A 57,671-nucleotide genomic window follows, 5' to 3' on the forward strand; every position below is an offset into this window, starting at 1 on the left:
TTCTCCCCAGTATTTCATATCCGGAGAAAAGGATATCCAGATATTTGCCTTCGCACCCGCCATACCAGATACAGGCCTGTGTACCATTGCCCACCTGCCATTAAATCTTACAGGAAAAACAGCAGCATCTTTGTTTTCAGGTGGCAGGGTAGCTCCTACTCGATCAAAATTACGGAAATCCTCTGTAAAGGCAAGCGCTGGCAAGGGACCTGAATCCGAAAAAGCCGTATACGCTACAGCCCATTTTCCCATCTCGTCTATGTAAGTTATACGCGGATCTTCAATGCCGTATATTTCTTCAGGGTAATTTACAGGGTCCGGCATAAAGGTTGGCTCCGGGTCAATTTCCCATCCGTCAATCCCGTTCTCACTCCTGGCTACTGTAAAGTGAGAAAAGCCTCGGTGGTCTTCGACACGCACAATTAATAAAGTTGTCCCGTTAACTATAGCTGCTGCAGGGTTAAATACCGAGTGAGCTCGATATGGCCAATCATCAATGGTAAGTATAGGGTTTTTCGTATTCCTCTGGAACAACTCTCCATGGTCTTTCCACATCATATTATCTACCTCATTCTGCCTTATTTGTTGATAGCAGGCTCTTTTTATTTTGCAGAACCCTGTCACTTACTTTGGGCTGGACGCTGTACTGAAGGACTTATTTGGGCTCTGTATAAATCTTCAGAATAAAGAAGCTCCAATTATTGAGTTGAATGACATTATATATTTATTTCTATATTATCCAGCCTGCTGAAGCTAATTAAAAACCTATCGAAAAATGTGTGACCTCCTGTTATTTCAAAATTTTCCAGGAAGTGTAACCGAACCCAAGAAATGTTATCAGAGGCAAAAAGAGTTAAACTAGTTTCTTAATGACTGGTTTAAAAATCTATGAAGCACAGTGTAATTTAGGAGGAGAAGTTTGAGATTAATTGGCGTCGTTTCTGAAGGTTTCAAAGCGAATATAGTTCGGTGCAATACAGTTTGTGTGTTTGCTATAAAAATGGAAATCAGCATTAACAGGATGTATAAATCTATTACCAACCTCAGTCGATTTAACTTAGAGCCTATCAGAAAAATGTTATTCCTTCTGTATCTAATAATAGTCAACGTATACAAAACAGACAATATAAACAATTGGAGTAAACACTTGATGCTAATTCTGTCTTACGAATGTATGTATCAATTTTCCTTATAGGCTCCTGGTTCTCAATTTTTTTTCAATCAACTCCTCTGAAAACTTCTCTCCATACCCGCGTACTCACGAAGTGAGCAGATATCGGGCCTTGAGGAAGTTTTTGATGATTTGAATCAAGGTATTTCCAGGTAGGTATCTGAACTTTTGGGTGCTGTGTAGTCAACGAAAAACGGACAATTTACTAGCTCGGGCGTAGCTGAAAAGAATTTTTGTCCCCATAGACTACACAGTACCGAAAGGTACTCTATTTATAGACTTACTCCGACTTTTACAAAACGCCAGTTTTGACTTTTCAGAATGTGATTTGGTAGTTTAACTACCCAAGAATTCATCAGGCAAACTGCGAATATTTAAATAAAAATTCCATAATAATTATCATATAAGTTTCTACCCAGAGCTCGTGTTTAGTGATTCAAGGTTAAATTGTAAGCGTCGCACAATGGGGAGGGTGCCAGGCGCTGAGAACCAGTTTAATGATTGCGAGAGCATTGAAGAGATCAATGACATTCTAAGAATTCAACTAAAAAGATAGCTCCTTATTTTGCAGGCTTAACGAGATGGTTATCATGGCAGAAAAACTGGACCTTTTTTCACAGTATCGGATGGGCGATATCACGCTGCCAAATCGAATGATGATGGCGCCGATGACTCGCAACCGCGCAGGGGATGCCGACGTCCCGGTATCACTGATGGTCACTTATTATGTGCAGCGAGCCTCAGCCGGCATGCTTATCACCGAGGGCTCGCAGGTTAGTCCGCAGGGGGTGGGCTACATGCATACACCGGGCATATACTCTGCGGCACAGGTCGCCGGCTGGAAGAAGGTGACGGAAGCCGTCCACCAGGCTGGCGGCAGGATTTTCATACAGCTCTGGCACGTAGGGCGGGTCTCCCACTCCGACTTACTGGGCGGCGCTCTGCCAGTCGCGCCATCCGCGCTACCCGTTGAAGGCTTTGTCCACACACCCGGTGGAAAAAAGCCAATTCCGGTGCCCAGGGCCCTGAAGACCGGCGAGGTACCGGATATAGTCAGGCAGTTCAGGCAGGCGGCGGAGAACGCCAGAACCGCCGGCTTCGACGGTGTAGAAATCCATGGCGCTAACGGCTACCTGCTGGACCAATTCCTGCGGAGCGGGTCCAACAAACGAACCGATAAGTACGGCGGCAGCCTCGAGAACCGGGCCCGTCTGCCGCTTGAGGTCACGAAAGCCGTCATAGAGGTATGGGGCGGCGAGCGTGTCGGGTACCGCATTTCCCCGCACAATACCGCGCATTCTATGTCAGATGCCAATCCCAGGGAGACTTTTTCCTATTTCACCAGAGAGCTGAACAAAACGGGCCTGGGTTACCTTCATTTAATCGAGCCCATCGGAGGCCGGATGGGGTTCGTGTCACCCGAGACACGTCTTGGACCTACCCTGCACAGAATTTTCGAAAGGACGTTCATACTGAACGGCGGCTATGGCCTCCACAGCGGAAACGAAGCAATTGCCAGCGGCGATGCCGACCTGATCGCCTTCGGAGTGCCGTTCCTGGCCAATCCCGACCTGCCAGTGCGCTTCAGGCAGAACGCGCCGCTGAATGAGCCGGACGTTGCCACCTTCTACAGGGGCGGCGCGAAAGGCTACACGGACTATCCGGCCCTGGTCAAATGATATGGCTCAAAGCATGGTACTTGTAGTCGAGGGGACTTTACAGCAAAAGGGACTTAATAGTTGAGGGGACTTATTATAGTAACAATAGATGACTTTGGCGATTGGAAAATTATGTAATCCAGGATTGAAAATGAGATTTTTTTCTTTTTATTCTCTTGTTTCCTTTTAAACAAGTGATTCTGTCAAGTCTACGGGGGATAAAAGTCTACGGGGGATAAGACTTTTTTTCAACTGTTACTATAGAACTCATAAAATTGGGCATTCTCTGTACACTTGACAGTACCGAGTTTTGTATAATTCATGTAATTGATTGACTAATAAACTCATTAACTGAACTATACCCCTGTGCTATATCTAAGGATTGCAGCAATTCCGCCAAAAGCTATCATAAGTTGAGAGCCTTCGTCGAAATCTGTTGATACAAAAACAATCCTTGCATTGCCTCTATCAGCGAGTTCTGAGAACTCACCAACGATATCAATAACATCCGTGACTTCAAGTGCAGAACCACATTCAGGACAATTTCCTGCCACAGGAACAGCTTCACTGGTTTTCCATTTTCTTGTCCTTTTATTCTCATATCCGCAAACACCGCATTTGACAGTTACTCTTTCAGATCGCAGGTTTTCGGAAAGTAAAAGCACATCGACTGCCTTTATTTCAAGATTCGCCCTTACATTGTCTTCTCCATAGGATACTTTACCTGACTCAGTAGCAAGTTCTTTAAAAAATATTTCCATATCTTTCTTTTGCTTAATTAACTCAATACTCTGAAGAATGTCTTCGGCTGCATTTATTAATTCAGAAAACCCCGATTCATCCGTATACCCTGTATCAAACAATCCAAGTACCTTTTTCTGAAGCTCATGATGCAGGAATTCTCCTTCACTGAACTCTTCTTTAGCTGGAGAATGCCCTCCTATGAGAATGCCTTTAAGTTCAGCTGGCTCGACTCCAAGGAATGCCTCACTTGCAGCATCCCCTATTCTTTTGTAGAAATCATGAATAGCAATGCGTCTGAGTTGTTCAAAACGATGTGCACTCTGACCCCCTTTTCTTTGCTTACCAGGGACAGTAGAATGGAGATGTCTAATAACTTCAATTTGCTTACCCACAAGCATTCCGATAGTGGCTTCTCTTAAATCAAGAAGTATGAGCCCATAAGTACTGCACTCTCTAAGCATTTCCTCAAGAGGCTCAAGATAAAAAACGAAATCACGGTGATATATGTAATCTACAACAGATTCAGGAGGAATAAGAGCTTCGTTTTCCATACTTGTCCTGTTAGCTCCAGTATCGACAGTTCCTATAAAATAAGCTATCCCATTTTCCGGTATTTTGTTAAGAGATCTTAACTTTGCCAGCAAAGAATCAAGTGCTCCCTGTACGTTATTGCTGGTAAGTTTAGACTCAATGTTCGAAGCCTGCCCATGTTCTTCTCTCAAATGATTTGTAACATCTGAAATCTTTTTATCAGAGGGGATATAAAGGGAAATTAATTCTGTGCTCCTTCCACTTTTACTTCTTAGAGTTTCAAGCTTCTTTTTAAACACATATTTTTCATATGTACATTGTTCAGCCAATCCAGCTTCCTCCTTCCTTTATACAAAATAATTGAAGGACCTAAAAAATGATATGAAACTACAATATTCACTTATGCTTTACTATGCTTTACTTTTAAAAAAATGTTTTTTAGAATTTCCATTCAAAACTTCCCTCTACGCCCGCATGCTCACGTGTGAGCAGATATAGGGCGGCCACTGGAAAAGAAGAAGAGAAGGAGAGTTGGCAGCTGCCATAAATATTGATTTCGATCTAATTCTGTCACATTTATATATTTGTATGTGTTAAATACAAGTCTTCCTCTAAATTTTCCTTATTTTAAAATTGGCATCAGAGAACTTATTGTGTTTAAATTCTGATGATATTACTGTTTTCCTGAGCAGTATCATTTCTCCTGCCTTCAGCACTTAGACCTGTTACTGCAGTACAGCTGTCTCGCCTGCTGGTGTCAGAAAAAGAGTCATCAATAGGGATATATAAGTATAATAACAGATTATTAAATCACATAAACGGAGGGAATTATTATGGCGAAACCTATTGAGTTCGGGCTTGTCCTTGAAGGAGAGGATGCAAAAGAATTCATAAAAAATGAAAAGAATCCCGTAGTAACCGATGAAATGGTAGAGATGTTCAGGAAAGCTAAAGAGATATATAATAAAAATAGGTTTTGAGTTTGTCTTCTATCATTCCAAATTCCGAACTTACTATATTTCCTCTGGATTAGGGCAATGACTTTTCTTCTTTTAATTGTGCAAGTCCTGAATTAAATGATTTTCTGAAAGAAGATGCTTTTAATGATCAGGAAGATTTGATCAGTAAAACGAATCTATTCTTCTGGAAAAGTGAACTGGTAGGATATATTACTTTAGCAACAGATACAATCGGAACTAAGGAAATATATGTATCAGATGGACTCAAGCGCTATAAGTACAGCAAATATCCAGGAATTAAAATTGCAAGATTGGCAGTAGACTCGAGATTTGAAAAAAGAGGAATAGGCACATACTTATTGTTTGCCGGGATAGGTAAAGCGTTATCAATTTGCAACAGTGTAGGATGCAGATACATTCTTGTAGATTCGAAAAAAGAATCATCGGCTTCTATGAAAAATATGGTTTCAAGCTTGCAGAGAAAAATAAGAAAAAAGATTTCTCTCCGATGTATCTTAACATGCAGCCAATTGTTGCTAAATTAAAGCTTGAGAAAAATTCTAAGTGAACTTTAAACTCTGTCTATTGATTGTCGGCAGTCAATCTTCCATATATTCAGTACAAATTTTTTCAGCTAAGCTCTCTTATTACTGGGGAGCGCAGGATTTCCACGAATATCCAAACTTTTCAAGCTGAGGATGAAGTGAATCCTTGTGGCATTTATGCATACACAATAAAAATTGATAGACCGTTATTTCCGTCTAATATGATATTTTTTTGCACCCCAGATCTTTATCGACTTTCCTGATAGGCTTTTAGTTTTCAAATTTCTTTTTTAAATTAATCTGAGAACTTCTCTCCACGCCCGCATGCTCACTTCGAGCAGATATCGGGCGGTCACTGGCAAAAAAGAGGAAAAGAATCGGCAGCTGCCATAAAAAGCGTGTTATTATTAGAAATGAGAAGTCGTGAAAGATAGATCTATCTGCCGAAGATAAAGGCAACAATTTGATTTTACACAGGTTTTAGTAAAAGCTCTATATTTTTCCGATTTTTAGGCAAAAGTGTTCTCAAATTAGTAGCCAAAATAGCTAAGATGAGAGGTTTTATCAAAACCTATGTATCACACAAGATAGCATTCTGGCACATAATCTTATATCAAATGAAGTCTAAATTAGATTACAGAGTTAAAGAGTGATTATAAACGAAATGTACTTACTTAATATACACACATAGACCAAAAAGTGAAATTAAATACAAATGTGCGATCCTAAAAGATAATTACATACCAACACATGAAGAACTATCAAAGTACTGTAATGTGGAAGGAGAAAGTGCATTCCTTACTTGCCCAAGATTCCTAAAAAGATTAAGATATAAAAAGATGTAAAAATCGTATTTTCCTTCGAACTAGGGAACTTAAATATTTCAGCATAATTAGCAATGTATCAATATTTCAGTAATATGAATAGCTTTCAATCTTTTATTTTCACTGCAAAAGTTAGGATGCATAAATTTTACAATAAAACCTGTGTATCCATAGGCACAATAAATCTGTATTTTTAGAAAAGAAAAAGAATAAAGAGTTAATTGGAATTTACAGAAATCTGATAAATTAAAAGAGACTTTGATTTATTCCATCTTCTATAGCTTTGTTTATTGCAGGAAGGCCATATTCTTTTCCATAGTCTTGATATTCTAAAATAAATGCTTGAGCAATAAGTAAAGTATTTGGCAATTGTTTTTGATATTTTTCATGGATAAATCTAATTAAATCATTAAAAACATGCTTCGGTAATTTCCTCTGATTCATGGCATGTGATGCCATGACATAGTTATGGATTCTAAAAGATAATAATCTTATGTGGTTTTATTAAGAATTATATATTGATACCCTTTGTGCAATTGACAATAATGCTAATCCTCTCAATTTGGCATTTGTGCAAAATACCCATTCTTTTTTTTCTGTGAAATCATAAATTTAAATAAGTTATTGAGTAAAAAGTCCATACTAAAATACATAGGCTTTAAAGTAAAACCTATGTATTTTCGGAAAAATCTAATTTTTTAGGATACTTCGAGATACGAACGTTTACATATAGAAAGTTCGTATTTTAGGAGAAAACCACTAATTTTTCTATCATTATTTTGAATATTTTTTAATAAACATGAACTTTTTAATATTTTGTTCGTATTCTTTTTCTCATAGAATATGCCACAATTTTGAGTTTACGAGATCATATATGGATAAAACAGTGAAATAAAAAATCAGGGATGAGAACCAACCCCATCCCTTTATTCGCTGTAAACAAGCGAATGTTTTCGATGACGAAAAAAAGAGTTTCAGGCGTAAGGATCTCTCAGCGCCTTGTTAACGCCGAAATTCCTGCGCTCCTCTACCGTCTTCCTGTTCTTGTCGATCTTCTCCTTCGCGAGCTTCGTGACGAGCTCGAGGCCGGGCTTTACCTCCTCGATAGGCTTTGTCTCGAACATGCCCGCAGCGACAGCTTTAGACCAAACTTCATTACCCTTCTTGGTGCGGATGAAAACCGTGGACCAGCCATCAGGGCTTCCGACCGAGCCTGTTGAAATGTCGGCGAGGTTGGAGACATAGTCGAGGCAGACGTGGCAGCCGGGCTGCTCATACTTGTGGGTCGCCTTTAGGGGCAGGCTGGCGACGTTCCCGCGGTTAGTGTAGACCCAGAACTTGCCCTTCCCGATATCCATCCTCCTCACGGAGCTGAGGCTCTGCGCCGCATGATCCTCGACAATGGTTTGCAGAGACTCGTATGGGAAGTTCTCCATGCAGAAGAGGCCTACTGTGAAGGCGATCTTTTCCGGGACATCCCGCATGTTGATGGGATAGAGCTGAGCCTTCCTGACTGCTTGCATCTGGCAGCAGACGCCGGTAACTCCGACCCTGTCGAGGCCGAAGGACCGGGTCGCTTCCTTGAGCCAGGAAATCTGGGGGCTGATGCTGTACTTCGTCCCTCGTGCCTTGAGAATGTCCTCGCGACTCATTGCGACGAACGGTTTGGGCTCCCAGGGTCGGTCACCCTCGCCTGCCACAATGGTCCCGTCAATTATCCCCTGTTCCAGGGCATAGACCATGAGAGTGGTGGCAATGCCGCCGTCCTGTGCCTTCTGGAGGATCTCCTTGTCCGTGCTTCTTGCCGAGATGCAGGTTATGTATTTGCCGAGATACGGATCTTCAACCATCTATCTCACCTCACTTAAGCGCTCCAGCGATTATCTCGCTGATGCTCTCGAATTCATCAATCACGTCAAAGTTGAAGAACGACCTCGGGCAGGCGCCGTAGCAGGAGCCGCATTTGATGCAGAGGTCACGCTGACCCTGCGGCTTTCCGAACTCGATTGTGATCGCCCGCACTGGGCAGGATGCAGCGCAGGTGCCGCAGCCCATGCAGAGGCCCTGGTTGATCACGTCGGTCATCAGGTCGCAGAAGCATCCTGACGTGCCGCGCTTCGCAAGGTCCATAAGGGGCTTTAAGTACTTGCCCGCAAGGGCTTTCTGGTCCTCGTTCCCCTCAAGAAGCAGGTAAGCCATGACAGCAACGTTCCTTATGAGCTCCGGGCTCGGGGGGCATCCGGGGATGTAAAGATCCACGTCAATGAGATCCCCGATGGGGAGAAAGGACTCGTGCTGGGGCTGGTTGTGCTGCCCGCCGCGGCTGAACCGGGTGATGTTCCCGTAACTCGCACAGGAGCCAAGGGCCACCACAATCTTGGATTTTCTCCGCGTCTCCTTGATATCCTCCACCGATTCATGGTCCTGGATGCAGACCGATCCCTCGACGAGCGCAACGTCCATCTCCGGGATATGCCTAACGTCGGCGAGCGTGAGGCTGTAGACGAGGTCGGCATAGTCGTCCAGGATCTTGATGAATCCCAAGTTGTTGTCGGCCGCGGACACGAGGCAGCCGGTACAGCCGCTCAAGTGTACATGCCCGAGCTTGATCTTGTTTACCACTGGTTTTATCTCCTTTGTAGCTTCCACCTTTTTCTCCGTCGCAACCTGAGTGGGCTTTGCTTCCCCGCCCATGGTTTTCTTGATGGAGTTAAGCAGTTCCATAGTTCATCCCGATTTCCTTCAATATCTCGAATACAGCATCTGGAATGGCTCTCTGTACCTCGTCTGTAATCCCGATAACCATCTCGGGGGCAGAAACGTATTTCTTCTGGCATGCAAGGATTCGAATTCGAATATCGTCCTTGATGAGCTGGAGTGGTTCGGTCAGATCCCAGGAGTGAGCGTCACGGTAGCTCCCCACGGGGAGCTCGTCAACGGCAAGCCACCTTAGCTCGCCGGGTTCCCCCCCAAAGTCCGCGATATCCACGATGATAAGAATCTTTGTGGACTCGGGATTGAGGAGAGTAAAGACGAAATGGGGCCCCCCGAGCCCTGCGTCAACGACCGTGACGTTCTCGGGAAGCTCGATATCTTTGAGACTCTCCACGACTGCGGGTCCGAACCCATCGTCCGCATAGAGGGGGTTGCCGCAGCCTGCCACCACGATCTCGGAGTACAGCGTTTCCATTCCTTTCACCACTGCATGAGCTTCTGGGCAACTACCTTGTTCTCCTCGTTCATCACGATCATGTGAGTTGCGCACGAGACGCACGGGTCATAGGCCCGGACAACCATCTCGGCTATCTGCCAGGGTGCTCCCGTCAGAGCGCGGCTGCAAGTAGGGAAATTCCAGGTGGTGGGCACAAGCATCTCGTACCACAGCACCTGCCCGTCCTTCACACGTGCGAGGTGGACATCGGTCCCGCGTGGGGCCTCGTTCGCAGCCCAGCCCATGGACCCGTCTCCCTGAGGGATATGGTCAGCGAGCACTTTCCCCGAGGTATTCAGGTTATCAAGGCACTTGAGGATGGTGTAGCAGCAGTCGGGATACTCCAGCTGCCTGGCGATGTGCTGGGCGAAGGTACCCTTCTCGTTGAAGTTCTTGAAAGTGGCGAGCCTGGCCCTCGGGCCGACCTCAACCGGCTGACCGTCGTAGGTCGGAACAGCGTTGCAGGCCTCCATCTGGGGATTGGCCCTGGTGCCGGCCTTCGTGGTGCCGCCAATTGGGTAGCTCGGGTCCTCAAGATCGATGGTTACCTCACCCATATACCAGTCCCATGGCCGGGTCTCCTTCCACCGGGCGAAGTCCCACATGGGCTTCTCGTCCAGACTGGATGAGCCGTACATCGGGGATGTGGCCATAACCCCCTGGTTGTGGTACCCGAGCGTCCTGGGAACCGGGATCTTCTTGCCCGCGACTTCGACGAACTCCCTGTTTTGCATGTCCCTGATGACATTGAGCATGAATTCCATCTGCTCGTGGACAAGGACAAGGGCTTCCTTCGCCAGGTCAGCCATCTTCTGCTTTGCCAGGGGACTCACGTTGCGGTACATCCCGCCTATCCTCGGGTTGGAGGGATGGATCGCCTCGCCGCCTGCTATGGCTCCTATGGTCTGTCCGATCTCGCGAATGCGGATGATTCTTGCAGCAACGCTCCTGACAGGCTCCTCCTTGGTGAACGGATTAAATTTCGTCTCTGTCCCGGGGATGTAAAAGTCCGGGAGGATCAGGATATTGTGCAGGGCCATGCTGTGGAGACGGTTTGCGGCATGGAGAATGATCCGCAGGAGCTTTGCGTCCGTGGGGATTTCGCAGCCGATTGAGGCCTCCATGGCCTCGATACTTGCCAGAGTGTGGGCGATGGGACAGATACCGCAGACCCGAGAAGCAATCTTCGGGACCTGTTCCATTGTCTTACCTATAGCGAGCTTCTCAATACCCCTGACAGGGGTGATGGAGAGCCAGTCTCCTCTCTCGACAATACCCTGATCATCTACCTTCAGGGTGAGCTTGGAGTGGCCTTCATGTCTCGTGGTTGGAGAGATTTCTACAACTTTAGTCAATCTTATGCCTCGTTTTCGATTCGGTGTTATTCAGGCTGTACTGTGTTAAGGCACTCTGTGTGCGATTATTCTAAGATAGTTCCCCGTACATAAAGTACGTTAACCCCTTACTTTCTCCAGCGCGCAGTACCAGTATATCAATATTTAACTTATAATGAAAAAGAGTTGAAAGCGCAATATTACATAAATCCTTTTCTCTATAAAAGAAGGTAATAAAATAAAAAGTATACATTTTCATTTTATAATTAAAGTTTTATATTATTTTTGTTTTTTATATGATAAAGAAAATCTTGAAAATTATCAAAATATACAACTCATAAATATATGCAATGATTACTTATTGCAGTTCAGAACTTGATTAATCAGAAGGCAATTGAAGCACCGGGAAATAAAAAAGAGGTGAAAATTTTGGTAGTGACTTACTTTCAGAAGAAATCTAACTAATGATACTGTTTTTGATGTTCGCAATTCACAAACAGATGCAATAATAGTAGTATCCACACATTCAGATATTAAAAGTTGGTTTAGTCTTCACGCCATGCCTGTTTCTTCACAGACTATTACATGAGCCTGCTCCCAGGGATGGGTTGCTCCCATATTTTTCGATGATTGGCAGGTATAACCACCTTAGAAGCTGGAAGTTATTTATTACAGAGACTCTACTGCAGCCACTTTAGGAGTACTTTCCAGAACAAGCCGGACCACGGAAAGAACTCCGAAAATACTTCTGAAATCTTCAAAGATAGGAGCAAAAGCCAAGGAAGAAACGTCCTGAGTTCCCAAGACAGAAGCTGCAAAGGTAGCAACCTGCAAAGGTAGCATCTGCGAAGACTCCGATAGAAAGAATCTCATGACCCTTCCTTAAAATACAGTAATTTTCCCGTAAAACAATTTCATTTTATTCTGATATACAATAAATTGACCATTTCATTCGCTGCGATTCAGGTAAGAATACAGTAGTTTTCTGTAAATTACTTTATAGAAACTCAGTTAATTCCTTTCTTTAAAAAATGACAACAGAAAGAAAGCTGTCAAAAACTTTCGGTTCTGGTCGCTCATTTTTTCAACCGCCACTACTTTCAACTAATTATCAATAATTTCATTTGACGAAAATATCGCAGTAAATATCAAATATGCAGCCACAAACAGTCCTACTCCTATAATAGTAAATACCCAACTTGGAATAAGTGAGATCGCTTTATCTAAATAATAACCTGCAACACCCATCGTTGTTAAAGCTAAAATAAAACGACCTGTATTAAATATAAGAGGCGGTCTACCATACGGATCTAAGTTAGTAAGAATCACATATATGATAATAATTATAGAAAATAACACAAAAACTCCAAACATTCCAAAATACTCAGAAATACCATATAATGAAACGTTTAACATTGTTTTATATAAAGCACTAAAAAATCCCAGGATAAATAATCCACAAAGAGACCCATTAATTACATAATCGTAAGTAGATTTTTCTTTATATTCGCTATCACTGGCTTCAAAATTCCAATAAGGAATTAAAACAAGTAATCCGGAAAAAATAAACTTAAAATACTCCCAGAATCCATCTTGAGGCGCCGTTAACCAATATTGGACTAAAGAATATACTATTCCAATTTCCCCTATTAAAAAAAGAGCCGAAAAAAGTGTTTTGTTGTAATAATAAAATTCCTCACTGATTACATTTACTATTACAGGTATAAAAGCAAGCACAATACCGAAAACTAGCAAAATATCTTCGATTTTAATATCTCCTTTATTTTATAGGGTTTTTTTAGGAAATTAAAGTAAATAACTGTTTGGAATTTTTATAAAATTAGAAGAGTTGCCATATACAAGCTTATTCTGTGAATGGCAGATATAACCACCTTCATGGAATAAGGGTAGTTACACTAACATTTCCTTTTTTCGGATTCCAGAGTTTTAAGACCATTTTTACTACTGGTATCCTATTTTCATATTTCATTCTGTAAATTTTAGACTTTAAGTTTTGAACTTAGGGGTATGTTTCTTTGAACTCGGTTATTCCATATGTTATAGGAATTCGGGCCCTCCTAAATCAGTGTGTAAACTAAGGGTTTAGAACGCTTATTTTAGTGAGAGACATACAACCAGAGCTCCCCCAACAAAAGTATATCCTAAAGATTTATCTTTTAGAAAAAAAGGTTATATAGATTCCTAAAAAGAGTAACTGGGTTAATTAACAGCTTTATTTAATTACAGTTTTAATTTATTTATCATTGAGGCATCTGACCCCATTTTCCGTCATACAAATTTGGTGTCAAAATGAAGCATAAAAAGCTTTTGATCAGAAAACTGGGGTGAATACACCTATTAAATGGCAAATAATTAGTTATCATATGTACCTTCATTGGGGAACCTCCAGCACTATATTTAATCTGGTAAATAAGGCTCGATAACCCCTAAAAATAGATCGTTTTTAGAGGACCCTATATAGGAATATATGGATTCCTGCCGATAACCGTATCATTCAAGATAGATATTAAAAACCGACTTCCGGTCTGTCCTTTTTCGTTTGAACTTTTTAAAAAGTTTATTCCAGGCAAAATTATATTTTTCTTTAAAAAATATCATTATGGAAAATATCAATGTGGAAAAACTTATGGATATCGACAAGGAGGAATAAGCGATGTTTACACGTATTGACCATGTGGAGATTCTACCGAGTGATTTTGACAGATCGATGGCGTTCTACCAGGATGTACTGGAGTTTCGTCTGGTGTCGCGGATGCCAGTGCAGGCCGGACCGCTGAAAGAGATAGCTTACCTGCAGTTGAGTGACACCGTCATTGAATTACTGCACATGGAAAATCCCGCCCCGATATCTTCCCCGATGACTGTGGGCTACCGTGCGATTGCCCTGGAAGTTGAATCGATGGAAGCCGCGACCACCTACTTGCGGGATCGTGGTGTCGTCGTGACCTGGGGGCCGGTAGATCTGGGTGTATCCATTCGCGCCGAAATTACCGATCCTGATGGCCTGACCATAGAATTGCGGGAATGGAAGCATAAACCCTAGTAAGCCTGAGATGTGAGCTGGCAGGAAGCTTAAAACAAAAACGATTCCCAAGCTTCCAGGACAACAGCTACAAAGACTCTGATAGAAAGAAACTCATGAGCTTTTCTCAAAATCCGGTAGTCTTCCTTTAAAACAACTGCATCCTACAGGGAATCTTAATGTTCGCTTCACAATTCCAGCCATATTATAGCAAGAATACAGTACTTTTACGGAAACAATTGTATTGAGAGTTGGAAATCCATGAACGAATTCAGGCCTTTAAGGAAACTCAGAAAACGCAGTTTTGCCAATTGTATAAAAACTTACTGAAATATTCAGGTAGGGATATAATCTAAAAAAATATCCCTAACTGGATTTTATTTTGGAAAAAGGTACATCGGTCTTTTATTACTTTTTTCCCTTACCGGCTTCCCTTAGGCGCAGAGAGGTAAGACCAAGGCATCGAACCCATCCGTATAAATAACATAATCCATATCAGGGGAAAGAAACATCCAAATGCTAACAGGCCAATAAATGATTCTGCTATCCCTTTTGCCCTATTGGTATTCTTACAATAATAATATCTCAACCCTGGAATTAATGCCAGAAGCCCAGCCACTGTCGGATTTTTATCTTTATTTTCTATTTCCCTTGCGTAACATTTCGGGCAGAAGAAATGTTTAATATCTTCCTTCGGGAATTTTTTAAAGCATCCGAGACATTGAGCTTGAAATTTCGGCGGTTCTTTGACAATCTGCACTTTCTGTATAGTTTCCTGAATCCCAACATTATTATCCATCTTGAATATTCCCCACTTGACCGATAACCGTCCCATTAAGTGCAAAAAACCTGAAGAGAGGTATAGACAATATATCATGCAGTCTACTTATGCTGATTATACAACAAATAAATGGTAAATTATTTTTTATATTTAATTATGATGTATTAGAAGATGCTGAAAAGATTCCTCTCTTATTTCAGGTTTAATTCTTTGAGAGAAAAACTATAATGATACCGGGCATATCCCAGTCATCGAAAGCCGAGGTTCAGGTGGCTGCGGTTATAGATACCATCCTCGGCTTTCGAAGGTGCACAATTCTATCAACCATAGCTAGGTAATTACTCACAAGCTAAGATGATGTATGAAGACCTATTTACTATTTTCTTCATATATCCGCTATAAAGGTGATATAATGGATAGATTTCCTATATATCAGATATTCTTTTTATTTATTGGGTTTATTTGTGATATAACAATATATTCATGTCATTTTAAAAAATATTTGATATTTAAAGTTTGTTTACCTTTGGGAGCTATAATTATGCTAAGAAGAAAATCTAAAAATAAACACAAAAAAATGACATATACAACCCAACACATCAACATTTAAAATAGTTAAATTCCTGTAAAATGTAAAGAAAAATTTGGAGGATTGAGAAATAAAAGCATTTTACAGAACAGCAATTGTACTATGTCTTTCCCTGGCAATTCTTTTTCTAATTGTAGGGTCTGCTGCAGCTGCAGATGTAGTAGAGATAAGAAATCCAGTATATGATGGATCAGACACTGATGATATTATTGATAATCCCGAATATGGAGACGGTACCACCTTTACAATTGATGCAACTGAATTTGCAGCATTCTATTACGATACAGATGATAACATAACAACCGAAACTCTCTAAATAGGAAACATACATAGCTCAAGTAATGTAATTTAAAAACAAATTTTAAGATATTTCCATTCACGGGAATTTTTTCTTTTTAATCTGGCTCCAAAAAATAGCCCTAGACTTATTTAGTCATGCAATAAAGGAAAAATCGAATAGAGAGCCTGAGGATCAGCCTATACTTAAACCTGAGAGCTCCAACCTTTGAGAAAGGGAAAGTTAACGAAAGAAAATAACCAATAGCAGTAAAAAACCTCTTCAAATATTGAAAGTGAGTCGTAAGAAGCCATAAACTATGGCTATTCCAATGATAATAAAAAGCATCATATCATATGCTTTTTTTGATTCCCTAGCTTCATCATATCCTGTTTGAATCCATTCCCTATTAAAAGGTGAAATTGCCAGCAACAAATAAAAAATCATGGCCAAAATCACACTCCATATGAAGCCTAGTGATGTCGCCCCGCTAAGGAACAGAAAAAAACATGAGGCTACAAAATGCAACCATTTTGGATCCATTGTTATTCGGCTGCTTGGCAAGCTTTTTCTCCTCATAAATTAATTTTCATTTTTAGCAAATTAGATAGGATCTATTAATTTTTTCTTATTTTGTTCAAAAAGGAAAATTTTTTGAACATTATTTAATCAGTTTTTCAGAAATTTGCCCATATATCCGCCGTGTGTTCAGTATGTAATTATATTGCCAAAAATAACACAATATTGGAGAATACAGTTTTATTTTTATGTTTTCAATTTAATATCCGTTATCAATATAATATCCGTTATGACAAATAAGAAAACAGATATTCTGATTTGTTACTCGATCAGTAAAAAATGCAATCGGTTAAACGTGCCTATGTGTTTAAGAAAAATAACCATCCCATAGACTATAGACAGGATTCATAAAAACGCTATAATTAGAATTGATTTTTAGACCAGGGTATTTTTACTGCCGATAACCGTTCTTCATCAAACGTAGAAAAACCTGCAAGAAACATATGTCAAGCCAAAATGAAAAATGATATTAAATATGTGTCAACTATACAATAATATTCCATACAGTTATTTAAAAATTTACTTAATTGCTAATTTTTGCTTATACGTTAGTAAAAGAAACTGTAAGCACTGCTATGCTCCCTCTTAAATTGCCTGTTTCGTTGGAGATTTTTCTGCTGTAATATATATTTAAGAGTACATACAGGAAGGAGAATAATACTTTTGTTATTATCGGGGAGTACTGCCCTGGATGTGAGAAAATGAAGCCTGAAGAAATGCTAAAATATGCAACGAAATTTGAATTTCCACCAGCGAAAAATTTGAGACTCAGTATTGAGAAAAGCGTCTTCCTCGGTGGAGACCACTGGTTAATCAAAAATATGGGAACTGAAGTCTTTGACCCCATCAAAGGTAAATTTGGATTTGTCCGGATTAATGAGTCAACTCCAAAATACTACTATTTGAGTTTAAAAGACGCTTTTGAGCTTCTTAAATGGATCATACGAAAAGAGGAAGGGAATGAGATAAACTACACGGGGAGATGTCGACAGTGTGGCAAATTCTTTGGAGAAGATCAATTGAAAGAAGCATATGGGTGGAATTGGTGTCAAGAGTGTTATGATGATCTTCAAGACTGAAGATAAAATATCTCCGACAAGACTACCTGAGTACTTCTCAGAATATTCAATTCTTAATATATAACCGCTATCATTAGATGTGGAGAACTTTTTGGAAAAGATCACTAATAATAAAATCTTAATAAAAATTTAAATGTTGTTTACTAAAAAAACATTTTATAAGGGGATATTATTCGTCCACAACCAATTTTTCATATAATTAATTATAAATAAATTTATGAATTATTATAGCTTGTAAACTGAAGAGAACAGATCAAAGTGAACAGATCAACCTCTACATGAGTCAAAAACCAATGGATCAACACAAATGGAAACACAAATGGGAAAAGTGACCGGTAGGATATGTGAGCAAAGAAATGCCTGGAGGAAGTTCTAATCCAGACGAATATTGGGGGATATTTTCTGGATTACTGTATCGGGGGCTACAGTAAAAAGAACAAGGCTCTTCCAGGCTTTCTCTAATCATTTAAAAGTGCTTTTTTACATAGATTATAGAAAATGAAGATGGTTCGATTTTATTATAAGTCAGAGGACTTTCAGTACCCAATCAATCACCTCTCTTAACACTTAACAATTAACCTTAGTCATAACTTCATAATTTGTTTTTTATTTATAATGCTAACTTTTGCCTTGGTGGGTTGTATACTTACGTAAAATTTAACTCTTTTTGTTTGCTAAAATTACTTAAACCTGCTCTTAGAGGACGACCAAAAAACCGATTTTCCACTTTGTATAATTATAAGAGTTCAATTAAAATTGACTACCATAATTTGAGGCTCCCGTTATTATTAGTCAGTGGGTATTATTTAGCACAGTATATACACGAAAGATATTTATATTGAAATGTTTGGGGAATTACCAGAACTTCCACCACGGTTTATTCTCAATGCTTTCTGGCAAGAGCTTAAGATTCTATTTACTATTATCCACTTGCTTTTCTATTTCCATTGTCGTTATCTGATCCTAACGTGTGGCTTCTACTGCACCTCCTTCATGAAATTAATAATGATTAGTTGTGTATATCGCCAATTTTGCCACAAATGTTTTCTCCGTTTGTTTTTACTCGTATATTGGGAAAACCATCGATATAAAAATCGGTCACCGCTTGCTTAAAACTATTTGAAAAATATTTAATTTCTCTATGCAACGTAAATAAAGTAGCTAAACTGATAAAAAAACTTAGTAAGTATACACTTAACAAAATGTATAATAATTACTACCGTCAAGGCACTGAAAATATTCAGAGATAGCACTATATTAACCAGATCAGTATTTTTTGTCCATTATTCAAATAATTATGATATGGTAAGAAGAAACCAAATTTACTAAATTTTCTCATTGAGAAAGCAAAAACGAAGACATTAATAAGATTAAAGAAAATATGAATCCTGCTGGTATCCCTTCAATAAAAAAGAAATATTTCTTCATCGTGTCGCATTTGTATTTATCCAATATATAAAAAGTCATCTATAGGTTTTGAGTTATCAGTTATAAAATTTCTATATACATTTTTCCTTGTGTATGTGAATTATCTTTATTAAACTTTTTAGATATAAATGCGTTACCTGAATAGGATATTATAGGAAGTACTATCATTGTTACAATAGCTTGCATTAACCAATCAGGAATATAATTCTCCATCACTTGTCGCCATTTTACAACTCGATGTAAATAAAGTTTATGAAATTTTGTGAAGAGATATATAGCAATTTACCAAAAGCGCCATCAAGGTTTGTTGTCTCAAGATGTTTTATATCTTCCTTTTCGAAAAGGCAGACCTGCATTTATTAGAGCATATTTCCTTTCGGGATTCTCAGTTAAAAAAGACTGGTTACAATTCTTGCAGATTTTTTATATTTTTCCCATCTCTTTTCTGCCTTCTTTCTTCCCGGTGTTGAATCTTTTCTGGTTCCTGCGTTTTTCTGTCTCTTCATTCGGGATGTGTGTTCTCTCATCTTCATAGCTGGCTTTTCTTCTATTATCTGGCTTACTTTTCCCTCTCTTCTGTGTTTGCCTCTAAAAGCCTGGGTTTAGTTCTCTAGAGATAAATTTCTGACCTTGAAAAATTCGTGTTTTGCGCGAGATATAAAATTAATCACTTTCCTTTTATCTTTGAAACCATCAGAATCTTTAAGCCCAGAACTGGCGTCTACGCCAAATGGTTTTACAAACCGTATAGCCTCTCCAACATTTTCAGGGGTCAGCCCTCCTGCTAAGATAACTGGTTTTGATACCTCTTTAACAATGTTTCTGCTAACATTCCAATCATGGACTAAACCTGTCCCACCTACTTTATCATTTGCTAAATCAAGAGTATCCAGGATGAAAGCATCTACGACAGATTCAAAGGGTTTCATAGCTTGCATAACTTCAAACCCGTTAACATGAAAGTTTTTGATTATTTTTATGTGAGGGAGTATTTTACGCAATGATACGATACTATCAACTGTACAATCAGAGTGCAGCTGGATAGAAGTAACACCTATTTTATGCGCTAAATTAGAGATTTCTTCAGCATCGTCCAGTTCTGTAACTAGAACTGGAGAAATATAAGGTGGGCATTGTTTCACGATTTTTCGAGCTAAATCTTTGTCAATAAAGTCATCCGAATTATGTTTTTGTCCCACTACTAATCCAATCGCATCGGCTCCACAGTATGCAGCCATAATAGCGTCTTCGACCCTTTTAATACCACAAATTTTTATCCTCATTGTTCTCTCCTAAAAAGTCTTTGATAGGGCTTTAGATGTTTTACCGGTTACCATAATTAAATTCAAAATCAAAGAGAATATTATAGTTCCTTAATTAATTGCATGATAAAAATTGGTTATCGGATTAAGGGACAATCCTGCCAAAACAGAAATTTCTGAAACCAATCAGATATATTTTAATTCATTTCTGCCTCATCAACAAACCAGATTTATCTTCATATTCAGATTCCAGAATATGTTCATTAAGCGTTTATATATGAACTCGCACAATGCTTTTATAGCTTGAAGGTAATTACGCTGGATGTTGGCACTTGCGTCAATTGACAGGAGCCAGCTCTATACAATTAGATCGTTTTTCAGTTTGAAGTTTTTCATACTATAAATCGCCTGATCGATTGTATATGAATATTTAAACACAGTAGTTTATAAATGTATCAACCTCCTTCCAGTTTAAACTAAAATCACATTTACCGGCTTATCGAGCTTCAAAGCCCATAGCATTAGAGTCCATAAAATCCAGCTACAAAGAATGGAAAGGACCTCCCGAAAGAGAAGAGTTACCTCGTTTCGGGAAAAGTAGATTTCTGGCAGCCAGGGCAGAAGAATCGGCGCTATCTCCCTGTACCTGCAAAGAGAACCTAATTTACAAAAGGTGGCGAATATGACAACAGTATTTGATGTCCCTGCGATGGAACTTATCGAAAAGGTTGCGGGCATTCTTAAAGAAAACGATAATGTCGTTCCCCCTGAGTGGGCAAAGAACGTAAAAACCGGGGTTCACAAGGAACTCCCTCCGAACAATGACGACTGGTGGTATATCAGATCCGCCGCAGTCCTGAGAAAGATCTATACCGACGGGCCTGTAGGAATCGAAAGACTCCGCTCAGTATATGGTGGAAAGAAGGATAACGGATCAAGACCAGGCCACAAAGCAAAAGGCAGCGGTTCGATTGCCAGAAAGGCAGTACAGCAACTTGAGGCTGCAGGTTACCTGCAAAAGGTAAAGGACGGAAGAACAGTATCTGCAAAGGGACGTTCCATGCTTGACAATGCATCCAATGAGCTTAAGCATGAGCTTCTTGAGAAAATCCCTGAACTTGCAAAATACTGAGTCCATCCGAAGGGGACCTGAAAATTTCTTAGGATTCCCTTTCAAATATTATAAATCTTAATCCAGATTGCTCCGGAAAACCGGTTTTTTGGGTGATTGCCATGTCTACAACGGATGACGAACTCAACGAAATTCGAAAGAGACGGCTTGCAGAAATCCAGAGACAGCAGGCACAGAACCAGCCTTCTGATATCCAGGCAGCTTACCAGCAGGAACAGGCCAAAGCTGAGATGGAAGCTCAGAAACAGGCCATCCTCAGGCAAATCCTGACTCCTGAAGCCAGAGAACGCCTTACAACCTTAAAAATGTCAAGGCCGGCTCTTGGGGAACAGCTCGAAATGCAGCTGATTTCGCTTGCTCAGAGTGGAAGGCTACCGTCTCAAATCGATGACGAACAGCTTAAAAAGCTCCTGATGAGGATGCAGCCAAAAAAGCGTAAGACATCCATAACCCGGGTCTAAAAATAATGAGAATTTCGGTCCTCTTTAGCGGAGGCAAGGACAGTTCGGTCTCTGCCCTTTTGATGGAACCGTTTTTTGAGCTAGAACTCGTAACCTGCAGCTTCGGCCTGCTCCCCAATGGAGAGCTGGCAGCAAAAACTGCAAAAGAGTTAGGGTTTCCACACAGGGTTCTCTCTCTGGAACTGGAAATCCTTGAAAAGGCTTACGAGAAAATAATGAAAGACGGTTTCCCGAAAAGCGCTATTAATTATATCCATGAAAAAGCCGTAGAAACTCTTGCTTCGGATCCGGAAGTTAAATTCATTGCTGATGGAACCAGAAGGGACGATAGAGTTCCTGTGCTCTCAATCTCACAGATACGAAGTATCGAAGATCGATTGGGAATTCAGTATATCTGCCCTTTGAAGGGATATGGCCGAAAAACCGTGAGTATGCTTGTAGAGCGCTATCTGAGAATTGAAGAGGGACCGAGTGAGAATACTCCAAAAGCAGATTACGAAATCGAGCTAAGGGAGCTAATCAGGCAGAGAGACGGCGAAGAAAAAATAAAGGAACTGTTTCCTGCCCATATCCAGTCCCACGTGCTTTCCAGAAAAGAACTGCCCTGAAGAAGGCATGTCTTAAAATCAGAAAGTCTTCCGGAAGGGGAAAATTCTGGAATAAAGATTTATACGATAATCGAGTTATATCAACCCTTATACTGCTGCAGATTAACCGAGACCCTTATAGAATTTACCGTATATGGTTTTAAAAAACTGCCGTTTAACCTGGCAGGGTAAAACCTCGATTATGCAAGGGTTAAAATCACAATCAGCTATTATCGGATATAACCGGAAGTTAACAGAATTAAGTTATTTACAGGTCAACAGGTGTGATCCACTTGAGTCATAACATGAAAGGACAGAAGAGGCGCCTGGCAAAGGCGCACAAACAGAACACACGCGTTCCAGTGTGGGTTATTGTGAAAACTAACCGGAAGGTCGTGAGTCATCCCAGACGCAGGCACTGGAGAAGAAGAAGCCTGGATGTAAAGTAAGCGAGGAAGGTGGGAAAAATGGCAGACGACATGGTAAAAGAACAGATATATACAATCCCCCTCAGGGTGGTAAGGAAAGTACCTGCATGGAAAAGAGCAAACAGAGCAGTTATTGAAGTAAGAGCTTATCTCGTAAGGCACATGAAAGTTGATTCTTTACAGGTCAAACTGGACAAATCAATTAATGAGCGCCTCTGGGAAAAAGGCTGTGAAAAACCTCCTCTCTCCATCCGAGTCAGAGCTGTAAAATTCGCAGATGGCGAGGTACAGGCAGAACTCGCCCAGTAAAATATACCAGAAAACGCGAAGCTTCAAAGAATATGATTCGAACAGTGGATATCTACGACACCCCGATGATCGGGGTCTTTGCAACCTGCACGGAAGATGTTGCTCTCGTCCCTACCGGGACAAAGCCAGAAACCTGCGCCATACTTGAGGATTCGCTGGATGTAAGGGTCATTGAGACTCTTGTAAACGGAAGCGTTGTGATCGGAGCCCTTTCCAGAGGAAACTCAAACGGCTTCCTTTTTTCATACGGGACCGATGCCAGGGAGATGCAAGAACTTACAGGAGTTAAGGCCGAGATCCTCCCAGGCAGGCTGAATGCAGTTGGAAATATTGTACTTGCAAATGACTCTGCAGCACTTGTTCACCCTGAACTGTCAGATAGGGCTATTGAGACAATTGCCAGTACTCTCAAGGTAGAAGTTTACAGGGGAACAATTGCCGGGATAAAGAATGTAGGAATGGCAGGAGTTGTCACCAACAAAGGGCTTCTGGTACACCCGAAAGTGACATCTTCAGAAAGAGAAATTCTGGAAAATATCTTCGAACTTCCTATATATATAGGGACTACGAACTTTGGGACTCAGATGCTCGGCTCAGGCCTGCTTGCGAACTCTAAGAACTATGTTGCAGGTTCAGACACTACAGGACCCGAACTTGGAAGAATCGAAGAAGCTCTCGGATTCGTAGAGTGAGTGAGATAACCATCCATCTGTTCCGGAATAAAGCTACAGCAAGAGTGGTGACCAAGATGAAGAACTTTATTGTTAAAGGCAAATTTAAAGCAGGAAATTCCTGGGAAAAATTCACAAAGCAGATCGAAAGTCAGAATGAAAAGAACGCAACAGATAAGGTCTATTCTGTCTTCGGAAGCAAGCACGGTATTAAGAGAAGCCAGATCCAGATCGAAAGCATTGCTGAGGAGTGAAGGATATGGCAGAAGTCAGTGAAGATATCAGAAATCTGGCAGCCAGGCATCAGGAGTTCCAGAGACAGGCCGAAGCCTTAAGGCAGCAGATGAACATGGTTCAGGCTTCCATTACAAGCTGTGACCAGACAATCGTAACCATCAACGAGCTTAAGACCGCTTCAACGGAAGGCAGGACTGCCGAAACGATGGTTCCTGTAGGTTTTGGCTCATTCGTTCACGCCGAAATAAAAAATGCAGATAAAGTTATTGTGGACCTTGGAGCGGGCTTCAGTGCAGAGAAACCCGCAGATGAAGCCATCGAGACCCTGAACCGCCGCAAAGAGCAGCTTAAGAAAATTCTCGAACAGATGAATGCTTCACTGACTAACTACGTACAGGGTATGCAGGCCCTGGAATCCGAGGCTGCAAGGCTTCAGCAACCTGGCCAGGCCTGAAAAGACCTGGCTCAGACAAAAAGGATAAAACTCAAAATCCCTATTTGAGAACGAAGCCTTTTATTTTGAATTAACTATCTATTTTTTTATTGAATTCCTTTGGGATGGGATCCTGTGTTCAACAAATTCAAAGAAAAACTTGGGAATTTTAAGAAGGCACTCAGCAGAACCATTGATGACAAAGCGGTAGAAATCGAACCGGTAGTCGAACCTGCACCTGAGGCCGAAGAGGGCTTTGAAGAAGATATGGAGCCCATTCCGGAAGAAGAAGCTCTTGAAACGCCCCTGGAAGAGGAAGAAGAGTACGAAGTCGAGCCCGCCGAAGACAAACCTGTGATGACTGCGTCTCCAAAGGTCGGGATCGAAGACTTGAAAAAGGCAGAATACAGAAAAAAACTTGAGGACCGGAAAAAGGTTGCAGAGAGCAAACCTGTGGAAGAAGAAGTGCCTGAAGAAAAGAAATCCTTCTTTAAAAAATTCTCCTCGAAGGTCGGATTTACACAAAAAGCAAAGGCGCTGGTTTTTAACAGAGAGGTCTATCTGGATAGTAAAGACCTGGAAGAGCCTCTCTGGGAGCTTGAAATGGGGCTCCTTGAAAGCGACCTTGCCCTCTCGGTTTCCGAGGCAATTGTGGAGTCCGTGAAAAAACAGCTCACAGGCACCACAAAACGCATTGGCAGCAATACCGGAGAGATTGTAGAGGAAGCCTTGAAAAAAGCCATCCTGGATGTTGTATCTGCCAATACTTTTGATTTTGACGAGTACGTAAGAAATAGGGAAAAACCTGTCCATATTGTCTTTGTTGGAATTAACGGGACCGGAAAAACAACATCCATTGCAAAAATGACGCACAGGCTGCTCAAATCGGATTACACGGTAGTTCTCGCTGCAGGAGACACTTTCAGGGCAGGCGCCATTGACCAGCTCGGCATCCATGCCGACAGGCTCGGAGTAAAAATGATCAAGCATCAGCCTGGAGCCGATCCTGCGGCAGTTATTTACGATGCCGTGCAGTACGCAAAAGCCCACAAAATCGATTTCGTGCTTTCCGATACTGCAGGCCGTATGCATACTAACCTTAACCTTATGTCACAGATGGAAAAGATCTGCAGGGTGAGCACTCCGGATCTTATAATTTTCGTAGATGAAGCCGTCGCAGGGAACGATGCCGTTGAAAGGGCTGCACAGTTCAATGAAGCTGTGCCGATTGACGGGTCCATTCTGACAAAAATAGACGCCGATGCCAAAGGAGGAGCTGCAATATCCATTGCCTATATCACAGGCAAGCCCATTCTCTTCTTCGGGATAGGACAGGGTTACGAAGACCTGAAAAAGTTCGATTCCGGATGGTTTATAGACCAGCTTTTCAACCAGTAAAACCATTCAGACTTTAAGCTAACAGAGAATAGTGAATCTCCCGAGGATTGGATTTCGGGAGCACTATTTCACGAACTCTGCTGCGGGATATGTAGGAGAAAATGTTAATTTTTCCAGGTTTTAGATTTCTCATAAAAAATTTAAAATTTTTACCCGGTTTTTCAGGGCTCTTCAGGAATTATAATCCATGCTATTATATAGGCAACTATACCTGTTCCCGCACCCACTATGGTGATAAGCAACCATAAAAGCCTTACAAGCGTAGGATCAATTTTAAAGTATTCACCTATCCCGCCACATACCCCTGCAATAATCCTGTTCCTCTTTGATCTATACAATTTATTCATTTGACCACCCCTAACTTTAAAAGGATTGTTTTTAAAAGGATTGTAATAATAGATTGCTTGGATTCGATTTATAAGTAACTCCGGGGATTAAGAAATTTGTCGAGAATCTCGGTAAGTTTCCAGTATAAGTTAATTTTTAGGCTAGCTTTTTACGTCGCAATTCCTTTTCTTATAAAGACATGCCAGAGACTCAGGTTCTCAGATTTTGGCCCACTCGCTGGTTATATCTTCAGATACCAGGTTTTCCCCGAACACCTGCACATATACCCTGAATTTTTCGCCTGCAGGAACCGTAAGACCTTTCGCAGTGTAATTGTAAACTTCTTCCGGCTCAATCGCAACTGGAGAACTTTCAATTTCATCCCAGAAAGAGAGCTTATCTTCAGTCTGAAGGGCAACGTAAACGGTTGCATTTTCAGCTCTTTCCGAACCCACATTGCTTACAGTAACACTAACATCGACCACCCCTTCTTTTTTTGAGTACTCACATTGCGCTTTGAAATCAAGATTAATCATGGGTCTTCTGTAAACAGGGATGATCTGTACAGGCTGGTCTACATATTCTTCGGGAATTTCCCCGATCTGCCAGTCACTGCCTGTAGTCTCCAGATAGTAGTAATTGTCACCTTCGTACTCAAAGCTTCTGCCCTTCTGCTCAGGATTGCACTTTATACCTAGAGCCATATGTTCGGGGAGTTCCAGAAGGACGGCATTGTAACCCATCTCCTGAAGAATTGCTACGGAGAGAATTGAAGTATCTTCACAGTCCCCACCGTTCTCATAAAGAGTTTCATAAGGGAAACGGGGGTATTGGTCGTAGCCTGAACTTTCAAGATCCGAGGTATATTTTAAAGACTGAACAAAAGAAACACAAAAGCCCGGAATTTCTCTTTCCTCAAGCCCGTAAGTTTTTGAAAGAGAGAATAAGGCGTCTGCAATCTCCTTAATTAACCAGTCATCACAAGGATCCGAAGCAAACAGATCATAGTCCCTGTTTCGAGTCCTGATTTTATAGGCTTCATAAAGTTCATCGTCAAGAGACAGAGTAAACTGCCATCGTTGGCCTTCGTAGTCCCATGAGTAAGTTCGGGACGGTGTTCCGGGAGGAATCGACTCCTCTGTAATCAAGGCATTACAAGGCTCACAATTTACAAAATTTACTCCTACCAGGTTCTCCCCAGTATCACCTATGCCGGAATCCACGGAAGTTTCAGGGCAGGGCCAGGTTAAGAGAAATTCGACCAGATAAATGAGTAAAAAGAAATGAAGCAAAGTGGCTGCGCTTTTCATAAATTATCCCCCATCCAGAATTGCATATCCTATGACACTCATTCCCAGAGGTCTTCCCTGAAGTGGGAATTTACAGGGTCCACTTCCATCGGGCCTTCCGGATAGGGTTCGAATAAGGTCTGATTCGTAAGGTACTGGTCTTCAAAGCGCACGGCCCATGACCTGATTGTATTAGTTGCAGGGCAAAGAGAGGTTTTTCCCTCCCTGTATTTCTGGATCCAGTCAAAAAATAGCGCTTTTTCCTGGCTTGAGAGCTTCTCTGAAAAATGTCCGAAGGCATGCATGAGCACATTAATATTCGAAGTGTACCTCGGAGGTCTGGAGAGGGCACTGTAAAGATGCCTTTCGTACTCAGAGACCAGTTCCCGAAAGATTCCACTCTCTTTATTTGCAACAATAGCTCCCAGTTTCCTGAGTTCTGCCTGGTTATACGCCATGAGAAGATACTTATTTTCGGAATGGAATGCGACAAGGTCTCTCATGCGGCCTTCAGATTTTACTTTTCGGAAAGCGGCAAGCATGAAAAGCTTGGTCATGAAATGTTCTTTTATGCGGGCATTCCTTAGCCTTCCTTCATCCTCGATGGCAAGATGAGGGAATTTCTTCAGGACTGCCCCCCCGAAAAATCCTGACGTTTTCCCGATCGCCCCTGACTTGAGTGCTGCAGTCGGGTAAATTTTCACATCCTTAATGCCGCAGGAAGGAGACCTGTATTTCAGAATAAAACCATCAATATCTCCTACAGAATTGAGAAAATCAGTGCAAAATGCCTCCATAACTTCGGTTACATCCCTGCTGCCTCCGGACTGGATAAGCCGCTGTCCCCCGTCCTCAAGAACTATTCTTATCGGATCTCTTGGAACACCGAGCCCTATCTCCACTTCCGGGCAAACAGGCAGGAAATCAACATATTCTGTAAGATTTGCCACTATCGGACTGCTTATTATATCTCCGTTATATCGACAGTGGTCAAACCCAAGGCATCTACTAACCACAACCTTTGGCCGAACAAACTCCCTCATTTAACCCCCATATAAGAAAGGATTTCCAGCATAAATTACTTTCCAGAAGAAGGCCTTAAGACACTTCTTTTTTAAAAATAGCAAGTTAGAAAGTGAGAATCTTCCAAAAAAGACTTTAAAATACTTTGTGTAGAAAAGTAATAAGTTTGGACGGAAAAATGGCTCAAAACTTGATTAAAAAGTATTGTATAATAGGTTTTTAAAGAAAAAATTTGGACAAGAATAAATTTTAAAAACGAATTTTCCAAAAATACGAGTCTTTTATCCGCTTCTCGGAACAGATTTATAACAATAAAAATAACTAAGAGATAACTTATGGAGGAGGTCGAGGGAAAGGGAAGCGTTTTAAAGGTTAAGTCCCCGAGACTCGAAGCCAGTTTCCAAATTCTGACAAAACGGTATGCTCTTAAAAATATAGGTGAGAATATGGTAGAAACCGAATATGAACAGACACGTATGCCGCTGATAGGAGACGATGCACCCGCATTTACAGCATTGACAACTCAGGGAACGATCAAATTCCCGGATGACTATAAAGGAAAATGGGTCATCCTGTTCAGTCACCCTGCGGACTTCACGCCTGTATGCACTACAGAATTTATGACATTTGCCAGTATGCAGGAAGAATTCAGGGAAATGAACACCGAACTTATAGGGCTTTCCATAGACAGCGTCTTTTCCCATATTGCCTGGCTTAAGCGGATCGAAGAGAAGATCGAATATAAAGGGATGAAAAATCTCGAGATCAAGTTCCCGGTGATAGAAGACCTGAAGATGGATGTCGCGAAAAAATACGGTATGATCCAGCCAAAAGCCTCGACCACACAGGCTGTAAGAGCCGTATTTATTATTGACCCTGAGGCAAAAGTCAGGACAATACTCTACTATCCGCAGTCAACAGGAAGGAATATGCAGGAGATCAAGAGGATTGTTACCGCCCTGCAGAAAAATGCGGCCGAAAAAGTCGCAACGCCAGCTAACTGGCAGCCTGGAGACGATGTTATTATTCCAGCTCCCAATTCGATGGAAGCCGTAAAAGAAAGGCTTGCTAAATCAGAAGAAAACACGTACTGCCTTGACTGGTTTATATGCCTGAAAAAAGATAGCAAGAAATAATCTAAGATATAAAAGCCATTTTAGAGACAACTTTAAAGACCATTTTACAAGGTCTTTTTTAATTTTTTTAAGTAGAAAGAACTTCTGGAAAAACCATTTTAAGAATCTAATTTTCAATAGGTGCGTTATTCTTTTTTTGAAAGAGAGAACTTAAGCTGATTCTAAGATCTTAAAATCCCGGGAAGTATTTTCGTGTCTTCAAAACCAGCAAGAGATAAACATAATCTTTAATTTTTGCTGCTATTACTCCATGTAATTAAAAAAGAAATTTTAATAATAGAATTTCCAGCAAGAGAAACTTTTCTTCCGCGTTTGAGAAGAGATATATAAGAATGAAAATATATATAAGATTGCTTTTCGGGAAGGGGGGAAAGGCAGTGCTTTTAGTTTTTACTCCCGATACTTGAGGCCAGTCTCCATATACAGGAACTTCTTAAGCAGAATGCAGGTGAGAGTATGGTAGAAACCGAGTACGAGCAGATATATATACCGCTAATTGGGGAAGATGCACCCTCATTTGAAGCCGTGACAACGCAGGGACCAATCAGTTTCCCTGATGATTACAAAGGCAAATGGGTTATTCTTTTCAGCCATCCTGCAGATTTCACACCCGTATGCACTACCGAATTCATGACCTTTGCCAGCATGCAGGAAGAATTCAGAAAAATGAACACTGAACTTATAGGGCTTTCCATAGACAGTATTTTTTCCCATATTGCCTGGCTTAAGAGAATTGAGGAGAAGATCGAGTATAAAGGAATGAAAAAGGTTGAGATCAGGTTCCCGGTAATAGCCGACCTGAGAATGGATGTTGCCAAAAAATACGGCATGATTCAGCGAAAGGGTTCAAAAACCCAGACTGCGAGAGCAACATTTGTTATAGATCCCGAGTCAAAAATCAGGGCAATGATTTACTATCCCGTACCAAACGGAAGGAATATACAGGAACTCAAAAGGCTTGTCAGTGCAATGCAGAAGAGCGATGCTGAAGAAGTATCGACTCCGGCAGACTGGCAGCCAGGCGATGACGTCGTAATTCACCCTCCCCGTTCAATGGAAGCGGTAAAGGAAAGGCTTGAAAAATCCGAAAATGGAATTTATTGCCTTGACTGGTTTTTGTGCCTGAAGAAGGGAAATGAAAAATAATTGAGGAATAAAAATTTTTAATTTAATATGAAATTCTTGAATTTTAAAATGGAAGTGCAATTACCAGAAGATCGGGAAATACGATTCACCAGTCTGCCGGAGTTATCGGTTATTTGAAAAACTGAGAAAGTAGGTTTAAAAATATTCAGAGTTGGAAGCGGGGCACATCAGGTAAATGGGAAGATCAAATTATGGGAAGATCGAATTTAAAAATTGAGATAAGTTGGGAGGGATCTCTTACCCCCATAAGAGATCCTCCTGGCGAATCGAAGAAGGTCTAACACTCCGTTTCACCAGAATTCATCGTAAGCAAAGTACAAAAGCTGAATAGCTAACATAAAAGCTGAGAAGATGAAATATGACCCCTATATCTCCAATTTTGCGCTACCATGTTAGGAATATCCAAAAGTAATATAGGAAGAACTGCTATATAAAATTTACTACTATTTGTAATAAATGATCATTAAATATACGGAATTCGGATAAAACTGAGATGAAGAAGAGAAATTTAATAAAATCGAAATTAAAGATGAAAACTGGATAATGCCGAGAAAAGTATGTAAAAAAAGGCTATTTTAAAGTAAAATTTCATCCGGATAATTTACATGTTATTTACATATCCTGGTAGATATCAAACTAAAAAGGAAAAAATAGAATAAAGAAGTAATAGAATGGAAAAAAGAAATTTACTTCTTTCCAAGCTCTTTTGAGCGCTCGCTCGCCCTTATGACTGCGTTCATGAATGCAGCCCTGATTCCGGCCTTTTCAAGGGCGTGAATTCCCTGAATGGTAGTTCCGGCAGGAGAAGTAACCATATCCTTGAGTTCTCCGGGATGCAGGCCTGTTTCAAGCGCCATTTTTGCAGCCCCAAGTACAGTCTGGGCTGCGAGAGTGAGAGCACTCTTCCTGTCCATTCCTTCAAGAACAGCACCATCAGCCATTGCTTCAATTACCGGAAAGATGAATGCAGGCCCACTGCCTGAAAGTCCTGTAACGGCATCCATCAGGGACTCAGCCACCTGGACTGCAGTACCGACCGCAGAAAAGATCTCAAGAGCGATTTCCAGGTCTTGGGGGGTGGCATTTTTGCCTGGAGAAATGCCTGAAGCAGCTTCGGAAACCGTGGCCGCAATGTTTGGCATCACACGTACGACTCTTGTGCCTTCAGGGAGGGCATTTTCGTAAGTGGCAAGAGGGATGCCGGCTGCAATTGAGATGATAAGTTTATCGGGAGTTATGTAAGCTTTAAGATTTTCAAGTACCGAGCCCAGGGTCTGGGGCTTCACCGCAAGAATAAGAATATCAGATGCCCGGGCAATAACAGCATTGTCAGTAGATACATTAATTCCCAGCTGTACCTTCAATTCATTCAAGAAAGGCTCGTACACGTCGCTTGCGCCAAGATTTTCAGGCTTTACGATTCCGGCCTTTATGATTCCCTGCATAAGAGCAGAGCCCATTTTTCCTGCTCCGATAAATCCTATCTTTCGGTTCTGAACTGTCATATATCATTTCTCCTATTTTCGAGATAAATATAAATATCGAGGCAGTAGCCTCAAAAATTATTTACAGGTAATATTGAATAGTCTCAAGGAACTTTGTAATTTAAAGGAATTTAGAGGTTTAAAAGAATTTAGTGGTTTAAAGGAATTTGGAATTTAAAGAAACTTAATAGATTGATAAGGGATTCCTGAAAAGAAGAAATTAATTTAAATTTCAGGAATCCCGAGAAATTAAGCTTAACCATTCGGGATTGCCGGTAAATTTAATTAAACTCTTCGAGTATGCCGATATTCTCTTTTTTTATTACATTACTGTAATTATTATAGCCCAGAATGCCCTCAATTTCGTCGGTGTGAGCTCCCTTAATTTTCATAAGCTCTTCAGAGGTATAGTCTGTAATTCCTTTCGCAAAGATCCTGCCTTCACACTCGAGCCTCACCACATCTCCCCTGTCAAAACTTCCCTCGACCTCTACAATTCCTGCCGGAAGAAGGCTATTTTTTCCGAGAACTGCGGCTTTTGCCCCTGCATCCACACGGACAGTGCCTGAAGCTCTTGCAAGAATGATCCAGCGGGCACGGTTCTTCTGGATATGCCTTTCAGCCAGGAAAAGGGTGCCTATCTCTTCCCCGGAAAGAGCCTTCATAAGCACATTATTAATTTCGCTATTTGCGATCAGGACATAGCAGCCTGCCATGCTGCAGATCTTTGCAGCTTTTATCTTGGTTCTCATCCCTCCTACGCCCTTAAAGCTTGTAGGGTCACCCCCATAACTTTCGATCTCAGGTGTGATTTTTTCTACGAGAGAAATGAGTCTGGCATCATTATGCGTCTTAGGGTTCCTGTCAAAAAGGCCGTCGATATCCGAAAGTATAATCAGGAGATCGGCATCTATTTTGCTTGCGACCATTGCAGAGAGCTTGTCGTTATCTCCGAAGATCGCTTCAATCTCATTCGTACACGTACAGTCGTTTTCGTTTATTATGGGAACTACTCCATATTCCAGAAGTGTGGAGATACTGTTCCTAAGGTTCAGGTAGGATACCCGGTCAGAATAGAACTCATAAGTAAGAAGGATCTGAGCGACTTTTATCCCGTATTTTGAAAAAGCTTCGCTCCAGTATTGCATCAGGATGCTCTGTCCCACAGCCGCCGCTGCCTGTCGGATAGGGATTTCACGAGGTTTTGGGGCAATACCCAGTTCATAGAGCCCTACACCTATTGCTCCTGAACTTACCACAATTACTTCTTTTCCACGCCTTCGAAGCTCGGAGACCTGGGCTGCAATACTTTCCATAAAGGTAGGATCAATACTGCAGTTTTCTTTTGTACTATCGCAGTCCTGTTTTGTAATTGAGGAAGTACCGATCTTGATAACGATTTTATTAACGTCATTGAGAAATTCTTTTCTGTCTGTCAATAACAAGGCCTCTTAAAGTATTTGGGAAGTGCGGCTGAAATAAGCACAGACGCATCCGGATTTCCTTCGCTTGCACTCAATTTGCGCTGGTATTTCAATTCAGATATATAAATGTATCACAAATATTCGACAGGTTTCAGTTTACATCTTCGAATTTAAGATCAAGTTTTCTGTGCGTATAGGGTTTCGCATTTTCTCCTGCATACTCTGCAACAACCTGCCCTTTCCCGAGCAAGATATATTTGTAGATCAGCAACCCTTCCATGCCTACAGGCCCACGGGAGTGAATTTTATTTGTGCTGATTCCGACCTCAGCCCCTTTCCCGTAGCGATAGCCGTCCGCAAAACGGGTTGAGGCATTTACCATAACACTCGAGGAATCAACAAGCCCTGTAAACTCTTTTCTTCTTGAGGCGTCCTCGGTTATTATCCCATCGGTGTGGTGGGAGCCGAAAGTGTTTATATGGTCAATAGCTTCCTTAATAGTATCAACGAATTTTATCGAAAGAATAAGATCGTTGTACTCAAGGCTCCAGTCCTCTTCCGTAGCCTTTGAAAGAGGAGAAAGACCTCTTTTTTCAAGCAGGGCATAACTGTCCTCATCACAGCGCAGTTCAACTCCTGCCCCAAGATACAGTTCTGCCATTTTCGGCAGGAAAGTTTCCGCAAGCTTACGGTTTACCAGAAGTGTTTCAATAGCATTGCATACTGCAGGATACTGAACTTTTGCATCGAAGCAGACCTTCCAGGCTGTATCGGGATCTGCATACTCGTCCACATAGATATGGCAGATCCCGCTTGTGTGTCCTAGTACCGGAATCTTTGTATTTTCCTGGATAAACTTGACAAATTCATTTGAACCCCGGGGGATAAGGAGGTCTACGTAGGCGTCAAGGCTCAAAAGGTCCATTATCTCCTCTCTTGTTTCCATAAGCTGGAAAGCCCCGGCTGGCATCCCGTCCGTGGATTCTATAGCTTTTACAAGAATCTGAAAAATCGTGCGATTTGACTCTCTGGCTTCACTTCCACCTTTGAAAATCGTAGCGTTCCCGCTCTTCAGGCAAAGGGACATGACCTGAGGCACCACGTCAGGCCTGGATTCAAAGATAACCCCTATAAGGCCGATTGGACAGCTCACCTGGTAGAGGATAAGGTCTGTATCCAGCTCAAGAGTGGAAAGGGTATCTCCGACAGGGTCCTTAAGCTTAATTACATCTCTGATTCCTGCAATCATTCCATCAATCTTTGAGTCGTTTACTTTAAGCCTGTCTACAAGGGCCTGAGTTAGTTTTCCTTTCTTTTTCAGTTCTGCTGCATATTCCAGATCTCTTGAGTTTGAATCCAGAATAGCTTTCCTTTCTGTGTCCAGAGCCTGAGCCATGGCCTCAAGCGCTCGGTTTTTTATTTCGGCATTTACACTGGAAAGTTCAATCGATGCCTTTTTTGCCTGTATTACTTTAGTTTTGATATCTTCAGCCATATGATCACCGTCTAAATGAGAGATAACTTCTGAATGTCCCTATTCGGTAGCCGGGCAGCCCAACTTGTTAATTGTATCAGTAAATTTACAGGAAATTCAGTGTTAATCGATGCCGGATATAAGTAATGGATTTTACTATTGAATTATAAGTAAAGGACTTTACTATTGAATTATAAGCAAAGGACTTTACTATTGAACTGTAGGTTGAAATTAATTGAATGGAGATTAATTCAATGAAAATTAATTAAATGCTGGAATTAAACTAAAGATAATTTTTTTCTTTAAATATTAAGGTATATTCATGATTCCAAAGATGTATTAAGTCTTCCCGCCGTATCTAGAAAATAGGCATGGAAGAGAAGAGAGTGAAGACAGTTTTGTAATACATTTAATACCTTTTCTACACTGTTTCGGTATATGATACAGTAAAGTTCTAAATAAAAGATATCATATTTTCAAGTAACTTTTTAGTCTCAGTACTATTTTTAGTCTCAGTACTAATCACTGAGAGGTTTAACTCTATCTATTTTCATCTGATGGGTTTATTTATGGAGCGAAAATTTGCTAAAATATTCGTTATTCTAAATTCACATGCAGTACAGCTTTATCTTATTAAAGTTTATTTTTAATTTTATTAAAATAAGCAGTTAACCTTTAATGACCTGATGTACCGGATAAAGTTACTCCCGTTTAATTTTATTAAAATCGGGGACTAATAATACAACCTTATAGAATTAGCGCCTCCGGTTTACATTATAAAGGAGAATACAATTCGTTAAAAACCCAGCAAAAGAAAGGCTTAAAAAAGCTTTCCTATTGATAGAGAAAAGCTTTCTTATTGGTAGATAAAAGCTTTCTTAATGATAGATATTATTTCAAAACGAATATATATACGATGAATATAACTATAGAATACGCGACTCCATTATCTGGAAGCGTATACTAGATCTGAAAAAAGAAATTGCAAGGCACCCTTATAATTTTTGAAGATCTCTTGAATAAGAGAGATAAAATTTTGCAGCCCAGGGGCCAGACCATATACAGCACCGTAAAAGCGATTAAAAGGTCATAAGAGGCCGGAAACGTTCGAAAGCCTGGCTGTTCAGCATCTCTTATACACAAAGATTATTATAGGGGTAGATCCATATCGAAATGGGGATAACTTCAGTATATTGGTGGTGTGTAAAAAATGAAATCATTCGCATTAGTCCGGGCAGACGACTCGGATAAAGTAAAAATAGCCTTACATGATCTGGAAAGATACGGACATATTCAATTTTCAGCTACTCCAAAATGCATAGAACCAAACTATGCTGATGAGCTTCTTGTTAGTGTAATGGGCGTATCCCTCAAGTCAAAATGTAACTCTGCAGCACTGGTGGAATTGAACAATCACGCAGGGGCGGCAATCAGCAGGCTGAAGAAAATCCATCCTCCTGCTCATATAATAATTATCAGTCCAAGACACAAAATGTTTGAAGAACTGGCTGGCAAGTTTCCAAAATATCCGGAGTTTGACCGAACATTTAACCATCAGAAGAGTCCACAAAGTATGGAAATCATCCAGGAGAAAGGAGAAACTTCCAATCCCATGCATAAAGAATAAAAAGAGTTTCGTCAATTATTAATATTAACTTTAATATTAATTTTTGAATTCACCCTTTGAATTTAACCTTTAAATTTTTCTTTTTTAGGATTCAAATTTATTGGAAATCCTGCTTTGAGCAGGAACCTGTCTTCAACCTCAGTCTGGAAACGTAGGTATACAGGCTTTCCACGTCTTTAATTTCTTTCTGAGATATGAGCCGGAGTTTATTTCGGATATCAAGCTCGGGCTTCAGGCCAAAACTCTCGAAGTATCCTGAAAGCTTTATAGCCAGCAGGTTACCTCGTCTGTCCCAGTCGGTTAATATAACTACTTCGCTACCAAGCTGGGCAATTCTCTCGGAGAAGTTAAAAAGAGAGTGTCGGGTTGCAAGTTCAAAGTTGCCTTCAATTCCAAGCCTTTTCAGGGACAGCACATCTCTTTTTCCTTCAACGATTATAATCGCTCCCCTTCCTGAGTATTCGGAGAGTTCGGAGAGAAGCTCTTCGATTCTTTCAAGCCTTTTTCTGTAAATTTCAAGATCAGTCACGTTGTCTGCAACCTTACTATTAATTCGAATTTTAAAAACCGCAGACTTTAAGAAAGCTGCAGTTTACTTCTTAAGAGCTGAAAAACTTACTTCTAAAATCCGGTTTCTACTTAAATACGGGTTTTTCCTAAAATACGGGTTTTATTTCTTTAAATGAGCTCCAAGAATTGAAACTGCCTGCTGATATGAAACTCCTTTTAACAATAAGGACTTTTTACTGCTTGTTGCCCCGCTATTTATGATAATATTCGAACTGTTAATTCCGAAGAGTTCGGCAAGGCATTCCACAAGTTGTTCGTTTGCCTTTCCTTTCTGGGCACTTTTGGTTAGCTTTACTTCAATCCGCTTGCGCCATTCATTATAGCCGCTCGGAACCGAAATTGACCTGGAACCGGGAGTAACCTCGATATCAACAATTATACCGGAACCCAGATCTGTTATTGCCTCTTCAAAGGACATATCTTTTACCTTTCTGAAGGTATTCTATAAATCAATAACTAATCGACATGTCAAATCAAAGAAATAACTGGAAATCTGGAAAGATAAAATTAAATAAAGCTTCAAATAAGATTTAAAACAAAATTTAGATTCGTTATTCAAAGAATATATAGCTAAGAGTTTTTAAAGCTATGAAGATAAAATCAGAAGAAAATAGTGCTGTAGCCCGGGCGCACTAACTCCGAAAGCTCATCCTCTGGTTTTCCGCAGTCACTTTCAGTTACCCTCGTGCCGGGCAATGTCACACTATCGATGTACCGCATTGGGGTTGTCTGTACACTCACAGTCAGGATTTTCCATTACCTCATGCAAGGACCTATACAATGCGACGAAGCCATATTATATACATACTAATATATAAAAATATCGGCGAACTATGGATTCACTAAGTTACATATATAATTATAGGGGATATTCATATTAAAGATCCATTTCTCTTAAAAAAGAATGATTTCTATTATAAGAGCAACAGAACGCAACCTGAGAGTTAAAGAGATAACCTGAAAGAACGCAGGATTAATTGTGAATTACAGAGTGATATGCTTTATTAAAAGGGATTCAAAAAGAAGGAAAACGATTCAGCAATTTGCATCCTCAAAAAGGTTATGTCCTCAAACAGGCTGCATTCTTAAGAAGATTATTTTAATAATAAAATCTGAAGGAAAACTTATATATTATGTATATCTTTGCTCTTCCGCAAATTGATCACAGGTGATTAGTGAGCAGCAGAGGTGCGTATACATGTACGGCACTGAACAGATAATTCCCGGGATAATCATTGCAGGCCCCGAACTGGAACCTATCGAGGGGTATATCTGCATAAATAAAGGAATGATTACGGAGATTGGAGAGGAGCGTACACACTCTACCAACATAATAGCTCCCTGTTTTGTCAATGCTCATACTCACCTGGGGGATTCGGTATTCAAAGACCCTCCTCTGGGAAAAGTTTCCGGATTCCGAACTCAAAAAGACCTGGATGCTCTTGTAAAACCTCCTGATGGATTAAAGCACAGGATTCTAAGAGAGACGCCATACAGAACCCTGATTGAATGCATGAGAAAGTCTCTACTGGATATGATCGAAACCGGAACCTGCGCTTTTGCGGATTTCAGGGAAGGGGGCGTTGTGGGAGTAGCAGCCCTGAACAAAGCCCTTGAAGGGCTTAAACTTCATTCCATGGTACTGGGTAGACCTGCAGAGCCTGAATTGCCTCTTCAGGTAGTACTGGCTGAAGTAAGAAGGATTCTTCTGCATTCTACCGGACTTGGAATGAGTGGGACAAATGACCTTGATCTCGAACTATTAAAGAATATTGCTACCTGTACACGACAGCGTAAAAAATTCTTTGCGATCCATGCAGGAGAAAAAGATACGAGCGATATAGAAAAAGCATTATCACTCGAACCGGATCTCCTGATTCATTTGACAAATGCTACAAAAAGAGATCTTGAGTACGTGGCTGATGCGAAGATTCCTGTTGTTGTCTGTCCCAGATCTAACCTTATTACAGGAGTCGGAATGCCACCTATTGCCGAGATGCTGGAAGCTGGAATAAGAGTAGCTGCAGGAACGGATAATGTAATGTTAAATTCTGTAAATATGTTTGCTGAAATGGAATTTATGTCTAAGATTTTTTCGATTGATGATAGGCAAGTATTTAAAATTTGCACACTTAATGGTTCTTTTGTAATGGGGCCTGATTCTACGGGTTCGATACAAAAGGGGAATAAAACTAATCTCATGATCCTGAATGGAAGTTCCAATAATCTTGCAGGGATAAAGAACCCCATAAGTGGAATCACAAGGCGGGCAAGACCCGATGATATACTATCGGTACTTCATTCGTAAAGCAAATGGAGAACAAACATGGTGAGCGAATTTTACCGGAATATAGTGGTTGCAACAGACGGATCCGAGAACAGCCAGAGAGCTATTTCATACGGTGTTGAGATCGCAAAACTCAGCGGGGCCACGGTTCACGCTCTTTATGTGGTAGATACAACTTCTTTTTCCTCGATACCTATGGATGCGGGCTGGGAAGTAATGTATGAAACCCTGAGAAAGGAGGGGGAGAAAGCAATATCCGATGTTCAGAAGCGCGGAGAGGTCTCAGGGGTTGAGGTGAGAGAAGTTCTGTTGGAAGGTCACCCGAGTAATGAGATTATAGATTTCGCAGAGAATAATAATGCTGACCTGATAGTTGTGGGCACCCTCGGTAAAACCGGGCTCGATAGATTTCTGATGGGAAGCGTTGCAGAAAAAGTAGTAAGAGGCTCAAAAGTCCCGGTCCTGGTAGTCCGGAGTGAAAAACAAGATTAAGACTTTCTGTCAACTGGAAGCCTTTTGAGAAACTAGATATAAGAAAGAGAAAACCAGGATTCAGAGTATACAAAGGTGTAGATCACATGCCAAAAAACATCTTCATTGAAGATATCATGGTAAGGGACGTAGCAAGCGCAACCCTTCCAGGTTCAAGGGACGAGGTTCTTAAAATTCTTAAGAACAAACACATTTCAGGAGTTCCGGTACTTAAAGATTCCAAAGTTGTGGGAATTGTAACCAGGACGAATCTTTTACAGAACCCAGAAGAAGAACAACTGGCTCTTCTTATGACACGGGACCCGATAACCATATCCTCCGGATCGGATCTGCAGACTGCAGCACGCCTGCTTCTGGAACACGGCATAAGAAGGCTTCCGGTAGTTGATGACGGGAAGCTTGTAGGGCTTGTTACCGTGGCAGATGTCGTGGGCACAATTGCAGACATGAACATCGATATTCCCATCAAGGATTATGTAGAAAAGGAAGTAGTTGCGATTTACAGTGAAACTCCCCTGCCTGTTGTTGCCAGGATTATGGAGCTTGCAGGCGTTAAGGCTGTCCCCGTACTTGATGCAGGCCTTGAGCTTGTAGGAATAATCTCGGACCGGGACGTTATTTCTGCCAGTATAATTGAGGACAGTGTAGAGATGTCAGATATGTCTTCAGGTCAGGACGACGACGCCTGGACCTGGGAATCGATGCGAGACACCATGAGCATCTATTACAGCGTGTCAAGGATTAAGGTTCCCAATATGATCGGAAGCGATATAATGATTAGGGAGCCGATCACAGCCACATATATTGCATCTGTCAGCGACTGTGCACGGAAAATGAAGCGAAACAGGATTGACCAGGTTCCAATCATCAATTCAAACCGCAAACTTCAGGGACTTTTGAGAGACCATGATCTCCTGAAGCCTCTGATAGAAATCGAATAAATTCAGATTAAATGACTCGCTTTAAAACCGTTAAACCTTTTAACGTGAGGCAAAGAAAAATTAAGAAATATAAAAATTACTCAAGAATTTTTTTCTTTGGAGGCATTCTCCCGAATCTCCCGAAAGATGCCTCCGACAAATACTTTTTTTCAGGAGTTTGAAAAATGGACAGGCCTTTTGTTTTTATTAATTCTGCTATGTCAGCCGACGGCAAACTTTCAACAAAGGAAAGGAAACAGGTTAGAATCTCCGGAAAACTTGATTTTGAAAGAGTGGACGAGCTCCGAGCCCGGGCCGATGCAATTATGGTAGGGATAGGAACTGTCCTTTCAGACGACCCAAGCTTAACCGTAAAGTCTCCGGAAAGAAGGGCAGCCAGGAAAGCCGCCGGAAAAAGCGAAAATCCGGCAAGAATTATTGTGGATAGTTCAGCAAGGACTCCCCTGGATGCCGATGTTTTCAAAAAAGGGAACGGAATAAGGATCATTGCAGTTTCAAGTTCTGCACCTGCCGAAAGTCTCGAAAAGCTGAAAGAAAAAGCTATTGTTATCCAGACAGGGACTAAGAAAGTTGACCTTCCGGAACTTGTAAGAAAATTGAAAGGAATAGGTATAAACACGCTTATGGTAGAGGGGGGGGCAACCCTCAACTGGGGAATGCTTTCTGCAGGCCTTGTTGATGAGATCTACACTTTTGTAGGAAATCTTATAATAGGTGGCGCTACATCCCCAACTTTTACTGATGGAGAGGGATTCTCAGAAGCTGAAATCCTCGAGCTTGAACTGCTCTCGGCCGAAAAAATCGAAGATGGTTTACTTCTTAAATGGAAGGTAAAAGATAAAAGGGGAATATAAAAGAAGGTAAAAGAAGATAAAAGATCACTTCCAATCCATTTTTCCGTTAATAGCTGCTCCAATTTCTATATTTCCTGATTCTTACTTTTCCTGATTTTTACCGTTTTATCGGATTGGCAATAGAATTTTACGGGCTGTTAACCGTCATTCGGCTTAAGATTATGTTTTTCAAACCTGCCCTCGGAATATACGAAGACTTCAAGTTCGCACCTGCCTTTAAGAAACTCCCGCATTTTGCGGTCATATATGCTCTGGACGTGTTTCAGGCCGTTTGTGCTGAAGTGAACCTTCACGGCTTCAAAAAAGCCGATCATCTGTGTCAGGTAAGCCTCTTCATAAGCTCGGGTTTCCCGCGCAATTGTTTCACACTCCAAAGCCTCAAGTTCAGAATTGTAACTCCCGTGCTCGTTTAAGCCGCTAATCTGACGCCAGTCCACCTTACCTGAGTCGTCAGCTTCCCGGTGAAGCATATAAGGATAGACTCTGCAGATTAAAGGGCGGTTGTCATAGATTTTGCAGCGCTTATTCTCAAGGAAAATGCATGAGCCGTCAGGCTTTGTTTTCAGGGCGTAGCCTGAGACATAAAACCTGCCCTTCTGGTCGCAAAACTCGTAATAAGGAGCAGGAGTGATGAAATCCGGGCTTATCTGCCTTATAAGGGCCAGGTCTGCATCAAGCAGGAAAACGTGGTCGTTAAACTCTTTAGTACAGCACCGTGCACACAGTTCACACCTGAACCCCAGTTTTTTAATAATGCCAACAAATTCAGGCTCAGGAAAGTTCCTTAAGCCCACAAGCTCTTCTCGTGCGCCTGCAAGCCTTACTTCGATGTTATCCTTTTTTACGTTAATCACCTTCTTAAGAAACAAGCCATTTCAACAAACCTTTTCAACAAACTTTTTTTAAAAATAGCTTGACCGTAAACCTTTTCAAAAAAGGCTTGACCGTAAACCTTTTCAAAAAAGGCTTGATCGCAAACCTTTTCGAAAAAGGCTTGATCGAAAACGACTTAACGGCGTGGTCGAGCGGCTCAACGGTTTACGCAAACCTTTTCAAAAAAGCGGTTATTCAAAGATTTCTGCCTTGTTTCAATCTTATGTCCGTAACATTTAACTACTAGCATTTCTCTTTATGATAAACCCAAGGCTTGATGACATTTATAATTTCGCACTTTCAGGCTTCAAGGAATATCAGATATTCATCAATTACAATTGAGAATTATCGATTTAAAATTAACGAATCAGGAAACACCTGTTTGAACACCTGTTTATTGAGACGCTGCCGAGGAGAAGAAAAATCCGCGGCAACCGGCAGTGTCCAGCAATAAGCGAATACCTGAATATACTACGTAATAAGTTACAAATAAATTCAGAAAAATTTAAAATTAAAATTTAGCGAGGAATGATAATGGGCAAAACCGGCAGCATTGATTGGGTAAAAGTAAAAGGCAGAAAAGGCAGAGTAATTAAGGTCCAGAAATCACAGGCTCAAAAGGCACACCCAGGACCTGCACAGCGCTTTACTTCTTCAGGTCATAAGAGGCGCTTCATAAGAAGATCTGCAAAAGCCCTTGTGAAGTGATTTTAAGGGCTTTTTAATTTAACTTTTTTTAATGTTATTTTTAATTCTGGAATTATATTTCTACGTAAGACAATCTCTTCTGTGTAAAGCCTGATTATTGTATAAGGCAACTTAAGGCAACTTTTTCGCGCATTTAATTTCCCCCTGTAGTGTGATTCTTCTCAGCAGTTTTTAGATGTTTTATATTGCGCTTATTCCGGAACTCTTTTCTGAGTCAGGGCAAGTTCATCCACAAGCTGCAATTTCAGTTGTAATAAAACAAATAAACAGTGAAAATTAGAAAATCAAATTGCGGGCGGCCACCTTAAAAAATTGGGTATGCTTCGGGCCGCCCGCTCAGCCTCCTGGAATTAGTTTAGTATCCTCTGACAAGACTTTCTTAGTATAGAATTACGTTTCCAACTTCTTTAACCATGATACCAGGAAACCTCACTTTACAAAGAAGCAATAGTACAAAGGTTTAAACGAGACAAGAAAGAGGCGAGGGTTCACTTCATTCCCGGCCTAAAAACTGGATATTCGTGACCCTCCTCGCTCTCAAGGTAATAATGTTTCCAGGAGAATATTTTTCGAGTAAACTTTGTCCATAAAGTTGTATTATTCGAACGCAATTTTAGATTCGGCGATTTTTTTTGAATGTAACTTATTTCATCAGAGAATTTTTTCCTGATCTGATATCTTTCGACAGGAAATTTTTCCGTCAACATAATCTTTCCGAACCGGCTTTTCGTAAAGTAGCTTCTTAGACGTTCTATTTGTGCTTACATAGGAATTCCGTAAGTCAGCACAGTTTCAAGCCCGATAACCCAGGGCCAGATATGCAATGCTTACCCCTGCAAGGCAGAGTGCAACATTAAGAAAGATATTCAGAAAAAAAGAGAGATTTTGCCCATCTTCAAGCAATTTGAAAGTTTCATACGCGAAGGTAGAAAACGTAGTAAAGGAACCTAAAATTCCTATATTTACCAGATAGACCATGGATTCGGGCTCAGAAGAGAAAGTGAGAAGGGCAAGCACAATAGTTCCTAAGAGGTTTACTGTAAGCGTGCCTGCAGGGATATTTTTAATCCTGGGAACCCGGCTTGAAACCGTATATCTAAGGCATGCCCCTATAAAACCGCCCGCACCTATCAAAAAAAGTTTACCGAGGCCCGGAAAAGGGAACATATTTTTATTCCTCCCTGCCTGAAAGGGCCTTTATTACACTCCTGCCCATAAACACGCCGACCAGGGTAAGAAACAGGTTGGCACTGATGTTTCCTAGGGCAGGGAAAAAAGGCATGGTAAAAGACTGGACTGCAAACGTCGAAAACGTTGTGAACGCTCCCATAAACCCGGTTCCGAATGCAAGCTTTCCCTTTGGGCTTATAAACCCGATATACTCCGTGTCGTACATTATCAGGCCGAACATAAAACTGCCGAGTACATTTACCGAAAGGGTGCCAAGATGCACTTCTATGAGCTCGCAGAGTAAAAACCGGGAAATCGCTCCCAGGAACCCGCCCGCTCCTATGAGAAAGATCTTGTCCATGTCTTTATATGTGGAAGGCATTACTTTTCACTTTAAGAATTGATTAAAAGTTTAGATTTTAGCTCTGAAGACTTCAGCTCTGAAATCTTAGCTCTGGTTTTCTCCGATTGATTAGCCTTTGAAGTATAAAATTATATCTGATAAGGTGGGAAAACCCCTTCCTCAATTCCGAAGGGTGAAGGATAGTTCACTCATCACTCTTGTTAAAAAAGGAAAATAAGATTACTGTAGCTTTTTTCCATTAAATAAGAGGGTTAAAAAAGGGACATTTTGAGAGAATGCAGGATTATTCAATTAAGAAGACATCAACCTCTTCTCCTTCATCATACCCTTCAATGTTTTCAGGTACCAGCACGTACCCGTCAGCCTTTGCAACTGAACTCAGGATCCCGGCTCCGGCTCCTGCCAGAGGGCGCACCTTATCCCCTTCAAAGACGACACGGATAAAATTAACGTATCCTATTTTCGAACTGATCTTTGCAGCCAGGCGCCTTTTAAGAATAATTTCGGGAACCTCCGGAACTGCTGCCAGTTTCCTGAGTCCGGGACGGACAAAGAAATAGAGGGCAACGAGTCCGGCGACAGGATAACCGGGCAGGCAAACAACAGGGACGTTATTTATAATTCCCAGGGCTGCAGGTTTTCCAGGGCTGACTCCTATGCCGTGTACGAGCAGTTCTCCGAGGGCTGCCACAACCTCAGGGGCATGGTCTCTTTTCCCTACCGAGGTTCCGCCTGAAAGAAGGATCATATCGGCATCCAGGTTTGTTTCTACGGCCCTTTTTATACTATCCGGATTATCAGGCACTATCTCGATACATCGGGGAATCCCACCCCATTTCTTCACATAAAGGGCCGACATCAGCCCATTGGTCTCAAGCACCATGCCCGGAGGAGGGACATCCACGCTCTTCTTACGGCTCACAAGTTCGTCCCCTGTCGGAATAACTGCAACGACAGGCTTTTTGAAAACCTTCATCCTTTCATACCCAAGAGACGCCAGTACGGCTGCATCACACGGGCGAAGAAAGTGTCCTTCCTCAAAAACCTTATCTCCCTTTTTTATGTCCTCTCCGACCTGTCCCACATTTCTGTTCGGGTAGACCTGGGCTCTGATCTCAACGAGGTTTCCTGCGGCAGCAGTATCTTCAACCATCACGACAGCATCGGCTCCTTTAGGCAGTGCGGCCCCGGTATGGACCCAGATTGAACCTCCTTCCGTTATCGGGTCAGAAAGCTGCAGCATTACCGGATTTGCAGGGGAAGTTCCCAGAGTGTCGGAAGCCCTTACCGCGTACCCGTCCATAGCAGCACGCCGGTAATGAGGCACATTCCTTTCCGAAGTTACGGCTTCTGCCAGCACCCTGCCTGCGCAGGCTTCGAGTGGGATTTCCTCTGTTTTTCTCAGAGTAGAAATATTCTCAAGAAAAAGTCTTAAAGCTTTATCAACCGGGATTCGCTCTCTGAATATCCTGCCCATGATCTCCCTTCCTGAAAAAATTAACCACCTGAAACAGGAGGCAGAACTGCAAGCTCATCGGCATCCGACAGAAGGGTCTCAAGCCCGTCGAGATGTCGGACATTGTTTCCGTTTATAAGGACATTAATTGAGCCGCACATAACAGTGGCTTCGCTTTCTCCTTCGAGTTTCTCAAAAATAAGAGGTTTTAAATCGGGGTATTTTTCAGTAAGGGATAAAAGTATATCAATAACTTTTTCTCCCGACAGTTGCAGTTCCGATGTGCCTGCTTTCTCACGCAAATTTGCAAATAATTTGATTTTTACATCAGCCATGAGAGAGACTATTTCATCCTATCCCTTAAATATACCTATGCCTATAAAGAAGCAGCTACGCTGGAAGGTTTGGGGAATAATGCAGCAAGGTCAGGATTACAATATCGAAAACTCGCCAGGGCTTTCTGAGAAAAAATATAAAACAATAGGACTTCTGATTATCCTTTTTGCCCTGTTAATAAGACTGTTTGATCTGGGGGAACGAGTTTTTCATCATGATGAAAGCGTACACGCCAGTTTCACCCTTAAACTTCTCGGAACCGGGCAATACAGGTATGACCCGGCTTACCATGGCCCTTTTCTTTTCCATTCTACTGCTGCTGTCTTTCACTTTTTGGGAATCAGCGACACAACAGCACGCCTGATCCCTGTCTTCTTCGGAGTAGCGGCAATCTTTCTACTCTTTTTGCTTAAGAAGGAACTTGGAGAGAGGGGTGTACTCTGGTCGGCGTTCCTGCTTTCTTTTTCCCCGAGTATGGTTTATTTTTCAAGGTTCTTCAGGAATGATCTGATCATTGTTTTCTGTACCCTGGGTACTGTCATAGGGGGGGTTCGCTACCTTGAGAAACTCCACAGCCCAAAGAGATATCCTTATCTTATTCTTGCCGCTTCTTCCCTTGCCCTCGCCGTGTCCTCAAAAGAAAACGCCTATCTTATCATTCTCATGTTCGGAGCCTATGCAGGAATTTATTTTCCGTACAGGTTCTACTGTGACGGGAAAAGAGAAAGAATGAGCCTTAAAAGGGCTCTTTTCCTCAAAATCTCGGCTATTTTGCCTTTTCTTCCCGAAATCCTGCTTTCAGGCATTCTTTTTATTTTCATTGTAATGCTATTTTATACAAGCCTTTTCAGGACCCAGGAGACCCTTTTTTCCATTGTCGGGAGGGCTTTTTCTCACTGGATGGCGATGCACAGAATTGAACGTATAGGAGGCCCTTTTTATTTTTATATCCCTATCCTTTCTGTGTATGAAAGCCCTATTCTGATCTTTGGAACTGCAGGTATTTTCCATTTCTTGAAAAAGAAAGGCAAAAATTTTTCCTTTTTCCTGTTTCTCTCCTACTGGGCAGTTGCGAGTTTGCTGCTCTATTCCTATCTCCAGGAAAAAGTCCCCTGGCTTGTTGTACATATCCTCCTGCCCTTCGGGATTCTAGCAGGAGCTTATCTGGGGGATTTTTTTTCCAGGGCACCAGAGAGAAAACAGGAGAATTTGCCAGGAATAGAAAACATGAGTTTCGGAACAGAAAAAAAACCCGCTTCCGGAATAAAACGTTCCAGTACCCATACCCTTGTAGCAGGGGTTCTGGCATTTACCCTGATAATATCCCTGGCTCAGTGCATCTCCGTAAACTTTTATAGAAGCATGGAACCTGAGGAACTGATAACGTATTCACAGTCATCTCAGGATATCAGGCAACTTATGGAGAAAATCGAAGGATTCGATGACGGGCCTGAAACCTTAAGGATATCCGTTGTAGATCCCGAAAATCTTTACTGGCCCCTGCCGTGGTACTTCAGGGATTATGAAAAAGTGGAATATTATACAAAACCCCCGGCGAATGAAGAATATAACGCAATAATCGTGCCTGCGGCATACCAGATGTATAGGGAAATCCCGGAAGAAAAGTATGCCTCATATAATTTTTCCCTGCGCCCTGGAAAGGATTTAACCCTTTATTACGACAAAAATCTTCAAAAGAACGAGCGATGAGCAGGGAAAAAGAAATTCACGTTTTAATACCAGAGGATAATGTATGTAAAAGGGGGTAGTTTTAAGTGGGGGCTAATATGGACAGAGCATTCGGTCTGGAAAATAGCTTTTCAGGAAGGAATTATTCACATGGAAATCGAAAAGAAGGGGCAGAAGATCGAGAGAGTAAAGGGAAACAACCTGGCAAGAAGCATCAGGGCCCACCTGAATCCGGTCCTCCGTCCGAACCGACAGACGAGAGGTTTGATACCTGTCTCTGGATGACAATTGATGAACTAATGACCAGGCAAGTCGTAACGGTACAGGAAAACACCCCAGTGGAAGAGATTTTTTCACTCTATGGCAAATACCCCTTCCACACCCTGCCTGTAGTGAATAGCAAAAATGAGCTTGTGGGCATTATTGATCTTGATATCATTCTTGAAATTTTGCTTTTGTGCCTGGTGCCCAGGGAAAAACATACCCTGCTTACGGCAGTCCGATCGCTTGGAGCAACCGCAAAAGAAATTATGATTTCTCATCCCGTAACGATCTCTCTGGACGCCACACTTAAAGATGCTTCCGACCTCATGATGAAGTACAGGCTTGACCGTATCTGTGTTATTAAGGGTGGAAGGCTGGCAGGAATAGTATCCAAGAGAGACCTTGTAGAAGAGATTTGCAGACGAAGGAAAAAGGAAAAATCAAAAGAAAGGATCGATTGAAGTCCGGATCGTCCTGAAAGAAATGAATTAAAAACCGGAGACATTAAAATTGATTAAAAAAACGAAATGAGTTTCAAGGCATTTGCTACAGGTTGGAATTGGGACTACTGCGAGAAGCACAACGAGCTTTATGATGAGTGCATCAGCGTTGCACAGACCTGAAACGCAGACAGAGACAGTATTGAAAACCTTGCCCTTGTGCTTGAGCAACTGGCGTTTAGAGGAGCACAGACGAGCAGGAAAGACCTGCAAAGGTATTCAAGAGATCAGATCAGCCTATGAGTATCAAGCTGATGTGAGCCGGATACTCGGTTATTTCTCCGTGTTCAAAGATCGGTTTTTCCTTATTGTTGACCACGAGGGGAAAGCACTTTCCAACATCGACAGTGTTGCCCCCTGGAAGGCAGGGGCAGAGAATGACATCCTTCTTATCAGGCACATAACCGAATTTAAGGAACTGGTAGAGGACAAGGACAAGCTTGCTATCTTAATGAATAGACTAAAAGCCTAGCCGAAGAGACAATATGGCATGAGTTATGGTTATAATAGGCCCATATCTAGGTATGGGTTTCGGTTATACATACGCCTATTATACGATACATATTATATTTTTAATTAAAATATAATAGTTAATAAAATGGTTTCTGTTATATATACGCTTATTATGTGATACATATATCACAATATTTATCGGATAGGCTCTTAATAAGACAAAAATTTTATGGTTATGGAACAATGAATGAAAGATGATCAAGATGACGTTTATAAAATCCAATAAGTATGATACTGCTTTTGTTAAAGAAAATATGATGGGTCCTAATGCATTGAAAATAATTGAGGAATTATCTGAATCATTAAGGCTTGAGAAAGGAATGCGAGTGCTTGACCTCGGTTGTGGGAAAGGGCTTACTTCGATATTCTTAGCAAAAGAATATGGGGTTACGGTTTTTGCTACTGACCTCTGGATTAGTGCAACAGAAAATTATGAAAGGATCAAGTCAATGGGGCTGGAAGATAAAATAATACCAATACATGCAGAAGCACATGATTTACCATTTGCGCATGAGTTTTTTGATCTTGCTATAAGTGTAGATGCCTATCATTATTTTGGGATCGAAGCAGATTATTTGACAAAGTATTTTGCTCCACTTGTAAAAAAAGGAGGTCAAATAGCAGTTGCAGTTCCGGGCTTGAAGCAGGAATTTACAAATGGAGTTCCAGCAGAATTAGTACCATACTGGTTTGATGATATGACTTTAACTCTACACTCATGTGATTGGTGGTATGATTTATGGAAAAACTCGGATTTGGTAAGTATTAAAGAATTCAAAGAATTAAATTGCTTAAAAGAAGCCTGGCAGGACTGGCTTTCGTGCGATAACGACTATGCTCGCAGAGATATTGGAATGATGGAAGCTGAGGGTGGGAAATATTTCAATCTGGTTTCAGTTATAGCTACAAAATTATGAATCTGAGTTAATATTTTGGTAAAAGAAAAAAAATTAAAAAAATTGACTAATAAATAAACGCAGATTATATTTACTCTCTATATTGATACAAACCTTATAATAAATAATATTTAAAAGTAGGAATTTTAAAAACGTGTTCAGTTGGATTTAACATTTAAAATAAATTAGCTTTCAAAAAGTAGAAAGTGGAAAATCTGTTTTTTACGCATAAGCAACATATTAGGACAATCCGGGAAAAAGATATTAAAAGCAAATAGGGGGGCAACAGTAGTGAGTGCTCTACTTCAGCTACTGTTCTTAATTTTCAGCGTAAAAATTCTCGGGGAAGCCGCAGAAAGAATCGGCGTCCCTTCAGTTATGGGAGAAATCCTGGCTGGAGTTTCACTTGGAGTGTTGTTTCTTGATGTAGAAACTAACATAATAACTTTTTTTGCCGAACTGGGATAGATTTTCCTGCTTTTCACTGCCGGGTATAAAGAAGTGAGCCTCAAGAATCTCAAATCCGAATCAATAACCGCACTTGTTCCCACGCTCTCCCAGATAGCTTTTGCTTTTATCCTGGGTTTCGCGCTTGGAAAAATCTTTGAGTTCAGCTTTCTTCAAAGCTTCTTCATGGGAGTCGCATTCAGCCCTACAGGCGTAGGAGTGGTGCTCAGAACGCTTATAGATCTAAATTACCTTTCCAGCAGACCTGGAACAGCAATACTCTCATCTGCGGTTCTTGACGACATGATAGCGCTCTTTCTCCTTTCCGTTGTCGTTACCTTTGCCCGCTTTAACCGTATTCCCACGGTTCAGGCGATTCTTCTGATCGCAGGAAAAATCCTGCTTTTTTTGCTGATAATGTACATCCTTGGAAGATATCTGTTTCCGAAGCTTTTTACTTACGCCGAGAAAATGCATGCAAAAGAAGCCGTTTTTTCCCTGGTAGTTATGATAGCTCTTTTTTCGGCTTATCTTGCAGACTTATTCGAATTACATTCAACAATAGGAGCGTTTGCGGGGGGTGTACTGCTTTCGGAAATTCCCCTTGCTAAGCTTCAGGATGTCCAGAGCAAAGTCAATGGGCTGGCTCACGGAATTTTGATTCCTCTCTTTTTCGCATTCATAGGGTTTTTAATTGATCCGTACGCCCTGAGAAATGCGGGCAGTTTTACTTTCGTAGTTATCCTTGCAGCGCTTTCGGGAAAATTGGCAGGCGGCTTTATCGGATCAAAAGCTATCGGTTTTGATTTTTATGAAAGTTTGATCTTTGGCGTAGGGGTTATGCCAAGGGCAGGAATCGAGCTTGTGATACTCACTATAGGGAGAGAATTGCAAATCATCAACCAGGAGATATTTTCGGCAATGGTCTTGATGGTGGTTGTATCTATCCTTATTTCACCGGCCTGTATGAAATGGGCCATTCAGGCCAGGCAACGGAAAAATGGCCGGCAGTAACAGGTTTTAAGAGTAAAAAATAAATTAAAAACTTTGAATTCAATACTAAAAAATCTGAAACTCAGTCAAAATCTGTTTTTCCGTAATTTTTCTCCTTATGACTTTTTCCGGAGAAGTATTTTACAAGTTCCATGGAGATAAGCGTGGTAGAAGCAAGAGCCAGTACTACTCCCCACTCCGAAAGAGAAAGCGGGACTGTCCTGAAGGCAGTCTGGAAAAAAGGAACATAAATTACTACCAGTTGCAGGACTATCGTTGTCAGGACTGCATAAACCAGAGGTCTGTTTGTAAAAAGCCCCAGGGAAAAGATCGAGTATCGGTCAGAACGCCAGTTGAAGGCATTAAACATTTCGGAGAAGACCACAAGCGTAAAAATCAGAGTCTGCAGTTTTTCAATTGCAAAATCTCTATTAAGAGCCCAGATTAAAATGATAAGACCCTGAAGAGCAATTAACCCTCCGATCCCAAACCCGGCTGCAATTTCCCTGCGGGTAATGAGCCCTTCCTCGACGTTTCTTGGCTTCTGTCTCATAATGCCGCTGTCCGGAGGCTCAACTGACAGAGCCATTGGAGGGAGTCCATCCGTAATCAGGTTAATCCAGAGGATCTGAACTGCAAGGAGAGGCAGGGTTCGCCATCCCAGGATCGAGATAAGGACTATGAGAACCTCGCCGATATGGGCTGAAAGCCCGTAAGTGATAAAGTTTCTAATATTCTTGAATATATTTCGCCCTTCCTCAACCGCTGCAACAATAGACGCAAAATTATCGTCTGTGAGAATCATGCTTGAGGCTTCTTTGCTGACATCCGTGCCTGTAATCCCCATAGCTATCCCCATATCTGCAGCTTTCAGAGCAGGGGCATCGTTCACCCCGTCCCCGGTCATTGCCACAACATAGCCCTTTTTCTTAAAAGCGTCTATTACCCTCAATTTATGGGTAGGGTAGACCCTGGCATAAACCGAAACTTTTTCAACCTTATCTTCGAACTCGGCATCCTCAAGGCTATCAAGCTCCGATCCTGTAAGAGTGAGATCGTTTTCCTTTAAAATCCCGAGTTCTCTTGCAATTGCAGACGCCGTAATTTTATGATCCCCTGTTATCATTACGGTTTTAATGCCTGCATCTGCACATTTCTGGATTGCAACCTTCACTTCCTCTCGGGGGGGGTCTCTCATGCCCATTAAACCTGAAAAGATCATATCTCCCTCAAGCTCCTCTGCAGCGCGCTCTCCGGAAGAAATCCTCTCAGGAGAGGTATCCTCAGCCAGGGAGCGGAATGAAAGGGCTATAACCCTCAGAGCCTGGTCAGCCATTTCCCTGACTTTCCCTGAAATCAACTGTTTTACTTCAGGGGATAAAGTTTTTATTTCACCATCAAGAAAAATTTTAGTACATGAGCCGAGAATTACTTCAGGGGCGCCTTTTGAGAAGGCAACGAGTCCATTTAAAGGAAAAATGCCGGAGTCAGCTTCCACTTTGTTGAAAGTAGTCATTCTTTTTCTTTCAGAGGAAAAGGGGATTTCCGCAAGCCGCGGATACTCTTTATCAAGCTCGGTTTTATGAAGGCCTGCCTTTGCGGCAGCAACCACAAGAGCTGCCTCCGTAGGGTCTCCTTTAATCTCCCATTTCTCATCTTCTTTAAAAAGACCAGCATCATTGCAGAGCACAGCCCCCAGTAAGAGAGCCTGAAGATGGGAGTCGTCTTCAGAGACTTTCCCATCTCCCTTAAAAAACTCTCCTTCAGGAGAGTATCCAACTCCCGTAACCTTTAAAACCTGCTCATTGACACAGATCCTCTCAACCGTCATTTTATTCTGTGTAAGTGTGCCCGTTTTGTCCGAACAGATAACGTTTGTGACTCCAAGAGTTTCTACTGATGGTAATTTTCTTACGAGGGCATGTCTCTTGACCATACGTCTTACTCCAAGCCCAAGTCCTACTGTAACAACTGCAGGAAGGGCTTCAGGAATGGCAGCAACTGCAAGGGCGACCCCCCAGAGAAACATATCGAAAAGAGGGAAGCCATAAAGAACGCCAAGCATTGCGACAAAAGCCACAATTATAAGGGTTGCAATACCAATCCACCGGCCAAATTTATCAAGTCTCTCCTGCAGGGGAGTTCTGGATCTCTCTATTGTTCCGAGAAGCCCCGCCAGTTCTCCAAAAGAGGTTTCCATCCCGGTTGCCGTGACAACGGCACAGCCTCTTCCGTAAGCAACTGCAGTTCCTGTATAGACTATGTTTGTCCTGTCAGCCTCAGGAGTTTCTGAAGGCAGGGCTTTGGTGCTTTTCTTAACAGGGACAGATTCTCCTGTAAGGGAGGACTCGTCAGTTTTGAGATTGAATTCTTTAATGATCCTGGCATCGGCAGGAATACGATCCCCTGTCTGGATCAAAATAAGATCTCCTGGGACGAGCTCTTTTGAGGGGATTTTCTTTTCGGCTCCGTCCCTTATAACAGTAGCTTCCGGAGAGGTCAGGGATCTTAGAAGTTCAATTGCTTTTTCTGCCCGATATTCCTGCACAAAGCTCAGAATGCCTGCAAGAAAAACCGTAAAAATAATTACAATTGCATCAATCAGTTCCCCAAGCAGGGCTGAAATAATAGAGGCGGTTATCAAAATAATAATCAATACACTTTTAAACTGTGAGATAAAGAGTCGCAGGACCGAGACTTTTTCCTTTTCTTTAAGTTCATTTTCACCATACTCTTTAAGTCTCTTTTCTGCTTCCTCAGAACTCAAACCTGCTTCTGAGACCTTAAGCTCTTCAAAAACGGAATTGACTTCCTGGTCGTAATACACTCCTCTATCCCTCAATTAATATATCCGCTTCTCCAATATAAGTTAGTTCAAAGCATATATACCGGTTAAGCATATCGATATGTTAAGAGCCTTTTAAAGGGAGATCGGCTACACGAACCCTTTGTGGAAAAAGAGATATAAAACTTTAGCTTTTTTTATATCAAGATAGGAGTTTGAAATCTTAAGGGGTATTGAGATTCGGATTAAAAGCTAAAACAGTAAGGGAAAATTGGGTATGAAGATTATAATAATAGGAAGTGGGCTTGCAGGGCTGTCAGCCGGATATAAGCTCTGCAAATCGAATGAGATCGTTATTTTTGAAAAAGATGCGGAAATCGGGGGAATGGCCGCAAGTTACTGCCAGGACTGTACCGGAAAAAAATATTTTATAGAGAAATATTACCATCATATATTCAGGAGCGATTCGGAACTTCTTGATCTGATAAGGGAACTGGGACTTGAAGATCAGATGCTGTGGCTTAAGGGGAAAAATGCCTATTTTGTGGATGGTAAAAACTATCCTATGAATACTCCTGCTGAGATTCTCAGGTTTAAGCCTCTTTCTTTCATGGATCTGGTAAAACTCGGCCTGCTGGTTTTCAGGATTAAGCTAATAGGTGATACGACTTCCTATGACAGAATAAAGGCGAAAGACTGGATTCTTGATACTGCGGGAAAATCCGTATATGAAAACTTTTTTGCTCCTCTCATGAAAAGCAAATTCGGCGGGAATGCCGAAAATGTTTCTGCAGCCTGGCTTATAGGACGCGTGAAAATAAGATCAGATCGGGGAAAAGAAGGAGAGAAACTGGGGTACCTGAGAGGGGGATTCAACTCCCTGGTAGAGGCCCTGGCAAGAGAAATCACTGCACAGGGAGGCAGGATCTTGCAAAATAAAGCGATAACGGAAATTGTAATCAAGGATAACGCAGTGCAGGGAGTAGTTGCTGATGGGGACTTTATACCGTGCGACGCCGTAATTTCAACTGTTGAGCCAGGGGTACTGGATACACTCACGAAAGACAGGCTTGGAACTCTTCACGAAACCCTGCGAAGTATCCGTTACCAGGGAACTGCATGTGCCCTGATAGGACTTGACAAAGGGCTTATGGGAGATGGGAATTACTGGTTGAATATAAAAGCCGACGTGCCTTTTGGAGCTGTAATTGAGCACACTAATTTTATGCCTTTTGAGGACTATGGAGAGCATCTTGTCTATGTAACTTCCTATTTCCAGGATGAAAGCGATATCCTCTGGGTGAAAAAGGAAGAAGAAGTCCTGGATTCTTACCTTAAAGGGCTGGAAAAGATGTTTCCCAATTTTAAAAGGACCGATGTTCGATGGGCGAAACTTTTCCGCAGAATGGATACAGCACCTGTCTATGAACAGGGGTATCTTCAAAAAGTTTTGCCGTTTGCTCCGGGCCCGTCCGGACTCTACCTGGCAGGGATGTTCTCACCAACCAACTATCCGGAAAGAAGCATGAACGGCTCTGTAAAAGCCGGATTTGAATCCGCAAACTTCTTCACGACAAAAGAAGGAAAATGTGAGGTTTGCTGGCTCGACTGAGAAAGCTGCATCCTGTATTTTCATTAAAATTTTTGTACGCCTGAAGAAGTGACTGACTTAATATAGTCTTTCAGGACGAACTATTATATAGTCTAAGGGATGATAATATACTGTCTGTATCTCATGCAGAAAAAAGTTCTGCATGATTACCTGTCCTTCCGGATTTATCATTCATGGGGATTTTAGCAATGACGAAGAAGGAAAAGACAGTGAAAACCTAAAAAATCTGGACTTCTGCCGATTATCGGCATTTTGGGGGCATGCTAGTCAAACCCGCATCTGCGGGAATGGCACCGGAGAATAGACGTGTTTTCCCTTGAGGCTTGGCTCTCAAAAAAAGATCCCGGATGCTCTAAAAAAGCTGCCCGGCTTCCGGGAAGGGGTATTGGCAGCGCAGAAATAAGAGGAGTGGTAAAAGATGTTATTCATGGACGTTAGTACCTGGGACCCTTCGAACCGCGATAAGATCCTTGAACACTTTAAGAAACTGGAGATTCCAGACGGAATCGATGTCATTAACCAGTGGATTGACCTTTCCGGAAACCGCTATTATATCCTTTACGAAGCCGAAAGTGCCGAGGCTTACGGAGCTTTCAATCTGCCCTGGTCGGATATCTGCATAATTGACAGCGTGCCTGTTATGGAAGCTTCCGAATTCATGCAGCTTCTGCCAAAGTATAAAAAGAACATGTGATTATTAGCAAGAATTTGAAAAACCGCCGATGAGCTGTATAACTGGCTCATCGAAAAATCTTTATTTCACTGTTCTCAAATACCAGGACTTTCTCATAGCTTATTTCACTCAGTACATCAGGTTTTTATCATTACTGTTTTCAGATCAAGATATTCGGAAAGAGCATCAGGCCCGTTTTCTCTTCCGATCCCGCTCTCCCCTATACCCCCGAAAGGTACCTCAGGGGCGACCTTAAGGTGCTGGTTTAGCCAGATAATTCCTGCATTCAACTCTTCAGACCCTATACGAGCGCGATCAATGTTTTTTGTCCAGATAGATGCCCCAAGTCCATAACAGGTATTGTTTGCTTTTTCAATTGCTTCATCAAGGGTTTTTACCCGGACTACAGGCAGCACAGGGCCGAATACTTCTTCTTTCAAAAGCCTGGATTCCCCGGGTACATCTTCAACAAGCGTGGGCTCGAAGAAATATCCCCTGCTCCAGACATTGCCCTCCGGAACCCTGCCCCCTGTAACTATCCGGCCTTCATCCTTTTCTTCGACGTCTGCGACAAGCTCTTTTATATATTCCCACTGCCTGCGGTTGTTAAGGGGTCCCATATCAATGTTTTCATGCAGCCCGTTTCC

Annotated in this window: 59 protein-coding genes and 1 pseudogene (1 of these 60 running past the window's edge); 31 read left to right on the forward strand and 29 right to left on the reverse strand. The window is 41.5% G+C overall.

The window, feature by feature from the left end; translation table 11 throughout:
* Positions 1-558: pseudogene (locus tag ACPK8D_RS14920) on the reverse strand (glycosidase); the annotation flags it as partial.
* Between the two features lie 1,194 nt (positions 559-1,752).
* Here ACPK8D_RS14920 and ACPK8D_RS14925 point away from each other — a divergent pair.
* Entirely contained in the window at positions 1,753-2,850 is a 1,098-nt protein-coding gene (locus tag ACPK8D_RS14925; RefSeq protein WP_424718647.1) for an alkene reductase, read from the forward strand.
* A 335-nt stretch (positions 2,851-3,185) separates the two neighbouring features.
* On the opposite strand, the gene prf1 is transcribed toward ACPK8D_RS14925, so the two are convergent.
* Positions 3,186-4,433 (reverse strand): peptide chain release factor aRF-1, encoded by a 1,248-nt coding sequence (prf1, locus tag ACPK8D_RS14930; protein ID WP_424718648.1) that lies wholly within the window; start codon positions 4,431-4,433, stop codon positions 3,186-3,188.
* Positions 4,434-4,937: 504 nt separating this feature from the next.
* Between prf1 and ACPK8D_RS14935 the strand changes: the two genes are divergently transcribed.
* Positions 4,938-5,084: a hypothetical protein gene (locus ACPK8D_RS14935; protein WP_424718649.1), complete on the forward strand. Its 147-nt coding sequence runs from the start codon at positions 4,938-4,940 to the stop codon at positions 5,082-5,084.
* Positions 5,085-5,221: 137 nt separating this feature from the next.
* A complete protein-coding gene (locus ACPK8D_RS14940; RefSeq protein ID WP_424718650.1) occupies positions 5,222-5,608 on the forward strand; it encodes a GNAT family N-acetyltransferase in 387 nt (128 codons plus the stop codon).
* A gap of 1,070 nt (positions 5,609-6,678) precedes the next feature.
* On the opposite strand, the gene ACPK8D_RS14945 is transcribed toward ACPK8D_RS14940, so the two are convergent.
* The 7 genes from ACPK8D_RS14945 to ACPK8D_RS14975 all read right to left on the reverse strand — a co-directional run bounded on the left by ACPK8D_RS14945 (position 6,679) and on the right by ACPK8D_RS14975 (position 12,732).
* Positions 6,679-6,891 (reverse strand): hypothetical protein, encoded by a 213-nt coding sequence (locus tag ACPK8D_RS14945; RefSeq protein ID WP_424718651.1) that lies wholly within the window; start codon positions 6,889-6,891, stop codon positions 6,679-6,681.
* A gap of 515 nt (positions 6,892-7,406) precedes the next feature.
* On the reverse strand, positions 7,407-8,282 hold the full coding sequence (gene frhB / locus ACPK8D_RS14950) for a coenzyme F420 hydrogenase subunit beta (RefSeq protein ID WP_424718652.1): 876 nt from the start codon (positions 8,280-8,282) through the stop codon (positions 7,407-7,409).
* Positions 8,283-8,292: 10 nt separating this feature from the next.
* A complete protein-coding gene (frhG, locus tag ACPK8D_RS14955; protein WP_424718653.1) occupies positions 8,293-9,156 on the reverse strand; it encodes a coenzyme F420 hydrogenase subunit gamma in 864 nt (287 codons plus the stop codon).
* On the reverse strand, positions 9,143-9,622 hold the full coding sequence (gene frhD, locus ACPK8D_RS14960) for a coenzyme F420-reducing hydrogenase, FrhD protein (RefSeq protein ID WP_424718654.1): 480 nt from the start codon (positions 9,620-9,622) through the stop codon (positions 9,143-9,145). Before frhD ends, frhG begins: the two co-directional genes overlap by 14 nt.
* A 5-nt stretch (positions 9,623-9,627) precedes the next feature.
* Positions 9,628-10,998: a coenzyme F420 hydrogenase subunit alpha gene (frhA, locus tag ACPK8D_RS14965; RefSeq protein WP_424718655.1), complete on the reverse strand. Its 1,371-nt coding sequence runs from the start codon at positions 10,996-10,998 to the stop codon at positions 9,628-9,630.
* A gap of 648 nt (positions 10,999-11,646) precedes the next feature.
* Positions 11,647-11,820, reverse strand: coding sequence for a hypothetical protein (locus ACPK8D_RS14970; protein WP_424718656.1), 174 nt, complete (start codon positions 11,818-11,820; stop codon positions 11,647-11,649).
* Between the two features lie 261 nt (positions 11,821-12,081).
* Positions 12,082-12,732 carry a hypothetical protein gene (locus ACPK8D_RS14975; RefSeq protein ID WP_424718657.1) on the reverse strand — a complete coding sequence of 217 codons (651 nt, stop codon included), beginning with the start codon at positions 12,730-12,732 and terminating at the stop codon, positions 12,082-12,084.
* A gap of 919 nt (positions 12,733-13,651) precedes the next feature.
* Between ACPK8D_RS14975 and ACPK8D_RS14980 the strand changes: the two genes are divergently transcribed.
* A complete protein-coding gene (locus tag ACPK8D_RS14980; protein WP_424718658.1) occupies positions 13,652-14,041 on the forward strand; it encodes a VOC family protein in 390 nt (129 codons plus the stop codon).
* 400 nt (positions 14,042-14,441) lie between these two features.
* Here the strand turns inward: ACPK8D_RS14980 and ACPK8D_RS14985 are convergent, their stop codons facing one another.
* Together ACPK8D_RS14985 and ACPK8D_RS14990 are read right to left on the reverse strand one after the other, a co-directional pair.
* Positions 14,442-14,819: a hypothetical protein gene (locus ACPK8D_RS14985; protein WP_424718659.1), complete on the reverse strand. Its 378-nt coding sequence runs from the start codon at positions 14,817-14,819 to the stop codon at positions 14,442-14,444.
* Positions 14,820-15,949: 1,130 nt separating this feature from the next.
* On the reverse strand, positions 15,950-16,231 hold the full coding sequence (locus tag ACPK8D_RS14990) for a hypothetical protein (protein ID WP_424718660.1): 282 nt from the start codon (positions 16,229-16,231) through the stop codon (positions 15,950-15,952).
* A 716-nt stretch (positions 16,232-16,947) separates the two neighbouring features.
* Here ACPK8D_RS14990 and ACPK8D_RS14995 point away from each other — a divergent pair.
* A complete protein-coding gene (locus tag ACPK8D_RS14995) occupies positions 16,948-17,325 on the forward strand; it encodes a hypothetical protein (RefSeq protein ID WP_424718661.1) in 378 nt (125 codons plus the stop codon).
* Positions 17,326-19,142: 1,817 nt separating this feature from the next.
* Here ACPK8D_RS14995 and ACPK8D_RS15000 read toward each other — a convergent pair.
* Positions 19,143-19,286: a hypothetical protein gene (locus ACPK8D_RS15000; protein ID WP_424718662.1), complete on the reverse strand. Its 144-nt coding sequence runs from the start codon at positions 19,284-19,286 to the stop codon at positions 19,143-19,145.
* A 69-nt stretch (positions 19,287-19,355) separates the two neighbouring features.
* The gene (locus tag ACPK8D_RS15005; protein WP_424718663.1) at positions 19,356-20,036 is read right to left on the reverse strand and encodes a phosphoribosylanthranilate isomerase; all 681 of its coding nucleotides are present in this window, start codon (positions 20,034-20,036) and stop codon (positions 19,356-19,358) included.
* 661 nt (positions 20,037-20,697) lie between these two features.
* On the opposite strand from ACPK8D_RS15005, the gene ACPK8D_RS15010 reads away from it, so the two are divergent.
* The 9 genes from ACPK8D_RS15010 (at position 20,698) to ftsY (ending at position 25,671) form a co-directional block, all read left to right on the forward strand.
* Complete coding sequence (locus ACPK8D_RS15010) at positions 20,698-21,147, forward strand: 30S ribosomal protein S19e (protein ID WP_424718664.1); 450 nt, start codon at positions 20,698-20,700, stop codon at positions 21,145-21,147.
* A 92-nt stretch (positions 21,148-21,239) separates the two neighbouring features.
* Entirely contained in the window at positions 21,240-21,608 is a 369-nt protein-coding gene (locus ACPK8D_RS15015; RefSeq protein ID WP_424718665.1) for a DNA-binding protein, read from the forward strand.
* 5 nt (positions 21,609-21,613) lie between these two features.
* On the forward strand, positions 21,614-22,216 hold the full coding sequence (locus ACPK8D_RS15020) for a DUF7411 family protein (protein WP_424718666.1): 603 nt from the start codon (positions 21,614-21,616) through the stop codon (positions 22,214-22,216).
* A gap of 272 nt (positions 22,217-22,488) precedes the next feature.
* Complete coding sequence (locus tag ACPK8D_RS15025) at positions 22,489-22,644, forward strand: 50S ribosomal protein L39e (RefSeq protein WP_082086800.1); 156 nt, start codon at positions 22,489-22,491, stop codon at positions 22,642-22,644.
* Positions 22,645-22,662: 18 nt separating this feature from the next.
* Positions 22,663-22,932 (forward strand): 50S ribosomal protein L31e, encoded by a 270-nt coding sequence (locus ACPK8D_RS15030; protein WP_424718667.1) that lies wholly within the window; start codon positions 22,663-22,665, stop codon positions 22,930-22,932.
* A 32-nt stretch (positions 22,933-22,964) separates the two neighbouring features.
* Positions 22,965-23,624, forward strand: coding sequence for a translation initiation factor IF-6 (locus ACPK8D_RS15035; protein ID WP_424718668.1), 660 nt, complete (start codon positions 22,965-22,967; stop codon positions 23,622-23,624).
* Positions 23,621-23,857: a 50S ribosomal protein L18Ae gene (gene rpl18a, locus ACPK8D_RS15040; protein ID WP_424718669.1), complete on the forward strand. Its 237-nt coding sequence runs from the start codon at positions 23,621-23,623 to the stop codon at positions 23,855-23,857. The genes ACPK8D_RS15035 and rpl18a overlap by 4 nt, the downstream gene beginning before the upstream one ends.
* A 5-nt stretch (positions 23,858-23,862) precedes the next feature.
* Complete coding sequence (gene pfdA, locus ACPK8D_RS15045) at positions 23,863-24,294, forward strand: prefoldin subunit alpha (protein ID WP_424718670.1); 432 nt, start codon at positions 23,863-23,865, stop codon at positions 24,292-24,294.
* A 114-nt stretch (positions 24,295-24,408) separates the two neighbouring features.
* Positions 24,409-25,671 carry a signal recognition particle-docking protein FtsY gene (ftsY, locus tag ACPK8D_RS15050; protein ID WP_424718671.1) on the forward strand — a complete coding sequence of 421 codons (1,263 nt, stop codon included), beginning with the start codon at positions 24,409-24,411 and terminating at the stop codon, positions 25,669-25,671.
* Positions 25,672-25,832: 161 nt separating this feature from the next.
* Here the strand turns inward: ftsY and ACPK8D_RS15055 are convergent, their stop codons facing one another.
* From ACPK8D_RS15055 to ACPK8D_RS15065, 3 genes are all read right to left on the reverse strand, one after another.
* Complete coding sequence (locus ACPK8D_RS15055; RefSeq protein WP_424718672.1) at positions 25,833-26,018, reverse strand: PspC domain-containing protein; 186 nt, start codon at positions 26,016-26,018, stop codon at positions 25,833-25,835.
* A 198-nt stretch (positions 26,019-26,216) separates the two neighbouring features.
* Positions 26,217-27,308: a hypothetical protein gene (locus ACPK8D_RS15060; protein WP_424718673.1), complete on the reverse strand. Its 1,092-nt coding sequence runs from the start codon at positions 27,306-27,308 to the stop codon at positions 26,217-26,219.
* A gap of 38 nt (positions 27,309-27,346) precedes the next feature.
* Positions 27,347-28,330, reverse strand: a complete 984-nt coding sequence (locus tag ACPK8D_RS15065; RefSeq protein WP_424718674.1) for a YbgA family protein — start codon at positions 28,328-28,330, stop codon at positions 27,347-27,349.
* Between the two features lie 426 nt (positions 28,331-28,756).
* On the opposite strand from ACPK8D_RS15065, the gene ACPK8D_RS15070 reads away from it, so the two are divergent.
* Positions 28,757-29,446 carry a peroxiredoxin gene (locus ACPK8D_RS15070; protein WP_424718726.1) on the forward strand — a complete coding sequence of 230 codons (690 nt, stop codon included), beginning with the start codon at positions 28,757-28,759 and terminating at the stop codon, positions 29,444-29,446.
* 456 nt (positions 29,447-29,902) lie between these two features.
* Positions 29,903-30,592, forward strand: a complete 690-nt coding sequence (locus ACPK8D_RS15075) for a peroxiredoxin (RefSeq protein ID WP_424718675.1) — start codon at positions 29,903-29,905, stop codon at positions 30,590-30,592.
* Positions 30,593-31,278: 686 nt separating this feature from the next.
* On the opposite strand, the gene proC is transcribed toward ACPK8D_RS15075, so the two are convergent.
* The 3 genes from proC to ACPK8D_RS15090 form a co-directional block, all read right to left on the reverse strand.
* On the reverse strand, positions 31,279-32,097 hold the full coding sequence (gene proC, locus ACPK8D_RS15080; RefSeq protein ID WP_424718676.1) for a pyrroline-5-carboxylate reductase: 819 nt from the start codon (positions 32,095-32,097) through the stop codon (positions 31,279-31,281).
* Positions 32,098-32,357: 260 nt separating this feature from the next.
* Positions 32,358-33,515: a glutamate 5-kinase gene (proB, locus tag ACPK8D_RS15085; protein ID WP_424718677.1), complete on the reverse strand. Its 1,158-nt coding sequence runs from the start codon at positions 33,513-33,515 to the stop codon at positions 32,358-32,360.
* 136 nt (positions 33,516-33,651) lie between these two features.
* The gene (locus ACPK8D_RS15090) at positions 33,652-34,995 is read right to left on the reverse strand and encodes a glutamate-5-semialdehyde dehydrogenase (RefSeq protein ID WP_424718678.1); all 1,344 of its coding nucleotides are present in this window, start codon (positions 34,993-34,995) and stop codon (positions 33,652-33,654) included.
* Between the two features lie 1,189 nt (positions 34,996-36,184).
* Between ACPK8D_RS15090 and ACPK8D_RS15095 the strand changes: the two genes are divergently transcribed.
* Entirely contained in the window at positions 36,185-36,601 is a 417-nt protein-coding gene (locus tag ACPK8D_RS15095; RefSeq protein ID WP_424718679.1) for a DUF356 domain-containing protein, read from the forward strand.
* A gap of 97 nt (positions 36,602-36,698) precedes the next feature.
* Here ACPK8D_RS15095 and ACPK8D_RS15100 read toward each other — a convergent pair whose 3' ends face one another.
* The 3 genes from ACPK8D_RS15100 to ACPK8D_RS15110 all read right to left on the reverse strand — a co-directional run bounded on the left by ACPK8D_RS15100 (position 36,699) and on the right by ACPK8D_RS15110 (position 37,912).
* Positions 36,699-37,130, reverse strand: coding sequence for a toprim domain-containing protein (locus ACPK8D_RS15100; protein ID WP_424718680.1), 432 nt, complete (start codon positions 37,128-37,130; stop codon positions 36,699-36,701).
* A gap of 141 nt (positions 37,131-37,271) precedes the next feature.
* Positions 37,272-37,589: a DUF167 domain-containing protein gene (locus ACPK8D_RS15105; protein ID WP_424718681.1), complete on the reverse strand. Its 318-nt coding sequence runs from the start codon at positions 37,587-37,589 to the stop codon at positions 37,272-37,274.
* A gap of 182 nt (positions 37,590-37,771) precedes the next feature.
* Positions 37,772-37,912, reverse strand: coding sequence for a hypothetical protein (locus tag ACPK8D_RS15110; RefSeq protein WP_424718682.1), 141 nt, complete (start codon positions 37,910-37,912; stop codon positions 37,772-37,774).
* A gap of 457 nt (positions 37,913-38,369) precedes the next feature.
* On the opposite strand from ACPK8D_RS15110, the gene ACPK8D_RS15115 reads away from it, so the two are divergent.
* From ACPK8D_RS15115 to ACPK8D_RS15130, 4 genes are all read left to right on the forward strand, one after another.
* Positions 38,370-39,479 carry an amidohydrolase family protein gene (locus ACPK8D_RS15115; protein WP_424718683.1) on the forward strand — a complete coding sequence of 370 codons (1,110 nt, stop codon included), beginning with the start codon at positions 38,370-38,372 and terminating at the stop codon, positions 39,477-39,479.
* 18 nt (positions 39,480-39,497) lie between these two features.
* A complete protein-coding gene (locus ACPK8D_RS15120; protein ID WP_424718684.1) occupies positions 39,498-39,950 on the forward strand; it encodes a universal stress protein in 453 nt (150 codons plus the stop codon).
* A gap of 86 nt (positions 39,951-40,036) precedes the next feature.
* Entirely contained in the window at positions 40,037-40,891 is an 855-nt protein-coding gene (locus ACPK8D_RS15125; protein ID WP_424718685.1) for a CBS domain-containing protein, read from the forward strand.
* A 164-nt stretch (positions 40,892-41,055) separates the two neighbouring features.
* Entirely contained in the window at positions 41,056-41,745 is a 690-nt protein-coding gene (locus ACPK8D_RS15130) for a 2,5-diamino-6-(ribosylamino)-4(3H)-pyrimidinone 5'-phosphate reductase (RefSeq protein ID WP_424718686.1), read from the forward strand.
* A gap of 137 nt (positions 41,746-41,882) precedes the next feature.
* Here ACPK8D_RS15130 and ACPK8D_RS15135 read toward each other — a convergent pair whose 3' ends face one another.
* On the reverse strand, positions 41,883-42,599 hold the full coding sequence (locus ACPK8D_RS15135) for a YkgJ family cysteine cluster protein (RefSeq protein WP_424718727.1): 717 nt from the start codon (positions 42,597-42,599) through the stop codon (positions 41,883-41,885).
* Positions 42,600-42,658: 59 nt separating this feature from the next.
* On the opposite strand from ACPK8D_RS15135, the gene ACPK8D_RS15140 reads away from it, so the two are divergent.
* Positions 42,659-42,865, forward strand: a complete 207-nt coding sequence (locus tag ACPK8D_RS15140; RefSeq protein WP_424718687.1) for a hypothetical protein — start codon at positions 42,659-42,661, stop codon at positions 42,863-42,865.
* A 287-nt stretch (positions 42,866-43,152) separates the two neighbouring features.
* On the forward strand, positions 43,153-43,326 hold the full coding sequence (locus ACPK8D_RS15145; protein ID WP_292374182.1) for a DUF5350 domain-containing protein: 174 nt from the start codon (positions 43,153-43,155) through the stop codon (positions 43,324-43,326).
* Positions 43,327-44,118: 792 nt separating this feature from the next.
* Here ACPK8D_RS15145 and crcB (ACPK8D_RS15150) read toward each other — a convergent pair.
* The 4 genes from crcB (ACPK8D_RS15150) to ACPK8D_RS15165 form a co-directional block, all read right to left on the reverse strand.
* A complete protein-coding gene (gene crcB / locus ACPK8D_RS15150) occupies positions 44,119-44,493 on the reverse strand; it encodes a fluoride efflux transporter CrcB (protein ID WP_424718688.1) in 375 nt (124 codons plus the stop codon).
* 4 nt (positions 44,494-44,497) lie between these two features.
* Positions 44,498-44,878, reverse strand: coding sequence for a fluoride efflux transporter CrcB (gene crcB, locus ACPK8D_RS15155; protein WP_424718689.1), 381 nt, complete (start codon positions 44,876-44,878; stop codon positions 44,498-44,500).
* Positions 44,879-45,143: 265 nt separating this feature from the next.
* The gene (glp, locus tag ACPK8D_RS15160; RefSeq protein ID WP_424718690.1) at positions 45,144-46,337 is read right to left on the reverse strand and encodes a gephyrin-like molybdotransferase Glp; all 1,194 of its coding nucleotides are present in this window, start codon (positions 46,335-46,337) and stop codon (positions 45,144-45,146) included.
* Positions 46,338-46,357: 20 nt separating this feature from the next.
* Positions 46,358-46,651: a ubiquitin-like small modifier protein 1 gene (locus ACPK8D_RS15165; RefSeq protein WP_424718691.1), complete on the reverse strand. Its 294-nt coding sequence runs from the start codon at positions 46,649-46,651 to the stop codon at positions 46,358-46,360.
* A 79-nt stretch (positions 46,652-46,730) separates the two neighbouring features.
* Between ACPK8D_RS15165 and ACPK8D_RS15170 the strand changes: the two genes are divergently transcribed.
* The 6 genes from ACPK8D_RS15170 (at position 46,731) to ACPK8D_RS15195 (ending at position 51,975) form a co-directional block, all read left to right on the forward strand.
* Positions 46,731-48,362, forward strand: a complete 1,632-nt coding sequence (locus tag ACPK8D_RS15170) for a flippase activity-associated protein Agl23 (RefSeq protein ID WP_424718692.1) — start codon at positions 46,731-46,733, stop codon at positions 48,360-48,362.
* A gap of 77 nt (positions 48,363-48,439) precedes the next feature.
* Positions 48,440-49,066, forward strand: a complete 627-nt coding sequence (locus ACPK8D_RS15175; RefSeq protein ID WP_424718693.1) for an HPP family protein — start codon at positions 48,440-48,442, stop codon at positions 49,064-49,066.
* Positions 49,067-49,268: 202 nt separating this feature from the next.
* On the forward strand, positions 49,269-49,577 hold the full coding sequence (locus ACPK8D_RS15180; RefSeq protein ID WP_424718694.1) for a hypothetical protein: 309 nt from the start codon (positions 49,269-49,271) through the stop codon (positions 49,575-49,577).
* 235 nt (positions 49,578-49,812) lie between these two features.
* On the forward strand, positions 49,813-50,535 hold the full coding sequence (locus ACPK8D_RS15185; protein WP_424718695.1) for an SAM-dependent methyltransferase: 723 nt from the start codon (positions 49,813-49,815) through the stop codon (positions 50,533-50,535).
* Positions 50,536-50,805: 270 nt separating this feature from the next.
* Positions 50,806-50,982 (forward strand): hypothetical protein, encoded by a 177-nt coding sequence (locus tag ACPK8D_RS15190; protein WP_424718696.1) that lies wholly within the window; start codon positions 50,806-50,808, stop codon positions 50,980-50,982.
* Positions 50,983-50,988: 6 nt separating this feature from the next.
* On the forward strand, positions 50,989-51,975 hold the full coding sequence (locus tag ACPK8D_RS15195; protein ID WP_424718728.1) for a cation:proton antiporter: 987 nt from the start codon (positions 50,989-50,991) through the stop codon (positions 51,973-51,975).
* A gap of 61 nt (positions 51,976-52,036) precedes the next feature.
* On the opposite strand, the gene ACPK8D_RS15200 is transcribed toward ACPK8D_RS15195, so the two are convergent.
* Positions 52,037-54,781 carry a calcium-translocating P-type ATPase, SERCA-type gene (locus ACPK8D_RS15200; RefSeq protein WP_424718729.1) on the reverse strand — a complete coding sequence of 915 codons (2,745 nt, stop codon included), beginning with the start codon at positions 54,779-54,781 and terminating at the stop codon, positions 52,037-52,039.
* Between the two features lie 235 nt (positions 54,782-55,016).
* Between ACPK8D_RS15200 and ACPK8D_RS15205 the strand changes: the two genes are divergently transcribed.
* Positions 55,017-56,351, forward strand: a complete 1,335-nt coding sequence (locus ACPK8D_RS15205) for an NAD(P)/FAD-dependent oxidoreductase (protein WP_424718697.1) — start codon at positions 55,017-55,019, stop codon at positions 56,349-56,351.
* A 418-nt stretch (positions 56,352-56,769) separates the two neighbouring features.
* On the forward strand, positions 56,770-57,045 hold the full coding sequence (locus tag ACPK8D_RS15210; RefSeq protein ID WP_424718698.1) for a DUF3303 domain-containing protein: 276 nt from the start codon (positions 56,770-56,772) through the stop codon (positions 57,043-57,045).
* 116 nt (positions 57,046-57,161) lie between these two features.
* On the opposite strand, the gene ACPK8D_RS15215 is transcribed toward ACPK8D_RS15210, so the two are convergent.
* Positions 57,162-57,671, reverse strand: partial view of an aldehyde dehydrogenase family protein gene (locus ACPK8D_RS15215; RefSeq protein WP_424718699.1) — the 3' end only. 921 nt of this gene lie beyond the right edge of the window; the window shows 510 of its 1,431 coding nt (coding positions 922-1,431); the start codon falls outside the window, past its right edge; its stop codon occupies positions 57,162-57,164.

It is taken from the genome of Methanosarcina sp. (assembly GCF_049706645.1).
Classification (GTDB): Archaea; Halobacteriota; Methanosarcinia; order Methanosarcinales; family Methanosarcinaceae; genus Methanosarcina.

What these genes read in the sequence shown, in the direction of transcription:
- ACPK8D_RS14925 (WP_424718647.1), top strand. Translation starts at nt 1,753, where the DNA reads ATGGTTATCATGGCAGAAAAACTGGACCTTTTTTCACAGTATCGGATG.
- ACPK8D_RS14935 (WP_424718649.1), top strand. Translation starts at nt 4,938, where the DNA reads ATGGCGAAACCTATTGAGTTCGGGCTTGTCCTTGAAGGAGAGGATGCA.
- ACPK8D_RS14945 (WP_424718651.1), bottom strand. Translation starts at nt 6,891, where the DNA reads ATGGCATCACATGCCATGAATCAGAGGAAATTACCGAAGCATGTTTTT.
- frhB (WP_424718652.1), bottom strand. Translation starts at nt 8,282, where the DNA reads ATGGTTGAAGATCCGTATCTCGGCAAATACATAACCTGCATCTCGGCA.
- frhG (WP_424718653.1), bottom strand. Translation starts at nt 9,156, where the DNA reads ATGGAACTGCTTAACTCCATCAAGAAAACCATGGGCGGGGAAGCAAAG.
- frhD (WP_424718654.1), bottom strand. Translation starts at nt 9,622, where the DNA reads ATGGAAACGCTGTACTCCGAGATCGTGGTGGCAGGCTGCGGCAACCCC.
- ACPK8D_RS14970 (WP_424718656.1), bottom strand. Translation starts at nt 11,820, where the DNA reads ATGCTACCTTTGCAGGTTGCTACCTTTGCAGCTTCTGTCTTGGGAACT.
- ACPK8D_RS14980 (WP_424718658.1), top strand. Translation starts at nt 13,652, where the DNA reads ATGTTTACACGTATTGACCATGTGGAGATTCTACCGAGTGATTTTGAC.
- ACPK8D_RS14985 (WP_424718659.1), bottom strand. Translation starts at nt 14,819, where the DNA reads ATGGATAATAATGTTGGGATTCAGGAAACTATACAGAAAGTGCAGATT.
- ACPK8D_RS14995 (WP_424718661.1), top strand. Translation starts at nt 16,948, where the DNA reads ATGAAGCCTGAAGAAATGCTAAAATATGCAACGAAATTTGAATTTCCA.
- ACPK8D_RS15000 (WP_424718662.1), bottom strand. Translation starts at nt 19,286, where the DNA reads ATGAAGATGAGAGAACACACATCCCGAATGAAGAGACAGAAAAACGCA.
- ACPK8D_RS15005 (WP_424718663.1), bottom strand. Translation starts at nt 20,036, where the DNA reads ATGAGGATAAAAATTTGTGGTATTAAAAGGGTCGAAGACGCTATTATG.
- ACPK8D_RS15010 (WP_424718664.1), top strand. Translation starts at nt 20,698, where the DNA reads ATGACAACAGTATTTGATGTCCCTGCGATGGAACTTATCGAAAAGGTT.
- ACPK8D_RS15020 (WP_424718666.1), top strand. Translation starts at nt 21,614, where the DNA reads ATGAGAATTTCGGTCCTCTTTAGCGGAGGCAAGGACAGTTCGGTCTCT.
- ACPK8D_RS15030 (WP_424718667.1), top strand. Translation starts at nt 22,663, where the DNA reads ATGGCAGACGACATGGTAAAAGAACAGATATATACAATCCCCCTCAGG.
- ACPK8D_RS15035 (WP_424718668.1), top strand. Translation starts at nt 22,965, where the DNA reads ATGATTCGAACAGTGGATATCTACGACACCCCGATGATCGGGGTCTTT.
- pfdA (WP_424718670.1), top strand. Translation starts at nt 23,863, where the DNA reads ATGGCAGAAGTCAGTGAAGATATCAGAAATCTGGCAGCCAGGCATCAG.
- ACPK8D_RS15055 (WP_424718672.1), bottom strand. Translation starts at nt 26,018, where the DNA reads ATGAATAAATTGTATAGATCAAAGAGGAACAGGATTATTGCAGGGGTA.
- ACPK8D_RS15060 (WP_424718673.1), bottom strand. Translation starts at nt 27,308, where the DNA reads ATGAAAAGCGCAGCCACTTTGCTTCATTTCTTTTTACTCATTTATCTG.
- ACPK8D_RS15065 (WP_424718674.1), bottom strand. Translation starts at nt 28,330, where the DNA reads ATGAGGGAGTTTGTTCGGCCAAAGGTTGTGGTTAGTAGATGCCTTGGG.
- ACPK8D_RS15070 (WP_424718726.1), top strand. Translation starts at nt 28,757, where the DNA reads ATGGTAGAAACCGAATATGAACAGACACGTATGCCGCTGATAGGAGAC.
- ACPK8D_RS15075 (WP_424718675.1), top strand. Translation starts at nt 29,903, where the DNA reads ATGGTAGAAACCGAGTACGAGCAGATATATATACCGCTAATTGGGGAA.
- proC (WP_424718676.1), bottom strand. Translation starts at nt 32,097, where the DNA reads ATGACAGTTCAGAACCGAAAGATAGGATTTATCGGAGCAGGAAAAATG.
- ACPK8D_RS15090 (WP_424718678.1), bottom strand. Translation starts at nt 34,995, where the DNA reads ATGGCTGAAGATATCAAAACTAAAGTAATACAGGCAAAAAAGGCATCG.
- ACPK8D_RS15095 (WP_424718679.1), top strand. Translation starts at nt 36,185, where the DNA reads ATGAAATCATTCGCATTAGTCCGGGCAGACGACTCGGATAAAGTAAAA.
- ACPK8D_RS15105 (WP_424718681.1), bottom strand. Translation starts at nt 37,589, where the DNA reads ATGTCCTTTGAAGAGGCAATAACAGATCTGGGTTCCGGTATAATTGTT.
- ACPK8D_RS15115 (WP_424718683.1), top strand. Translation starts at nt 38,370, where the DNA reads ATGTACGGCACTGAACAGATAATTCCCGGGATAATCATTGCAGGCCCC.
- ACPK8D_RS15120 (WP_424718684.1), top strand. Translation starts at nt 39,498, where the DNA reads ATGGTGAGCGAATTTTACCGGAATATAGTGGTTGCAACAGACGGATCC.
- ACPK8D_RS15125 (WP_424718685.1), top strand. Translation starts at nt 40,037, where the DNA reads ATGCCAAAAAACATCTTCATTGAAGATATCATGGTAAGGGACGTAGCA.
- ACPK8D_RS15130 (WP_424718686.1), top strand. Translation starts at nt 41,056, where the DNA reads ATGGACAGGCCTTTTGTTTTTATTAATTCTGCTATGTCAGCCGACGGC.
- ACPK8D_RS15145 (WP_292374182.1), top strand. Translation starts at nt 43,153, where the DNA reads ATGGGCAAAACCGGCAGCATTGATTGGGTAAAAGTAAAAGGCAGAAAA.
- crcB (WP_424718688.1), bottom strand. Translation starts at nt 44,493, where the DNA reads ATGTTCCCTTTTCCGGGCCTCGGTAAACTTTTTTTGATAGGTGCGGGC.
- crcB (WP_424718689.1), bottom strand. Translation starts at nt 44,878, where the DNA reads ATGCCTTCCACATATAAAGACATGGACAAGATCTTTCTCATAGGAGCG.
- glp (WP_424718690.1), bottom strand. Translation starts at nt 46,337, where the DNA reads ATGGGCAGGATATTCAGAGAGCGAATCCCGGTTGATAAAGCTTTAAGA.
- ACPK8D_RS15165 (WP_424718691.1), bottom strand. Translation starts at nt 46,651, where the DNA reads ATGGCTGATGTAAAAATCAAATTATTTGCAAATTTGCGTGAGAAAGCA.
- ACPK8D_RS15170 (WP_424718692.1), top strand. Translation starts at nt 46,731, where the DNA reads ATGCAGCAAGGTCAGGATTACAATATCGAAAACTCGCCAGGGCTTTCT.
- ACPK8D_RS15175 (WP_424718693.1), top strand. Translation starts at nt 48,440, where the DNA reads ATGGACAGAGCATTCGGTCTGGAAAATAGCTTTTCAGGAAGGAATTAT.
- ACPK8D_RS15185 (WP_424718695.1), top strand. Translation starts at nt 49,813, where the DNA reads ATGATCAAGATGACGTTTATAAAATCCAATAAGTATGATACTGCTTTT.
- ACPK8D_RS15205 (WP_424718697.1), top strand. Translation starts at nt 55,017, where the DNA reads ATGAAGATTATAATAATAGGAAGTGGGCTTGCAGGGCTGTCAGCCGGA.
- ACPK8D_RS15210 (WP_424718698.1), top strand. Translation starts at nt 56,770, where the DNA reads ATGTTATTCATGGACGTTAGTACCTGGGACCCTTCGAACCGCGATAAG.